This window comes from Paenibacillus sp. YYML68 (genome assembly GCF_027923405.1).
Classification (GTDB): Bacteria; Bacillota; Bacilli; order Paenibacillales; family NBRC-103111; genus Paenibacillus_G.
On the sequence record NZ_BQYI01000001.1, the window covers coordinates 870,515 to 928,185 of the forward strand.

Here is a 57,671-nt window from a genome sequence, read left to right on the forward strand (position 1 = left end):
AAAATGAGGGGCGTACGCAAGCAGCTCGAGGGCACCATTAGCGAGCTTGACGAAGATGTACTGCGCATGTCGCTGATCACGATCATCGTCCATCGATTTCTCCGAGGCTTCGCCCGGAATGCAGAGCGAGAGGTGTAGCAACATGACGATAGAGCCTATGAAGTATCAATACAAGGCATTCGGATTGCAGCTGCAATCCGATCTCCAGCTGGATGGATTAATTCAAGTCGAAGGGGTACAGAACGCTGACGCTGTCATTCAGCTTGGCACAGTGCCTGTGTCATTCCCTGGACCGGAGCTGGAGAATGCGTACTATGCTGACGGTACAGGTGTATTCGCCTTCCGTGTGAAGGGGATTGGCAGCTTTCTCATCCGATCGGGGTCGGAGATTCTCGTGGAGCCGCATGGAGACATAGACCCGGCTGTGCTGGCGCTGTACGTTCTCGGCACATGTGCGGGAGCTCTTCTGCTGCAGAGAGGGCTCATCCCGATTCACGGTAGCGCCCTGTCACTTGAAGGCCGGGAATTCATCATCACGGGTCATTCTGGCGCAGGGAAATCGACGCTGACCGCCTCCTTCAATAAGCGGGGCTGCTCCTTCCTTGCAGATGACATCGCAGCACTGGAGGTTACAGGTACAAGTGCTTGGATTCAACCGGCGTTCCCGAAGCAGAAGCTGTGGCGGGACACAGCTATCCGAATATTCGGCGGTATTGAGACGCTGGAGCGCATCCCCGGCATACGGGATAAGTACCATGTGCCGATGACCGGGCCGTTCATCACGGAGAGCAGGAGACTGCGTGCGCTGTTCGAGCTGTCTGTCCATGATAAGGATGAGGTGGAGCTCGAGGAGGTTGCAGGGGCGCCTAAGCTGGCTCTCATTATGCATCATACGTTCCGCTTCGAGATGGTCGAGGCGCTCGGTATTCAGGCCGAGCACTTCAAGAAGTGTGCGAGCATCTCGACTGGCATACGTGTGTTCAGGCTGAAGCGTCCGCGCACAGGGTTTACGGTGGACCAGCAGATGGCAGCGATCAACCGTGTCATGGAGCAGTTCGAGTCATAGTTAAACGGCAATGAGGCTGACCGACGCAGATGTTCATCTGCTTCAGTCAGCCTCTGCTTATGTGTAGGGATGCCTATCATATCGCTGTCGATGTATTCGATTCATGCTCCCGGCCGATGCGTACATCGTCCTTCGCAAGCTCCATAAGGAGGCCGTCTTGAATACGGAATATACGATCACAGATATCGATTACCGACATGCGGTGAGTAATGGCAATGCACGTCTTATGTGGAGACATACGCTTAATGCTGTGCAGCACGTCCCACTCCGTATCCAGGTCAAGCGCAGAGGTCGCTTCGTCGAGCAATAAGATGGGGGCCTCACGCACTAATGCGCGTGCGATGGCGATTCGCTGCGCTTGTCCCTCGGATAAGCCGGCACCACTCTCACCAACGACGGTCTGAAGACCGTCTGGCAGCTTCTCGATGAAGTCCCAAGCGCAGGCGCTGCGTGCAGCTACAACGATCTGCTCCTCCGTAGCACTAGGATGGCCAATACGAATATTGTCCGCAATGGTGCCGGAGAATAGCGTGTTGCCTTGGGGGACATAGGAGAAGCAGCTTCGTGTGTCCGAGGTGATCGGCGTCTTGTTCCCATTGGCCTCCACAATGGCCATCTGTCCCGACTTCGGAGCCAGCAGTGCGAGCATTAAGCGGAGCAAGGTCGTCTTGCCTTCACCGGAGCTGCCAATGATGGCGATCGTCTCCCCAGGCTTCACGGTCAGGTCGATGTCTGTCAGTATCGGCTTCTGTTCATCATAGGCGTAGCTTACACGCTCGAATGTGAGTGCAGGGAGTTGATCGATGCCGCTGAACGAATTGCCGCTCTTCTCGGCCTCAAGCTCCAGCTGCTCGAACTCGATGAGACGTTCAGCCGATGTGATCGTCGTGATGACATGCGGAAGCGAGCGTGCGAGACCTTCCATCGGACCTTGAATTTGCCCGACGAGCTGCAGGAATGCGGTGAACGTACCGAATGTGGTTGTGCCTGTCGACAGCTTGAAGGCGCCGAAGACGAAGGCGAGGAAGAAGCCGATTCGGTAGCCGATCCCGATGATAAGATTCGTTGTCATGTTGAACAGGTTGCGCTTGGCGACCCAGAATAGCTTAAGCCTCTGCGCTTCCTTCACCTGCTGCATGCTATAACGCTCATACTCGAACGTCTTCACCGTCATCAAGTGACGCACATTCTCCAGCAGTACCGAGCGATAGCCGCTCTCCGCCTTCTGGATCTGGTGCTGCATCTTCTTCAGTCTACGACCGATGAACCAGCTGAGCGCAATGGATACGGGTCCAAGGAAGAAGGCATAGAGAGCGAGCGAAGGATCGTAATACCACAGGGTTAGGAATGCGGTCACCAGCTGTACAGCAAGCGAAATGATCATCGGGAGCGTGCTGACCCATCCGTCCACGACATTCGTTACATCGCTCGTTAGCCGAGTCTGGATGTCCCCGTTGTGATACTTGTTCAGCGTGAACCATTCGATGCGATATAGCCGTTCCATGAACGACTTCTGCAGCTCGTGGGTCATCGTTTCCTTCAGCATACCGCCCTTATACGATAAATACGCCCCCAGACTAAGCTGCATAATGAGAAGGATGGCGAAAATGAGCACATAGAGCATGGCGGCCTTGAAGCTTTGAGCGACAGATAAGTCGATCATCTGCTTCGTGACGGCTGCGGTTGCGACATGGCTCACAGCCAATATGACTTGTATCGTAGTTAGTAGCAGCAGCGCCTTCCAGTTGTGACCGATGCGTCGCAGCAGCCAGCGATAGACGTGCCAATTAGACAATCGTTGCAAGTGCTGCAAGGGTCATACCTCCAACAGCCGCACTACTTCAACGAGATGGACGCTTCCTTCTCCAGGTAGGCAGCCATAGCCTGAAGGAGAGGGGCGCGCAAATCATTCGTCTTCAGTGCAAAGTCAAGTGTAGTCAGAATGTAGCCTAGACGCTCGCCGACATCATAGCGAGTGCCCTCGAAGTTATAAGCGAAGACGGACTCCGCTTCATTCAGCTTCTGGATCGCATCGGTCAGCTGAATCTCACCGCCTGCACCGATCTCTTGCCTCTCTAGATAATCGAAGATTTGCGGCGTAAATACGTAACGACCCATAATTGCAAGATTCGATGGCGCTGTACCGAGAGCAGGCTTCTCCACGAACTGCTTCACCTTGTACAGTCTGCCATTCTGCTCGGATGGATCGATGATGCCGTATCGGTTCGTCTCCTCATCGGCAACCTGCTGAACACCAATGACAGAGCGCTCTGTCGTCTCGTACTCATTAATCAACTGGCGCAAGCAAGGCACCGGACCGGTCACGATATCGTCGCCAAGCAGTACGCCGAACGGCTCATTGCCGATGAAGCGTCTTGCGCACCATACCGCGTGACCGAGACCCTTCGGCTCCTTCTGGCGAATGTAGTGGATATCAACGTTGGCGGAGCGCAGAACCTCCTCCAACAGCTTCAGCTTGCCGGATTCGAGCAGTCGTTCTTCGAGCTCGAAGGAGTTATCGAAGTGATCCTCGATCGCGCGCTTGCCCTTGCCTGTCACGATAATAATATCTTCAATGCCAGCTTCGATGGCCTCTTCCACAATATATTGAATGGTCGGTTTGTTTATGATCGGCAGCATTTCCTTCGGCATCGCCTTCGTAGCAGGCAGGAAGCGTGTTCCGAGGCCGGCGGCTGGAATAATTGCTTTTTTAACTTTTTTCATTTGGCTCCAGTCTCCTTATGATATAGATTCGTGTTCTTATTGGATAGAGACAAGGTTAATTTTGTTCAGCTGCAATAAGAAGGCGATCGTCTGCTCCGCGCAGGTAGCCTGATCGACCTCGTACTGCTCCATAAGCTTCTCGACGAGCTGCTCCAGCGTCAACGGCTGCTCCAGCAGCTGCCAGATGTCAGCGCTAACACGGCCGAGCGTATAATATTTACCGGTTTCAACGTGGAACATACCGATTTCACCGTCGAGGTCGGAGGTGAGGACTTCACCGTTGCGGGCAATTAGGCTGTGTAGCTCAATCGTTTTTTCCATACTCGTTCCCATCCCATCTAGATTTTCATTTTGTCAATAAAAAAAGAAATCTCAAATTTACTATGAAATTTGGGATTCCTTTTTTTATTGAATCTTACGAGAACGAGTAATACGTCGAATCCCCATCTACGTACGAAGCATCGATGTTAGGCGTGATGGATGAACCGTATTCCGTTTTAGCCAGCTCGAGGTCTTTAATTTCCGGAGCTTCCCATACTTTTTTAGTCATTGTATTCACCTCCTTGGTTGTAAAAATAGAGACTCGTTCTCCAACGTGTAGGGTGTCAAGCAGTTTGGAGGAATTAGGAGAAGGAGAAGAAGACATGCCCTTTGCCATCGGAACGAGTTGCGTCAACATGCTTGCTGATTGGGTGACCGTGTGCTGTGTCAAGAACGCTCAGCTCGTTGAGCTCTGGAGTAACCCATGCTTTTTTGCTCATACTGTACACCTCCTGGTACGGCTTAGAGAGCCAATTAACGGTTCTAATGGCTCATACTGTCTCGTAACGAGAGTAATGCTATCGCAAAAAGAATTGAAACGCAAGATGGCATGAGGCTAAAAGACTAAAAATAAAAAAATTTAAGGATAATTGTTTTACGTGGTTTTTACAAAACAAAAGGGAAAATTTTCTAGGTACTTTGAACTATCTTAACAGTATCACGTATTTGTTAGGAAAAGTCTAAAGTTTTAGTAAAGTGGTAGGAACAGTAGAATGCGCTTACAACGCCGGAAAGCTTGATTCTACAAGGCTTTCGTGACCTCATGCATGACTTTATGCACGGTTGACGGGCCCAATTATTAAGCATATTTTATTATTATTATCGCTAAAGTTGTAGTAGCATACTTAGTGTGATTGTTGAAATATGGAAGAGGGGAAACAAGCATGCATAGATCAAATTTACTAGCGTTTGCTAACCTGTGGCAGCTGTTCATCGATGTAGGGGTGCTGGTAGCTTCGTTTGTCGCTGCTTACGGAGTGACGCAGAGCTTCACATTCTTATACGACTTCGACCGTTATGTGTGGATTCTGATTGTGTTCGTGCCGACCTGGGTGTTCACGATGAATGTGCAGCGCATGTATAACAGCACCACCTTCACGTATCCGGATCGTCTTGTACGCAGCACGTTGTTCGCATCGCTAATCTCTTGTCTGATCCTTACATCACTTATCTTCTTCATCAAGGAAACGTATGTGAGCCGGATGCTCATCGGTACATACGTAGGACTTGCCTCCTTCTTGCTCTTGACCGCACGCTTTGTGTATATCTTCCTCGTGATGAAGCTCAATGCGAAGAGTGGCACCAAGGTCGTTATCGTAGGTACTCCACAGCTGGCCAAGCGCTTCCGCGCCTATATTGCGAAGACGAACGTGAAGATTCATATACTCGGTCACATTCAGATCTATCCCGATAAGAAGCTTAAGAAAAACTATCACCTTGGTTACTTGTCCGAGCTCGAAGACTTGCTTAAGAACAACGTAGTTGACGAAGTGATATTCGCGCTTCCGCGAACGTATGTCAATCGGATTGAGCCGTACATCCTGCAATGTGAAGAAATGGGAATTACGGTGCGTATGATCCTCGATCTATATAATCTGCGCTTCTCCAAGATACACCAGTCGAGCATTGGCACATTCCCGATGCTGACCTTTCACTCCGTGACAATCAACAGGTTTAACTTAATGCTCAAGCGCATCATAGACGTAATCGGTGCGATTGTCGGCTTGTTCCTTACCGCACTTCTGTGTATGGTGATCGTTCCAGCGATTATGCTTGAATCGAAGGGGCCGGCCGTATTTACGCAGAATCGGGTTGGCCTGAACGGACGAACGTTCAAGATCTACAAGTTCCGTTCGATGTATATCGACGCCGAGGAACGGAAGCAGAAGCTCATGGCTCAGAACCAGGTGAATGGCGGCTTCATGTTCAAGATGAAGGATGACCCACGTATTACGAGAGTAGGTAAGTTTTTACGGAAGACCAGTCTTGATGAATTCCCACAGTTCTTGAATGTGCTGCGCGGGGAGATGAGTCTTGTCGGTACACGTCCACCTACGCTGGATGAAGTAAGCAGGTACGAGACGTACCACCGCAGACGACTCAGCTTTAAGCCGGGACTAACCGGGATGTGGCAGGTGAACGGCCGAAGCGACATTACCGACTTCGAAGAGGTAGTTCGCTTAGATACGAGCTACATTGATCAGTGGTCGTTATGGCTGGATGTTAAGATTATATTGAAGACTGTCAAAAGCGTGCTCACACCTCGCAGCGGTGCGATGTAATTGCGGAAAGGAAGGAAGCTAGTCATGTTCTTAAAAAGAAACGAAGATGCACGCAAAAGTAGGCGCAAGCCTAGTAGCTCATTGATAGAGCCGATGAGAATATCGTGTCTGGTGATTAGCGTGATCGGGAGCTCCATGCTGCTCAGCTCTTGCTCCGTATTCGATCTCGAAGCGGCGCCTGCTGCAACAGAGAAGCAAGCCGATGCGAAGAAGACAGCTCCGAAGGTCGTGAAGGAGTTCAAGGTCGTGGAGAAGGGCAGCGTATCGGCGACATTGCTTGCTAACGGACAGATCGTGCCATCGAGAACGGTAAGCATGTACTTTACGAACGTGTCAGGGCCGTTGTCCCAGCTTAACTATAATGTGAATGATCAGGTGAAGAAGGGTGACTTCTTCGCTGAGATATTGCCGACGGAGATCGAGAGCCGTATTGCGCTGCAACAGCTCGTCGTGGAGAAGGGGAAGCTGCGACTGGAGCAACTGGACGATCCTTCTCAGCTGGAGGAGCTGAAGAAGAGTATTGAGCTGGCAGAGCTGGAGCTTGTCTTCCTGAAGGAGCAGCAGACGCTGCAGCCTGAGAAGAATGAAGCTGCTATCCAGAAGGCGCAGTTAGCCATCGAGCAATTCCAGATTCAGATGAATGAGACGAAGCGGTCGAAGGAGCAGTCGAAGGAGCAGCAACAGGCGACGATCGATAAGCTGAACATCCGACTCACTCAGATCGACAACGATATCAAGGCAGCGAAGGCGAATATGGAAGCAGAGCAGCTGAATCATGATAAGCTCGTCGGCGTCTGGTGCAATCAGGAATGCGACAAGCGGATTGTCGAGATCGAGAATCATCAGCTGGTGCTGCAGGTGTACGAGGGCTCTAGGTTCTACATTCCGGAAAGCAACGCAAGATTAATTAAGGATTCGAAGCTGAAGCTGCAGCAGCATAAGCTGAGCATCAGCAATCTGGAGAAGAACAGACTGACAGCTGAGCTGGATCTGGAGCTGGCGTTGAACGCTCAGAAGCAGTCGAATGAAAGCTTCGCTCAAGTCGAGAGCATCCAGAAGTCGATCGATTCAGCGCAGTTGTCTCTAGTCGATATTGGGCGTACGAATGTCGAGCGGGTGGGCAGCCTGCAGCAAGATATTCAGCTGAAGCAAGCAAGGCTCGAGCAGTTGAAGCTACAGCTGGAGACGACTAAGCGCACGCTGGCAGGCACCAAGCGACAAGCCGAGCTGGATCAACAGACAGCTGAGCTGACGCTAGGACAGCTGCAGCAGAACTTGTCCAACAGTAAGCTGTACTCGCCTGCTGACGGTATTGTGTCGTATCTCGATAACAAGTCGGTAACCGATATCGTATCGAGCGGTCAGCTGCTTGCGCGTGTGGCCGACCCGAACAGTCTGGTGTTCCAGATGACGGCGAAGGACGCGAAGTATATGAAGGATTTCAGGACAGGTACCGTAACGGTTGGCACGGTGAAGTATGAAGTCGAACTGTACACACCACAGCCGGGAGATTCACTGGATGCAGGCAGCAATGATACAGGCGCGAACGGCCTCGGGACGATCACGGTTAAGTTCAAGAAGGACTCGCCGGAGCTGAAGTTCGGAGAGATTATTCAGGTGCAGCTTAGCGTGACGAAGGACGATGTGCTGCTCGTATCGAAGACGGATGTGCGCGTAGAGAATGGTAAGATTCTGGTCGACGTGCTGAAGAATGAAGAGACGGTAACCGTTGAGGTTGAACGGGGCATTGAGACTGATACACATGTCGAGGTTGTCGCTGGCTTAAGCCAAGGTGACAAGGTGATTCGAAGATAAAGCTCAAGGAGAGAATATAGAATGGACTTGCAGCGTCTATTGAACGCGATTATGAAGAAAAGCTGGCTGATCGTGCTGTGTGCCATCGTCGGAGGAAGCCTCGCTACATATGTCAGTCTGTTCATGACCAAGCCGATGTATCAGACGAGTACGACATTATATATCTTGAACAGAAGCAGCTCCGTGCTGTCTGGCAACTCGATCAATCTGTCCGATATTGCGCTTAGCCGTCAGCTGATCAGCGACTTCGGTAACATTATTCAGACTCGCAAGGTGCTGGAGCCAGCACTGGCCGAGCTGAACGATCCGGAGCTTACAGTTGGTGCGATCGCAAGCGCAACGTCGGTTCATCTCATGAAGGAATCGAACGTCGTCTCCATTATCGTCACGTGGCCGGAGCCAGAGCAGGCTGCGCGCATTGCGAATGCGGTGAGCCGTTCGTTTACGAGTGAAATCTCGAAGCTGATGGGACAGAATTCGATCGGAACGCTTGATCAAGCCCTCGTGCCCGAGCGTCCGTTGCCTTCGAAGCGCTCTGTGTTGCTGGTCGTCGGGGTGATGGCTGGAGCGATCATCGCAGTTGGTCTGATCTACGTACGCGCCTTGTTCGACAATACGATCTACTCGGCTGCTGATATTGAACGAGGCACTGATCTGAAGGTGATGGGAATTATACCGGAACACAATATTAGTTGAGGAGAATCGTGCGTATGCAGAGTAAGACGTTCAACGTATATAACCAGGAAAGCCAGGCCGTACAAGACGCTTATGCGATGCTGACGGCTAACATTCACCTCAGTGGCAATGAGCGACGGTACAAGACGCTAGCTATGACGAGCTGCAAGCCGAAGGCAGGCAAGACGTCCATCGCGATCAGTCTCGCTATTACGATGGCAGGCTCCGGCTGGAAGGTGCTGCTCGTAGACGGAGACATGCGTAAGCCAAGTGCGGGTAAGCGTCTGGGCGACGACTCCCTGCTAGGGTTATCCGATTATTTGACAGGGCAGTCGCAGCTGGAGGAAGTGCTGTGCAAGACGAATATTCCTAACCTTACCTATATATATAGTGGAGTCAGCGGACACAATCCGATCGGTCTTCTATGCACGGCGCACTTCGAAGAGATGATGCATATCACACGAGAGCAGTACGACTTCGTTATATTCGATACACCAGCATTGTCGACAGTCGTCGATGCCTCCCTGGTCGCATCCAAGGTCGACGCTACGTTACTTGTTGTGGAAATTGGCCGAACCTCGATCGATTCGATCAAGCCGGCAAAGGAGCAGCTGGAGAAGGTCAATGCCAACATTCTCGGTGTGGTACTGAATAAGGTGAAGAAGAACGAGTATCGGAAGCATTTCGGGGCATATGATTATTTTAGGGATAGTGGGAAGTTTGTGAGGAAGAGTCGTTCCCTTTCGGGTGCAAGTAAATAGAAATGGAATAATGCGCAGCAGGTTGATTTTGTCAGGAATGAGGACTTGGCTATGCACAACGCTTTTAATAACAGGAGCATCGGGATTCCTATAAGTATTTTGACGCTCATCGTTTTTTTAACCCCTATGTCCACTCAAGTCACAGGGGTTTCCTTATTGAAATTGATTGAGGATGGCGCGTATTTTTTAATGTTTCTTTACTCCGCTTATACGCTGAAAAGAAACAATGATATCATTCATATTCCGAAGACGGTTATGCTCCTGCTGTTTTTCCTGCTTGGCTATGCCGTTCTAGGATATTATTACAGCGGTATTGGTGTCGTGATCTTGCAGTTTAGAGAGTTCAAATATTTATTACTACTCGTAATTTTAATCCCGTTTACGAAGCGTGAAGACTTTAAGTACGTATGGCCCATTCTTAACGTAGTCGCTATCGTGTGTATTCCTGTTTCCATTGTACAGTGGTTTATATTTCAATCCTCTGGTGATTTCATTACGGGTATTATGGGAGAGCGTCAGAGCGGGACCATGTCACTGTTCCTCATGATCGTCTTTTTCTCGGAATTTACGAGAAGATTGGTTGGAGGTCAACGGGTACTCGGACTGTACTTTTTGTATTTGGTTCCGACTGCTCTTAATGAATCTAAGATTACGCTGTTTTTGCTTCCTGTATTGATTGTCCTATCGCTGATCATGAGTAAAAAATTTAAGTTGAAGTATATGCTTGTCGTAGGGATTTTCTTGGCCTTGTTTTTCACCGGTTACTCGATGATGTTTGATGCTACCGGTTATAAGAAGGGCTTCGACGAAATGTTCTCTTACGAGGGGCTTAAGGAATATATGCTCGAGGACGGCGAAGGATGGGGGAAGGATGCAGGGCGATTGACTAAGCTACTGATGGCCTTCGATCTTATTGAAGATAGTCCGTATTTCGGATACGGTCTAGGCGCTTCGTATGGAGGGGCAACCTCTGGCTTAGCCGGCTACATATTCGCTACTAATAATAGCGGTGTGAAGCTAGGTGGGACGAGACAACAGGTCGTACTCAGTCTTATTGACACAGGCATCATAGGTGCAAGCTTTGCTGTGCTGCTGCTTCTTGTTGTTTTCATGAAGGTCGTTGCCGTTCGTAAGATGTCTCTAGAGAAGATCATTGCCGTGCACACTTCTTTTATTATTTTGATTACATTTTTATATCAGCAAATCTTTTATTCCTACCAGCTAATGTTCATGTTGATCATGTTTACGGTTCTATGCTTGAGGACTAAGGAGCATGAACGTTCAGGCTCTAATGCCACCCTAATTCGAACCGGTTCTCATTCCTATCGGGAATCTATGTAATAGGAGCTGACAAGATGGTCCCAGCGGTATCGGTAATTGTACCCGTATATAACGTCGAGAAGTATTTGTCCCGCTGTGCGGAGTCTCTCATGAATCAAACTCTGCGGAATATTGAAATTATTATGGTGAACGATGGTTCCACGGATCAGAGCGGTCAGCTTGCGGATCAGTATGCGGAGATGGATTCGCGTATTAAGGTAGTTCATAAGTTGAACGGTGGTCTGTCTAGTGCCCGTAATGCCGGGTTGGAAGCTGCTACAGGAGAGTATGTTGGCTTTGTGGATTCAGACGACTGGGTAGAACTGAATATGTATGAGCATCTCTATCAAGCTGCCATTGAGCATGATGCAGAGGCTTCCTTATCCGGAGGCTTTCTTAAGATTACAGAAGATGGACAAATCAGTAAGCGATTATCGCCTTTAGGAAGAGCTAGTTATGATGCTGAGCAGTTGATCGATGAAGTGCTCATTCCAATGGTTGGAGCAACCGCTGATGCGAACAATGATATAAGTATGCAGATGGGAGTTACGCTGAACATATACAAGAGGAAGCTGCTGCAGGAGTATGGAGTTAGGTTCGTCTCTGAGAGACAATACATATCCGAGGACATTGTTTTTAACTTGGATGTATTTACGAAAGTTAAACGAGCCAGTGCGGTTCCGGTTCCCATGTACTACTATTGGCTGAATGTGCAGTCCCTAACACAATCGTTCAAGCCAGATCGTTTTGAGAAGGAATGTATGTTGTTCGAGCATCTGACACACAAGCTGAAGGAACTCGGTCTGTATGACCTTGCGATTCAGCGATTGCGGCGCACCTATATCGGAAGAGCTCGTGTATGCATTGTGAAGGAAGCTAGGGATCATGTAGGCGCAAGCGTGTTCCAGAGGTTAAAGAATATTAGACGAATAACGGGAGAGCCGTTATTAGTCGATACTTTGAACCAATACCCCATTGCCAAGCTTAACATCAAGCTGCAGTTAATGACGTACGGAATGAAGTATCGCTTAAGCTTGATCTTGTTCCTCGTTTCGATTTTTCGAAAACGTGTATAAGGTAGTTAGGGACGGGGAGATGTATGAAATATGCCGTATGCATGCTAGCGCACACCAAACCTGAGTTGGTTGAACGAATTGTTAACAAGATTGCACAACCCAATGTTGAAGTCTTTATTCATCTGGATGCTAAGTGTCGTATAGATGAGTATTCCCATATCTCCAATGCCTTGTTCATACCGAATCGGGTGAAGGTGTACTGGGGCGGGCGCTCGATGATAGTAGCCATGCATCGCTTAATGCAATATGTAGTGAACTCGACCACTTGTAATTACCTGCTCTTTATAAGCGGAGAAGATTATCCGTTGGTACGTCCCGATCATTACGACTTATATATTGACCCTTCAAGGAATTACGTAGAATATGCCATGCTACCTCGGATGGATTGGCATATGGGGGGCATGAAGCGTTTGCGATACTATTATTGGTTGAATTCTCCATCGTCTTTTTTATCCAGAGCGAGCGTTAAGCTTCAGAAGATGATAGGTTTATCTCGCAATCTACACCAGTCCTTTGCACCTTACGGCGGTAGTCAATGGATGAACATGAATCGCGAGGCAGCACAGTACTGCTTGAACAACTGGGATACGTACTATCGTTATTTTCAATATAGCTCGATCCCGGATGAACTCATCTTTCAAACGATATTGATGAATTCACCTTTGCGGGAATCAGTATCTAATCATAATTTAAGATATATTTATTTTGAAAATAACAATCGCAATCCGAGCTACCTGAACGAATCGAATTACAGCGCCATAGCGCAGTCAAATGCACTATTTTGCAGAAAAATAAAAGATGTGGGGACGTTCGAACGTATGGATATAGCCTTCGCAGCCTTCGAGAATATTAAAGCGTAAGAGAGGAAGCTTATGATGAGAATTGCTGTTGCTGGAACAGGATATGTCGGTCTCGTTACTGCTGTATGCATGGCGGATAAGGGACATGAAGTGGTATGTGTGGATGTGGATGAGAACAAGGTGAGCTTGCTGAGCTCAGGTATTTCACCTATATATGAAAAAGATTTAGAAGAAATGATGGCCAAAAACAAGGACCGTCTAACGTATACGACAGATTACCGGAATGCCTATGTAAATGCGCAAGCAATCTTCATCGGTGTAGGAACGCCTGAGAAATCAGATGGGTCCGCGAACCTTACTTATGTCTATAAGGTAGCCAGACAAATCGCTGAGTCACTCGTGAATGATTGTGTCGTCGTACTGAAGTCAACTGTACCCGTTGGAACGAATGATAAGGTTGAGAAAATCATGAATGATTGTAAAGTAGCTGACATTGCGATTCATGTCGTATCGAACCCTGAATTTCTTGCGCAAGGTACAGCTGTTCGCGATACACTTCATCCTAGTCGAATTATTATTGGAGTGGAGCATACAGCCGCCGAAAGTATGATGCGGGAAATATACAGCGGCTACGATGCTCCGATTCTGGTTACTGACCGCAGAAGCGCTGAGATGATCAAGTATGCGTCGAACGATTTCCTGGCTCTCAAAATTTCATATATTAACGAAATTGCGAACCTGTGCGAAATTGTAGGGGCGAATGTGGATGATGTAGCTCAAGGAATGGGACTTGATTCACGAATTGGCAACAAATTTCTTAATGCGGGTATCGGTTATGGCGGGAGCTGTTTCCCGAAGGATACGAAAGCACTGCACTGGCTAGCTAGTATGAACGATTACGAGCTGAAAACGATAAAAGCAGCTATTGAAGTGAATGAACAGCAAAAGCTGAAGCTGATCAAAAAGTCGAGAAAATATTACGACAGCTTCGAGGGATTGACAGTTGCGGTTCTAGGATTAACCTTTAAGCCAGGTACCGATGATCTGAGAGAGGCGCCGTCGCTTGTGAATATACCGATTTTGCTCGAAGATGGAGCTAAGGTGAAGGCGTTCGATCCTGTAGGAGTCCCGAACTTCAAGAGGGTGATGGAGCATAGCGCGGCCGAATACGCGAATCGAATTGAATATTGTGAGTCGGTTGAGCAGACGCTGCAGGATGCGGACATTTGCTTCATTTTTACGGAATGGGATGAGATTAAGAGCTTTGAATTTGAACGGTTCGGTTCGTTAATGAGAACGCCGATTGTGCTAGATGGTCGCAACTGTTATGCACGTAAGTCGAATGAAAGCATTACATATGAAAGTATCGGAAAATAGGAAGGGGTACCGACGATGAATAAGCTTGTCAGTGTCATCATCCCTACCTACAAAGGTGCCGGTAAGCTGGCTAGAGCGATTGATAGTGTATTGGATCAAACCTATATGAGCATTGAAATTATCGTGGTAGATGACAATGACCCGTCTTCCCAACCGAGAATGGAAACGATGAAGGTGATGGAGAACTATCGTCTTCCCAATATTCATTACTTAAAGCATGAGCACAATAAAAATGGATCTGCCGCTAGAAATACGGGTATTGCTCAGGCAAAAGGAGAGTATATCAGCTTTCTTGATGACGACGATTTCCTGTTTCCTGATCGGATCGAGAAGAGTGTCGATCGACTTCTAGCTAATTCAGCTTACGATGCAGTTTATTGTGGGGTCATTAAGACGAATAGTGAACGTATACGAAGTATTATACATGCACGCAAGCCGATCACTCAGAAGGACATTCTGTTGAATGAGATGGCCATCGGAACAGGCAGCAATATTTTTCTTACAAAGCGAGTTCTGGATGAAATTGGGGGCTTCGATGAGAGCTTTATTCGGAACCAAGATCTGGAGTTCATGATTCGGGTGCTTGGGAAGTTCCAGATGATCCATCTGGACGAACTGCTGATTGTCAAGGCGACCAATGGAAACGTCAACGTACCGGACTATCTGAAGCTGAAGGCGGTAAAGGATAAGTTCATCGCAACGTTCGAGACGGTTATTCATCAACTCAGCGAGAGCGAGAAGAAGCAATTTTATCGCAATCATTACAGCGTGATGCTAGAGTCGGCCATCGTGTCAAGAGTAAGTGCACATATTGATGAGGTCGTAACAGCGATGGAGCCGTATCGGCGTCTTGTACGCAAGGAAAAGCTGCTGATCTTCATGGTGCGTATCAGATTTTATAGAAGTAAGCCTTATCAGATGTTAAGTAAGTCTATCTCTTGGATCAAGAAGCTGAAGCCAAGTGAAATCCGTAGCGTCATTAGCAATGACAAGTGGACATTCATTATGGGAAAGCTGGGTTAAGGCTAGGCCTGCAGTGAAGGGTGAATGCAATGAGCAGAGAAAGTAAACTTGTTAAGAATACGTTAATATACATAATCGGCAATATTACCTCGAAAATTTTAGCCTTCTTTATGTTGCCGGTCTATACGTTTTATATTAGCCAATCTGACCTTGGGTTGTTTGATATTATTTATAATGTTGCTTTAATAGCGGTTCCGATTTTAACGTTATGCAGTCATGCATCCATTTTTCGTTTTGCGGTTGATGAGTCGGAGCAGAATGCGATCAATAAGGTGATATCGAATGGTGTATTTATCGTTTTTACAGGAATAGGATTATCCATTGTTCCCTATATGATCAGCCTTTTCTTTTACCGTGATGATAGTGGTGTGTACATATTAGGTTTGATCATAATTATGGCGTTAGGTACAATTTGGCAGCAGATAGCAAGAGCACTACACAAAAATATGGTGTTTGCGGTTTCAGGTGTCATTCTAACGATCGCCATATTTTTTAGCTGTATGATATTGATCCTTTTTTTTCAGTTAGGCTTGGAAGCCTTGATTTTCTCTTATATTTTTGCATATCTTACTGTTTTTATTTATATCGAATGGAGAGTAAGAGTCTTCAAGAGGTTGATGCTTCATTATATAGAGAGAAGTGTCTTGAAAAAGCTGCTTACATATTCCTTACCTTTATTACCAGGAGAAATCAGCTGGTGGCTGATGTCAGGGGTCAATCGGATTATCATTGCATTGTTCATTGGCGCAGCAGCAAATGGTGTGTTTTTCGTTGCTTCGAGATTCCCTAATCTCCTTACCATGATTAATGGAGTGTTCAATCTGGCTTGGACCGAAAGCTCGATACAGGAATACAATGCAGAGGACAAAAATGAATATTATACTAAAATGTTTAACCTGTTTATGCGACTTCAGATATCTATCTTTCTGTTGGCTCTTCCAACTCTAAAATATTTAATGATCGTTACGGTTGAACAGTCCTATCATGATGCATGGGTGTACATTCCTCCACTGTTATTAGGTACTGTGTTCGGCTCATTTTCAAATTTCTATAGCACAGGCTACTTAGGCTCCAAAAAAACGATGGGGGCCTTTATTACGGTAATGGCAGCATCTATTGTTAATGTTTCATTAGTATTACTGCTCATACCAAGTATTGGATTACATGCTGCAGGTATCTCAAATTGTGTGGCTCTAATTTTTCTGTGGATCTTCCGTGTATTTCATACCAGAACATATTTTACAATTCGTTTGGATTATAAGTTGATGTTCTTTTTAGGTATAATGATAATCTTTTTTATGTGGGGGCATTATCAGAACCGGATCTGGATAGATGTTCTTTTACTTTCATCAGCACTTCTCATTAGTTTCATCATAAATAAGGAATTACTAGCGGCATTATATCAAAAGGTCCTACAAAAATACAAAAAATTCAAACGAAGTAGAAGTAAAGGTGAATCAAAAGGCTAACCATGTGATAGGCAGGTGACGTATGAAGGTATTGATGGTCGGTAATTCAAAACGTGTAAAGGGCGGAATAAATTCTGTCATGAATTCCCTGCTACAGGGTCTTCCACTTTGTAAGTCCAATGTGAAAGTAACTCGATTTGCTTCATATACAGACCAAGTGCCCCCAGTTATTAGGCCTTTTTATTCGATTATGAAGCTTCTGGTGTTCTTAATTAAGGTAATTCCATATCAAATTGTACATATGCACTCTGCTGCAAACGGAAGCTTTTATCGCAAAACATTGTATACGTATTTCAGTAAGTGGTGGGGAAAGAAAGTTATTTTTCATATTCATGGGTCAAGCTTTGAGGCATTCCAGAGAAAAAATTCCTTTACGAAGTGGATCGTAAGAAAAACGCTTGATCGTGCGGATGCAGTCGTTGTCCTTTCTGAGCAAATGAAAATGCTAGTTCATCGATTTAGTAACAATCCATCTGTACATGTGCTTCCTAATCCAATTGAAATCCCTGATGAGCAAGACTTGCTAAAGCCCAAGGATTATTCCGATAAAGTAAACTTGTTGTTTCTGGGTGAGATCGGGCCACGAAAAGGAATATATGATTTGGTGCAGGCGCTTGCTAGTGTACCACAACCATATCGCAATCAATTGCAACTTCATGTGTGTGGGAACAACGAGATTGAGAAGCTGAAATCAAGAGTGCAGGAGTTAGGGCTAGAAGATTGCTGCACGGTGCGCGGGTGGATTGATGGTGAGAAGAAAAAGTATTTTTTACGTGTAGCTGATATTTATATATTGCCTTCCTATGCTGAAGGGCTTCCCATTTCTATTCTTGAAGCTATGGCCTATTCTTTGCCTATCATTAGCACTAATGTTGGTGGCATCCCCGAAATTGTTCGTCCTGAACAAAATGGTATTCTTGTTGAACCAGGGGCAATTTCCGACATAACATCAGCTATATTGCAACTTATAACGGATTCTGAGCTTCGAGATGAGTTCGGTAAACAAAGTAGAGAAATCGTAGATAAACACGAGTTAAAGGCGGTTGTTAAGCAACTTAATCAGCTGTACATTTCAATGGTTGATGCGAGATAACATTTATGGAAGGGTGTATGGAGTAATGAAAATAGCACTGGCTTGCTCGGTTGGTGGTCATCTCACACAAATCAGACAAATGGAGAAGCTTTATAAAAACTACGAGTATTTCTTTATTACAGAAGATACTTTAATGACTAGAGAATTGTTGAAGAAGGAGCAAGGCTACTTATTACATTTGATAAACCGAAAAAAATGGAACTTTGTTCTTCTTTTTATCATTAATTTTATTAAAACCTTAAACATATTGACGAAAGAAAAGCCGGATGTTGTTATTTGTACAGGAGCATTAAGCTCTGTGCCTACATGCTTTTTAAGCAAGATCATGGGGATTAAATTGATTTATATTGAAAGCTTTGCGAAGATGCATAGTCCGACCTTGACGGGTAGATTCGTATACAAAATTGCGGATTTATTTATTGTGCAATGGGAAGGCATGAAGAAGTTTTATCCTAAAGCTATTTATGGGGGGAGCATCTATTGATACTGGTTAGTTTAGGGACACAAGACTTCCCCTTTAATAGATTATTAGAAGAGATTGATCGATTAATTGATAGGGGATTTATTCAGGAGGATGTCTTTGCTCAAGTTGGCTACTCCCAGTATGAGGCTAAGCATTATCGGACACAGAAATTTACCGACTTTAATCAGTTTGATGAATTACTCGATCAATGCAGCATTCTCATTACTCATGGCGGAACGGGTACAATCGTTAGCGCTCTGAAGAAGGGGAAGAAAATAATTGCAGTGCCTCGTCTCAAAAAGCATAATGAGCATGTGGATGATCACCAAACTGAAATCATTGAGCTGTTTTCGAAGCAAAATCTTATTATTGGATTAAACGAAGTTGCGGAGTTAGAACAAGCTTTGCAAAAGATCCATTCAATGGAGTTTAACACGTTTGTAAGTGGTAATGAGACAATTATTCAGATCATTGATGATTTTATTAAAGAGATATAGAATGAAGAGGTGATAACTTCCAGTGCTAAAAATTTAACTGGTAATTTAAAGGAGGCAAACGAATGCTTCGAAAATGGATATCCGTCTTCGTTTTCCTCTTCGCATGTTCGACATGGCCGGTAGCAGAGCAGGTGACAGCTCAAGGGAACGATTATGCAGCCCATACACCGTGGCACTCTACAACGAAAGGAACGCCATTAGATGTCGGTAAGCTTGTGCTGGATGCACCTGCTGGTAAGCATGGCTTCGTTCAAGTGAAGGATGGACATTTTTACTTTCAGAATGGGACCCGTGTGAAGTTCTGGGGGGCGAATCTGGGGCGAGGTGCGAACTTTCCGTCACATCGCGATGCGGACATATTAGCTGATAAGCTGGCGACTCTTGGGTTTAATGCGATACGTATTCACAACATTGATAATGACAGTAAAGGCGCCACGATTATAGATCGAGCACAAAATCACTCTCAGAGCCTCGATGCCGCGGCACTTGATAAGCTCGATTATTTAATCTATGTATTAAAGGCTAAAGGGATCTACGTCGTAATGGACGTCCAGACTTCTCGAAGATACAAAGCCGGGGACCAGGTCGTAGACTATGATCAACTGCCTAGAGGGATGGCCAAGACCGTTGGATATTTCGATGATCGGATTATGGAGCTGGAGAAAGGCTTTGCGGATGCGTTGTTCGGACATGTGAATCCGTATACTAAGCTAGCCTATAAGGATGATCCAGCGCTTGCGCTGGTGGGTATGCTGAACGAGGATTACTTCTTCAAGCCTTGGAAGGATGGGGCCTTGGATGCGAGCTCGAACGCAGAGTATATGGTGCCCAGCTATTATTTGGAACAGCTTGATGCTAAGTTCAATTCGTTTATCCTCAATAAATACGGTACACAAGCGAAGCTTCAAGCGGCATGGTCGGGTTCCGCCAATACTCAGAACCTAATTAAGAACGGTAGCTTTGCGAATGACATCTCTCAAGGCTGGACGATAACGACTGATGAGACGTTAACGACAACCGCCAAGTTGGATAGTGGATCTTCCCCACACGGTAGTACCCATTTGAAGTTTGCCAAAATTCAGCCACAGCCAACAGCGGGAGGGGCTTATTCGGCGCTCAGCTTAAAACAGCACGGTGTTAAGCTGAAGAAGGGCCACACCTACCAATTGGACTTTTATGTGAAGACATCAGAGCCTGGGAAGGGTACATTGAAGGTTCGTTTTGACGGAAGTCACCATTTGGATAAGCACTACGGCTTGGATAAAAACTTTAAATTTACAGAATCTCAAGCTTGGACGGCGTATTCCACTACGTTCGTAGCGTTGGAGGATTCAACTGCTGATCCCAATGCCTCGTTAAGCTTCTATTGCGGCTGGTGCTGGGGAGACTTCGAGTTTGATCATATCCAGTTGAAGGAGATTCAACTGCCGGGTCTATTAGCTGGTGAGTCGCTAGCTAAAGCCAACTTGAAGCGAATCGCCTGGGAGGGTCGCTTTCATTATTCCCCTCAACGCTTTGCCGATACGACGGAGTTCTATTATTCGATCGTTCATTCGTATTTCACTGAGATGAAGGAATACCTACGTGAAGAGGTCGGATTACAAGTACCTATATCGACAAGCAATAATTATACGATGAACGCAGAGATCATGGCTCGAACCGTAGGTGACTTTATGGATGCGCATGTTTACTGGGACCACCCCAAGTTTAGCGCAGAACATAAATGGTCAACGGAGCAGTTCTCGATTACGAACGATTCGATCATAGCTAAGGCTGGGAATATGAAGGACCGGAGATGGTTTAGTCGCTGGGTCGAATATTTAGCCTTGAACCGGGTGGAAGGAATGCCTTTTGTCGTAGGAGAATGGCAGCTTCCTTTTCCGAATGAGTATGAGTTTGAGGCCGCACCTTTGATCTCCGCTTATGCCCAGCTTCAAGATTGGGATGGTTTGTTTATCTTTAATTATTCCGAGACGAACACTTATGAGAACAATGCAGAACGGATCGGATATTGGTTTGATATTATCGGCAATCCTTCTAAGCTTGCACAAATGCCAACCTATGCTCTGTCCTTTCTCAAGGGATACGTGAGGCCGGCTGAGCATAGCGTTACGGTGCAGTATAACAATAATGAAGTGTTTGCGAGCACTGGCGTAAACAGTGATACTCCAACGTACAACATTAAAGACGAGCTGCCTACTGCGTTGCTTTACAAGCATATGATTTCAAAAGCTTTTGGCGCTGAGCGCACGTCGATGTCATCAGATCTCATAGATGAGGAGACAGACGAGGCCTTGTCGCAGGAGAGTGTTCATCGGAGCGATACGGACGAGTTAATATGGGATGCTTCCGTAGAGGGCAATGAAACGTTCCTCATTAATACGCCTAAGAGTCAGTCTATAACCGGCTTTATGACGGGAAGAACATTGCGTACCTCTAATATGGAGGTTCGATTGTCACCTGCACAATATCCGTTCGGTTCTGTAGCACTTCAGCCTTTGGATGACCGTCGTATTCAAGATTCAAGAAGCATGCTGTTAACCTTGATATCTAGACAGTCGAATTCTGAGCAAGAGCAGGAAGCGTCAACAGGTCTGTTCCATTGGGGACAAGGTCCTACCCGCATGCAGCAATTAACAGGCAAGGTAACGATAAGTCTTAAGCTGGCAGATACGGACCAGGTAGAGGTTCGTCAGCTTAATACGGCAGGGACTCGCGAGCTGACACTGCCCGTTAAGATGGATAGGTTGAATCAAACAATTGTCATTGAAATCGAACGTCTAAGCTCGCCGTACCTTCACATTGTTAAATTAAGCAGTTGACATCAAGTCACCTATACCCTCAAAGCTCAGCTCTAATGGAGGCTGTCTCATGAATCACGACCAGCGCATCGTATTGAACCACCTGCTTCATCTGCTGGGCCCAACAACCGAGCAATCTGAAGCGTCACACGCTTCGCAAGCACAATCCATACTAAACTGTGCCATTGTTCAAGGGATCGGGGCGGTTATATTTCCGATTCTGCATCAGCAGCATCGTGATCAGCTTGCGGACCAGCAAGGATGGAGTACGATGAAGGAGCGCTTCTTGAATGCGGCACTTCGCAACAAGCTGTACATGAAGCAGATTCAGGAGCTGCTTTATCGTTTTCAGGAGGCGGGAATACCGGTCATGGTGCTTAAGGGTATCGCCATTGGTCGGCTATACCCGAAGCCGGAATATCGAATGATGAGTGATGTGGATCTCTATGTACAGCCTGAGCATTGGCACAAGTCCATGGAGCTACTGAAGGCTCACGGTTACACACAGACAGAGCCAGATGATTATAACGTTCTTCATATTGAGTTCCAGAAGACGAATGCGATTACGGTTGAGCTGCATCGGAATCTGATTCATACGGACCATCTTGGAGACCGGGATAAGGAAGGCTGGTATGCAGAGGTTTGGAGACGAAAGCAGAGGTACGGCTTAGAGCAGCTACAGTTTGAGGGGATGTCCATAGAGGATGAGCTCATTCACCAGATTACACACTTCGCGGCGCATTTTGTGTACTATGGGACGAAGCTGCGGCACCTGTTCGAGATGGCCTTGATTGCCAGTCGGTATGAAGATGAATTGGACTGGGCGTACATGGCACTCATGCTGAAGCGTCTAGGCTTCTACCCGTTCGCGTGTTTGTTATGGAGGGTGTGTGGGCACTACTTCCATACGAAGGTACCGCATTCTTTCATCGAGCATGTGAGCGAGGAAGTGGCAGTTGGCTTCATGGAGGACTTGCTAGAGCACTATTCGTGCGAGATTGAAGAAGGTGACACCGACAGCTGGCTCCGTGTCATGAATGCCGTCAAGCCGACGTATGCAACCAACCAGCTACAGATGTGGCTTCTCATTGCCAAGGTTCAGTACAAGACACATGGACTGAAGCTCCCTTGTATGTGGCAGAACGGGCGAAGGAATGTAAGAGCCGCGAATAAGAAAATTGCGGTGATTCGTCAGTATGGGCTGAATGGCAGTCGGTTGGTTAGATGATTCCTATTTTACGCTGAAGGAGATGCGAATGAACAAGAACAAAGCGTGGATAACTCCAAAACGGATCGCAATGGTGCTGATCTTCATACTTCTTGTTATTTCAGTGCTGTTCACACGAATGTTTACCGAGCAAAGTGGAACGGAATCCACGATGGAGAGTCAAGGAATTGCAGCTTACCTGCAGCATGCAGTCGGTGAGCATTTCCCGGTCAACCCCAAGGACCTGTTCTGGAGACAAACAGCGAACATGCTCGTGCGTAAAGCCGCGCATTTCATCGAATACATGTTCGTAGGCATGTTTTTGTGTGCGTTCCTGAACATCGTAACTCGTAGGGTGGCGGTTTCTTTTGTAGGCGCTGCGCTCTTATCCGTTATACTGGCGTATCTGGATGAATTCAGACAGAAATTCATTGATGGTCGCAGCCCGACGTGGCTGGATGTGCGTATCGATTCTTACGGCGCATTCGTAGGGATTACTGCTGTAACGTTGTTCTTCATTGCTTATTTCAAAATCGCCAAGCTTAAGGCAGAGGTCAAGAGACTCGAGGCTGAGCTGGAGCAGAAGGAGGCGTAAGAGGTCTCCATCCTTATAGGTGCTTTTTTCCCCACTTCATCTTAATAAGCTCCTTGCTTAAGTCGAATACGATCGCGAAAACGACAATCCCGAGTATGATATAAACGGTGTTCAATGGCATCAGCCCCTTACATGTTCTAGTTCGATATACTTATATTGATATTGTGAATAATATATCACAAACTGATCAAAAATAGGTAGAAAAGATTATGAAAAGCCCACTGCGCTGTACGAACAGCATCAGGGGCTTTTCCGTCTATTCCCATCTTGATGATCTGGGTGACATCGACACATTCGGGCAAACTAGGTAAAACGCGCAAAGGATGTGTCCGAATGACTCCCACTGTAATGGATCAAAAAAACGAACGGCAGCAAGCCGAGCCCGTCAACGCTGATGCGCACAAGCCGGATCAAGGCTTGTCCGTTGCTCCGTTCATCCTAGAGCAGCTCGCCGCCTGGGGCGTGGAGCGCATCTATGGAGTGATCGGGGATGCGAACCTGCTGCTCCTTGATGCGATTGGCAAGCAGAACAAGATACGGTTCGTTCCTTTCCTCGATGAGAACGCGGCTGCGCTAGCGGCTTCGGCTGAAGCGAAGCTAACAGGTCGAGTCGGGGTTGTGCTCGGTACGAGTGGACCGGGACTGACCAACATGCTGAACGGGTTAGGCGATGCGTATGCCGATGCGGCAGGTGTGATCGCAATTACGGGTCAAGTGGATGCGCCCAAGGTCGGCACGCATACGAAGCAGTACATTCAGCAGCAGGTGATGGTGGCGCCGCTCGCAACCTTCTCAGAGCAGCTGGCACATGCCGATGCATTACCGGATCTGCTGCTTCGCTGTCTGGTCATGAGCGGCGTGCAGGGCGGCGTGAGCCACCTGTCGATTCCGAAGCTGATGTTCCAAGATCGCGTACAAGGCGTGGTGCAGCCGTATTCGCCGCATTTTCACCAGTCATTGCTTGCCCCGCAGCGCGATGTGGAAGAGACGTTCCAGCTCATTGCCGAGGCGAAGAGGCCGATGCTGCTATACGGTCGCGGGGTGTCTGGAGCGGAGCAGGCTGCGCTCTCGTTCGCAGAGGCGATCGGGGCTGCGGTCACGACGTCGATGCCTGCGAAGCATGTGTTCCCGAACGAGCATGAGCTGTTCGTAGGCGGACTCGGCTTAGCTGGCAGCGAGGCAGCGAGTGTCTTGATGGCTGAGAGCGACCTCGTCATCATCTGCGGCTCGACGTGGTGGCCGGACGAATATACGCCGCCCGCTGCACGAGTCGTCCAGATTGATGCGGTCCGGCACAATATCGGGATCAACCATTCGCTGCAGCGCGGGCTTGTCGGTGATCTGAAGGAGATTCTTCCACAGTTCGTTCAGATGAGCGGGAAGCTGTCGCAGCGCGGTGGGAATGAGGAGTGGAAGCGTCGCATCGCGGAGGCTCGCGGTCAGTGGACCGCGAGGCTTCAGCAGGAGGCTTCCGCGGAGGGCAGTCCGATTGCTCCGCAGCGGTTGATGCAGGTGCTGTCTGAGCAATTGCCGAAGGACGCTGTCATCGCGCTCGATACGGGCGACCATTCGCTATGGTTCAACCGCTGCTTCACGAACCGAGGTCAGCGTGTGCTCCTCTCCGGTCGTTGGCGCACGCTCGGGTTCGCGCTTCCTGCGGCGATTGCGGCGAAGCTGGCGGAGCCTGCGCGTCCGGTCGTGGCCATCGCAGGCGACGGCGGCGTCGTGCAGACGATCGTCGAGCTGAAGACAGCGGTGAAGCTTGGGCTAGGATTGACGCTCCTTGTGCTGAACAATGGCTCGTACGCCATTGAGAAGAACCGCATGGAGCTTGAGGGGCTGGAGCTTGTAGGCAGCGAGCTGGATAATCCAGACTTCGTGAAGCTGGCCGAAGCGTGTGGGGCGGTCGGCTGTAGAGCCCAGACCGTGGAGGAGCTGCGCGACTGCTTGAGGAAGGCAGGGAGCGAGTCGCGTCCGGTGCTGATCGATGTCGCAGCAGCGTCGCTGAAGGTGCCTCATACGAAGCTGTAGCCAACGACGTAGCGATAACGCTCGACGCAGCTGCCAATCAGCAACGAAGCGATAACGCTCGACGTAGCCGCAATCAAGCAACGTAGCTGCAACGAACGACAACGGCAACGAAGCGCCTCGCCAGCTCCTAGTCGAGCGGCGGGGCGCTTCATTCGTTTTCGTCATCCGCTACATAACACGCGGTTGTCTCTCGGGCTACTCGTATCGAGCTGATGGAGGCTGCGTCCAGCGTAGCCTTCACACATCTCACGTGCTCGACCTCGCATACGCCTCTGGCGTTCGTCCGACGACTGCCTTGAAGTCGCGTATGAAGTGAGATTGATCATGATACCCGAGCTGTGCCGACAGCTCCAGCATGCTGTTAACACGTCTTGTCTCAATCGACTCGGCCGCGTTCTGCAGACGGTACAGCATGATGACCCACTTGGGAGATACGCCGACATATTGCTCGAACAGCCGCTGCAGCCTGCGGACGCCGAGTCCGAACCGTTCGCTCAGCTGATCGACGCGGGAGAGGTCTGGCGTGCTCTTGATTGCTTCGACTACCTCATGGACGAGCAAGGCCGTTTCGTCCGGTTCAGGTAGCACAGCCTGCAGCCGGGCATCGGCCCAGGCAGCCATCTCCGCTTCGCTCGGTAAGGACAGCAACGTCTGCTCGAGCGCCCGCGCCTCCATTCCGAACAAGACGGATGGCTCGAGCGGCTTCGCGGCTAGCGTGGTGATCGGCTGCTTAATGAACGGGTAGAAGCCGCCGGGCTTGAATTTGACGCCGAATACAGAGCCCTTACCTGTCACCTCATACTCGAACCGCTCCTTGGCAGGAGCGAATATGCCGGAGCGGCCGTGCTCGATCGCTGCGTTCACGCATGGATTCGGCAGCACCTCCTGCATGTAGGGCTCCTGGTCGGTGAGGTCCCACTGAACGAACCAATAGTGCATGACGAAGCATCCGACTTCAGCAGAGGGTGCGAGCCGTGTGAGCCGAAATCGCTGCTCTCCCTCCCCGAGCTTCAGCACGCCCAGACTTGGACGCTCTGCCGCTGTACTCATCGTGAGTCTTCCCCCTCATGGATACAAGTATAGTACAATTTGAACGTGTCGCGTTTTTACAAGGCGAGGCCCTGCCCATATGCTATATTCATAGTATCACATATATCCTTATAAGGAGAGTTACGACATGGAGCTGAACTATGAATTTTACATTGGCGCGCAGCCGGAGAAAGTATGGGATATTTTAATCACTCCTGAGGGGACGAAGGCAATCTTCTTTGGCAGCGTATTGAATTCCACCTTCGAGATCGGAGCTCCCTTCGAATACGTCGGTCCAGGGCAAGATGGTGACGAGACGGTGCATGTATACGGTACGATACTGGCCTATGAGCCGAACCGACGCTTAAGTCTATTGGAGCATCCAGGCCCGTCGTATCAGTCGAAGCATGCGGAGCTACAATCACGAATGACCTTCACGCTCGATCCGGTAGGGGATTGCACGAAGCTGACGCTCGTCAATGACAACTGGACGCCGAACCACCCATCCTTCGAGAGCACACGATCACATTGGTGGATGATACTGAGCAACATCAAGACGCTCGCGGAGACAGGGCGAACCCTTCACTTTGGATAGTTTGAACACCCATTTTATTACATTATTTTCAACTGAAACTAGTCCCTTGTCCACAGCGACATGGGGCTGTTTTTTATGTCTTGCATGTCATGGTGCTTCGCTACCTGTTCCACCATCCGCGATCCTATTAAATTGTTTATGGATAGAGTGTTAATTCATTTGCTACATTGCATCAATAAGCTTCCGTGATTCCTTATTGTGTAAACGGTTACAATTTAGTATGATGAACATATACAAACATGATTCTGAATTTTTCGACAAGTTGTGAGGGTAGGTGAGTCCATGTGGAGAATCATGATTGTCGATGATACGGCCTTTATGCGTAGATTTATTCGCAATATCGTTGAGGAGATGGGCGGATGTGTTGTTGTCGCAGAGGCAAGTAACGGCCTAGAGGCTATACGTCTTTATCAGCAGCATCGACCTGATCTTGTCACTATGGACATCACGATGCCCGAGATGGAAGGTGTTCAGTCCGTTCAAGAAATTATGCGACTAGACCCGAAGGCGAGAATCATCATGTGCTCCGCTATGGGACAGCACCGGATGGTCCTCGATTCGCTGACAGCAGGAGCCAAGGACTTCATCGTCAAGCCGTTGCAGAAGGACCGTGTCATGCAGGCCATTATCAATGCGATGCAAAGCGATAAGCGAGGTGAACGAAGATGAGCGCTTATATGTCAGAGGACGAGCTGTTAGGGCTAATTAAAGCGCTAAGCAGCGAGAGCAAATCTTCCAACGAGCATGCCGTCGTTGATCAGGTAGAGCATCAGGGGCAAGGAACGGTACAGGTCGAGAGCAATAAAGTATTGGTGACGGACCCTTCGGATCAAAAATCTTATGCGCGAATACAAGCGCTTCCACCGATCAAGCTCTATGTGAATGGGCAGCATGTGACGGACAGCGTGACAGTCAGAGCCACGGACCATATCGCCTGGGAAATCGATAGCACACCCATGTTCATCATAGATGTATCCAAGGATAAGATGCAAGCCTCCTTCAAGCTGAATTCACTTAAGCGGTACGACTGGCAGCTGAAGTCGCAGGAGCCGACAGCGAGCCTGAAGCTGGAGGCATTCGAGGATCTAGATTCAGTTCTGGAGGCTGTACAGCTCACACATGTGATGCAGCAGGTTCAGAAGATGGGCATATGCAAAAACTTGAAGCCCTCGGCCATCTTTCAGGAGCTACAAGCTCCGACCTACCAGCCCGTCCTGATCGCGCAGGGCGTTCAACCGGCGCCAAGTCAAGACGCTTCCATTGAGCTGTATTTCAACGAACAGGTGGAGACCGCCTACTTCGAAGCGGGAGGCATGGTCGATTACCGCAACCATCTGCGCATACCTTCCGTCAAGAAGGGAGACATCATCGCTAAGAAAATACCGCTCGTCGAAGGAACGGTCGGCTACGACGTATTCGGCGAAATTGTGAAGCCTGATCCGCCCAAGGACGTTATGATTATGGCGAAGGATCACGTTGAAATCAACTCCAAGGGTGAAGTGTACGCCTTGAAGGAAGGACGTCCGCGCATTTCCGGACAGCAGATCAAGTTTTTTGATATTTCGACCTCCTACGTCATTTCGGGAGATGTTGACATTCGGACCGGACATATCGTATTCTCCGGCGACGTGGTCGTCTATGGCGATGTGCAGGACAGCATGATTATCGAATCACTTGGCAACGTCTACGTATCTGGCAACGTATACCGTTCGACAATTACCGCAACCGGAAGCATTGTCGTCAAGGGCAATTGTCTCGGGGGGCAGCTGTATTCCGGTTACTTCGGCGTCATCTTCAACCGACTGTACAGCGGCTCCAAGAAGCTGGCCGGTATGCTGAAGGATATGCTCGAGGCTGCCAAGCTGCTGATCGGCATCATTGAGGCCAAGGGGAAATCGATCCGGGTCGGACAAGTGATTAACATGGTCATCGAGAACAAGTTCAAGGAGATTCCGACGATTGTCCGCGAAATTATCGGGTGCATCATGAATATTCAGAACATTAACGCCAAGGAGCTGGACAGTTTGAAGGAGCGGCTCGAGCTGCTGCTGCATCCGCTCCGCATTGTGGAGCTGCAGGCGTTCAGCCAGCTGTACAGCATTCAGCATTTGATTCAAGATACGTTCCAGTCGATCGAGCGCATGCAGGAGTCGCTGGTCCAGATCGAGGTCAGCCAGTGTCATCTCACGACGATTAAGTCCAATGGCGACATCTTGATTCGCCGCGACGGTGTTGTGCAGAGTCAGCTGTACTCGAAGGGCAACATTATATTCTACGGCGCTGAAGCGGTATGTCGGGGCTCGCAGCTCGAAGCGGGCGACACGATATGCGCGATGTACGTCGGCGGAGAGAGCGGAGGCCAGACGCTGTTGAAGGCCGGCAAGAAAGTAACGCTGAAAAAAATTACGTTCGGACGCATTGGCGTCGGGCGCTTCTGGAGAGATTTTATCGAGCCTGACGAGCATCTGGTCCTCCATACGAATGGCTTGGAGCTATTCGTCGAGAGGGACACGATGCAGAAGTAGGAGCGAGGTTCGAAGGAGGTCAGGACCGTTGAAGGTAGAGGTTACGTTTGGAGCTCAAGAGAAGCTCGTAACAGGTCAATTGGTCATCTATGAGGAGGAGCTGATGGTGATTGAATTCCCCGATGGCGTAAGTGTCAGGGCGGGGGAATATGCGGAATGCAGTCTGCAAGGTCGAAGCGTGCCCGGTCGAGTTATCTGTGCCCATCCGCATCGGGTGCATCTGTTCGTGCCGCATGCGAATGCTGGTCTGCATGAATACCGCCGCAAGCTGCGGCGAATTGGCACACAGCTCAGAGGCTTCATCATGATCGGCGAAGACATGCATGCGGTCTTGATCAGCGATATATCTGAAGCAGGAGTCGGCTTTATCGCCGAGTCGCCGATTTCGGCGGATAAGGATGCGATACCGTTAGTTTTTCATACTGATTTTTTTTCAATTGTGCTTCGAATACGAATGCTGCATGCTGCGCAGAGTCCGGAAGGGTATCGGTATGGTGCGCGTATCGAGCTCTCCTCGCGGGAGCAGAGTGCCAGACTTCGCAGCTATCTGTTAATGACGCAGCTCTTGTCCGAGGGGTAGCTGGGCCTAGTGAGCGAATGGGGAGCAGGAAGAACCATGACCAGCGAAGCAGTCCGTTTTTTGACGGGCTGCTTTTTGGCGTAGCTGCAAGGAAGCGTTGGAGCACGTTAACTGAAGATTATGTAAATTGAGAAGGAATTTTGTCAGCTTTTATCGAATTGTCTTTTTTAGCGAACATAGTCCTATTTAGGAAACCTGTTATTTGAGATAAAGACGAGGAGCCTGCTGAAGATGAACAAGACGATATTTTTATTGCTGACGCTTTGCCTTATTTTTGTGATGCCCTTATTAGGAAGCCTGACCAGATGGGGGGACTTACCGCCCGGGTACGGTGATTTTCCTGCCCAGAAGACGGTTGAGGACCCTGGCTTCAGCCTAATCTATTTCTGTCTGGGTGTGCTGCTAGTCTCTGCCATAACGCTCGTCTACGTCTGCCCGAAGTTATTCGGCTTCAAGCGCCCTCCGGCAGCTGATCGTCCTGCATCCTCTTCTCGTGACGAGAGCACAAGCTCCGTATCGTATCCAGCCTGGTTCTGGTGGAGCCTCCCTGTCCTTGGCGTTAGCTGGTTCATCATGTGGGGCCGACTGGAGCTGACGGCCCTTCTTGAGCCCTACACGTTCGTGCCTCTATGGTGGTCCTTTATCCTCATCCTTGATGGAATTGTGTATAAGCGTAACGGCGGAGTCTCCCTCATATCCAGCAGGCCATCGGTCATGCAGCTGCTCGGAATTGTGTCGTGCTTCAGCTGGTTTGCCTTTGAATACTTGAATTTTTTCGTTCTCGAGAACTGGTACTATCCAAATTCCAACATTTTAACCGATTTCGGCAATATTTTTTGGTTTTCCCTATCCTACACAACCGTATTACCTGCTATTATAGAATGGTACCATCTGCTCCAGACAATCCCTTTGATGAGAAATAGATACAGCTATGGGCCGAAGGTTTCCGTATCGCGACGTACCGTCATGTGGTTCTACGGACTCGGTATCGCGCTTGCTTTCGGTATGGGCTATTTTCCATTTTTGCTATTCTGGGTGCTATGGGTTGCGCTCGTACCGCTGCTTGCTGCTGCGATGTCCTTGAACGGTTACTGGACGCCGATGACACCGATTCAGAGAGGCAATTGGTCGCCCATCCTGTTAATAGGCTTGGCTACGTTATGTAATGGATTTTTTTGGGAGTTTTGGAACTTTGGCAGTGAATGGTTTCATGATGATGTACCAACGAACCCGAACTACTGGAAGTATTCGGTTCCCTATTTAGATAAATTTCACCTGTTTTCAGAAATGCCAATTTTAGGATATTATGGCTATTTATTTTTTGGTGTGAACTGCTGGATGATTTGGCTGGCGGCTGCGTATACATTCAAGTTTGATGCTAGCTTTGAATTAAGGCCGGTGCGAAGTGTGGAGCCGGATCTTGAACCAGTACAATCGAAATAATTAAAAGGGGACCTGATCATGCTTAAGGGTTCGAATTATGAGGTGCTTGAGGTCATCTCGGATTATGGCCGCAAGGTTGTGTTTCGTTGCAGAGATATGGTGACGCGTGAGAAGGTTATCGTCAAGATGCTCAGAGCCGAGTACTCCACCTATGACGAAGTGCTGAGATTTAAGCGGGAGTATGCCTTACTTACGGAGCTTAGCGGCCATGTGGATGGCGTCATCAAGCCGTTCAAGCTGGAGGAGCTTGGCGGTCTCTATGTCATCGTGCTGGAGGATATACAGGGCAGATCGCTGAAGAAGCTGCTGGCAGAGGAAACATTCGACCAAGGTACGCTGCTGCAGCTTGCTGTCAGCTTGGTCGATATATTGGGCGGCATTCACGAGCAGCAGGTGCTTCACAAAGATTTGAAGCCCTCCAATATTATTTGGAATACCGAGACAGGACGGGTGCAGATCATTGACTTCGATATGTCCGTCAAGCTTCTGAAGGAGAAGCAGGAATATTCCAATACGGGCTATATCGAAGGCACACTGGCCTATATATCGCCTGAGCAGACCGGACGGATCAATCGTAGCATTGATTACCGGTCCGACTATTATTCGCTCGGCGTCATTCTCTATGAGATGCTGACCGGTGTGAAGCCGTACGACTCAAGCAGCATGACGGAGCAGGTGTATTCGATTATTGCCAAAAAACCGGTCTCGCCGTTCGAGCTGACCGGCGGCGTCGTGTCAAGGCCTCTGTCAGACGTGATCATGAAGCTGCTGGAGAAGTCGCCGGATAATCGTTACCGGAGCGCCTACGGGATTAAAGCGGACCTGATGCGCTGCATGGCTAGTGACGAACCGTTCACCATCGGATCTGAGGACAGATTGACGCTGTTCCAGGTCTCGCAGAAGCTGTACGGACGCGAGCGCGAGCTGAAGGAGCTGAAGGCGGCCTTCAAGGCGAGCCTTAAGGACAGCTCGCAGGTCGTGCTCGTCTCAGGCGAGGCAGGCGTCGGCAAGACCGCGCTCGTGGGTGAGCTGCACAGCCAGGTGAGTCAGGAGCGGGGCTACTTCATCCGAGGTAAGTTCGATCAATATAATCGGAACGTAGCTTACAGCGCCTTGTCGCAAGCATTCAGCCTGCTCATCGCGCAGCTGATGAACAGCGAAGAAGTGGTGCGCACCGCCGTGAAGGCTTCGTTGACCCGCAGTCTAGGTGACAATGCTGCGCTGCTCGCCGACCTCGTTCCCGAGCTGAAGGAGCTCCTTGGCGTGAAGTCTCCGCTTGAGCCGTTGAACCCGACGGAGGAGACGAACCGCTTCTACATGACGATCATTCAGTTCATATCCGGTATTACAGGCAGCGAGCGTCCGCTTGTGCTGTTTCTTGACGACCTGCAGTGGGCGGACCTGTCGAGCATTCGGTTGCTGGAGAGCTTGGCGGGCAATAGCAGCTTGATGAAGCTGCTCGTGATCGGCTCGTATCGCTCGAACGAGGTGACGGACGTACATCCGCTGTCCGCAGCAGTTGCCGCTATCCGTAAGTCAAAGTCTGTGACGCATATTGAGCTTGGTCCGGTCGGGGAGAAGGACGTATGCGCCCTGCTGCGCGACACCGTAGGCTCTGAGGCGGATTGGACCGGTGAGCTGGGGGCGATCGTCTACACGAAGACGAAGGGGAATCCATTCTTCGTCAATGAGCTGCTGAAGGACTTGCATAAGGCCGGCGCGATCAGCTTCGATCAACGATCAGGCAGCTGGGGGATGGACCTCGAGAAGCTGCAGAGTCTGTCGTTGCAGGACGATCTTGTAGCTTATCTGATCGACAAGATTCATACGTTCCCGTCCTCGGTGCAGCGAATATTAAGTCTAAGCGCCTCGATCGGTCAGCTGTTCGACTGGAATATGCTGCAGCTCGTCGCGGAGGAGGAGCCTGCTGTCATTGCGCAAGCTCTGTTATTCGCGATCAGGGAAGACATCGTGATCCCACTGCAGCAGCATTATCAGATCTTGTCCTCCTTATCGGAGGATTCGGAGCTGTACGCGGGCTCTCTGGAGCTGTCCTTCACGTTCCAGCACGATAAGATTCAGCAGGCGCTCTATCAGATGATCGAGTTGGACCTGCGCAAGCAGCTTCATCTGAAGATAGGTCGTCTGTTGCGTCAGCAGCTCTCCGGAGAGCAAGCGGAGCACATCATTACCGATATGGCGAGTCACTTCAATAAGGGACTCGAGTTCGTCGATACCGATGCCGAGCTGGACGCGATGATCGACATGAACCTGAGCGCGGCGCGGAAGGTCAAGGCCGCGTTCGGCTACGATACGGCTCTCGCCTACTTAAGATCAGCCATGCAGCTGCTCAAGCCTGATTGCTGGAGTACACATGAGTCGAGAACGTTCGAAATATACCGTCTGTTCGCCGAATGCGCCTACTTGACCCATCAGGTGGAGGCTGGTGATGAAGCGTGTGCCGTACTGGTGAAGCGGTCGCGGTCGCGGATGGACATCGCCTCCATCTATGAGATGCAGGCGAATCATTACACGTACCTCGGTATGATGCAGGAGTCGATGGAGGCTGGGAAGCTGGGGCTGAAGAGTCTCGGTCTGCCCGTTCCCGCCAAGGTCAGCATGGCGTCCGTCCTGCGGGAGCTCATTCGGGTGAAGCTGGCGTTGAAGGGCCGCACCGCAGATCAGCTGCTGAGCGGTCCAGAGGTGAAGGATGCCGAGATTAAGCTCATGATGAGGCTGCTCGTCAGCTTCATTCCGCCTGCATTCATCTCCGGGGAGCAGAACCTGTTCGGCTGGGTCGTCCTTCGTAAGGCCTACTTGTCAGCGAAGCACGGCAACAGTCCGGAATCGGCCGGCGCTTACATTGGCTATTCGATTTTGCTGTCAGGTCTAGGTGACCTGAAGGGTGCGAAGGAGTTCGGCGGTCTGGCCGTTAGACTGAATGAGAAGTTCCAGGACCTGCAGTGGAAGAGCCTTGTGAACGTGCTGTATACCTTGTTCTGTCACAGCTGGAGCTATTCGTGGAACACGCTGGAGGAATGGTATAAGAAGTCGGTGGACTCCAGTCTACGGTCAGGCGACTTGCTCTATCTGGCACATGCCCATTACTACATGAACCTGTGGAATCCTTCCATGGAGATCGAGCGCTACTTGCAGGAGAGCGTTCGATCGATCGCCATGATCGAGAATACGAAGTACAAGGAAGCGCTGGCGACAGCGAAGCTGGCGCGGCAGAAGTTCCGCTGCTTGTACGGGGACCTTAGCAATCCGCTCTCCTTCGACGATGGCAGCTTTAAGGAAGAGGCTTATTTGGAGCAGCTAACCGCTGCTAAATATTTCTCGGGAATCGCGATCTTCTATGTCAGCAAGGTGCAAATCTTGTATATGTTCGAGCATCATATGAAAGCATTGCCTTACATCGAGCTGGCCAATAATCATATCTCGACGCTGGCAGGCTCGGCGTTCATGGAGGAGTACTCGCTGTACACGTTCTTGAACCTGACAGCTGTGTACAGCAAGCTCAGCTTCAAGGAGAAGGCGAAGGCGCGGCTTCGCTTACGCAAGGAATATACGCGCATGAAGAAGCTGGCGTCCCATTGTCCGGACAATTTCCGGCAGCATGAGCTGATGATGAGGGCGGAGCTGCACCGGATTGCAGGGGAATACGGGGACGCGGAGACGTGCTACCAGGAGGCAATCAAGACGAGCGTCGCCGGCAGCTTCATCCGATACAAGGCGCTGGCGTATGAGCTGGCAGCGAAGTTCTACTACAACCGTGCGCTGAAGGAGATCGCCGCGTATTACTTCCGTCAGGCGGCCTATTATTACTCGGTATGGGGCGCAAGAGGGAAGGTCAATCAGCTGGAGCAGGCTTACCCGGATTATGTGTCGGGCCTCAGCCGCAATACGATGTCTGTCGACAAGACGATCAGCACGACGACTGAGAATATCGATCTGCAGGCAATCTTGCAGGCTTCTCAGGCGATGGCCAGAGAGATTCATCTGGATCAGCTGCTGGAGACGCTGTTGGAGATTGTTATCGTGAATGCAGGTGCACAGAGAGGCTGTATCGTGATGAATCCCGGAAGCGGACTGCTTGTGGAAGGAGAGTACTGTCCGGAGAACGATCACATTACGGTGAACAAGCGGTACGTGAAGCATGAGGAGTATTATCCGAAGTCTGTGGTCGATGCCGTATTCGAGGCTCAGCGTACAATCATTTATCACGATGCGACGGCGGAGACGCCATTCGTCTACGATCCTTATATATGGAGTCATCGCCCCAAGTCTGTACTGTGCATGCCGCTGATGAACCAGGGCAAGGTAACGGCTATTATTTATTTAGAAAATAATCTAGTGACAGGCGCTTTCACTCGAGACCGGCTCAAAATGATCGACCTGCTCTCCCGCGAGATGGTGTACTCCCTCGAAAATGCAAGCCTGTATTCCGAGCTCGGGCGCTCGGAGGAGAAGTACCGTCAGCTGGTTGACCATTTGACGGACGGTATCGTCATTTTGCAGGCGGGCAAAATTGTATTTGCCAATGAGGCTATGGGCGAGCTGCTCGGCTGTGAGCTCGATCAGCTGCTAGATGAATCGTTCGATGTATTTTTGCACCCTTCCGAGCTGGATAACGTCCAGGTGTACTATAAGCAGCTGCAGCAGAGCCTTGGTCAGTCACAGGAATACGAGGTACGGCTGAAGCAGCATGATGGGCTGCAGAGCTTAACCGTCATCTTCAAGGCGGCTGTTATCCAGTATCAGAATGAGCCTGCAATACTCGGCACCGTGAAGGATATTACGGAGCGGAAGCTAGCGGAGGAGGAGCTTCGCAAGCATCGCGATACGCTCGGTCAGCTTGTCGAGGAGCGTACAGAGGAGCTCAGGCACAAGAACGAGCAGCTGAACAAGTATATCGACATCGTCGATAAGAACGTGATGATCGTTCAGACCGACCGCAATGGAGTCATCACATCCGTGAGCGAAGAGTTCTGCAACATTACCGGCTTCGACAGTCATGAGCTGGTCGGTCAAGAGTACCGCTTATGGCAGCGAGCGGCGAAGCCAGGCTCGCCTCTTGAGCCGTTCCGCATATCGGCACTTGATATGACGGGCAGCTCCGCTGTGCCATGGAGAGGGGAGCTCGTGCTTCCGATCGGAGATGACGAGCAGCTGTGGCTCGATACGGTCGTGGAGCCGGTGCTCGACCAGGATGCAAGCGTCGGGTTCACGTATATTTTTCACAACATATCGGATAAGAAAAGAATCGAGCAGCTCTCGATTACCGATGAGCTGACAGGGCTGTATAACCGCAGACACTTCAAGTCGGTGTTCAAGCAGGAGCTTGAACGATTGGCCAGCAGTCAGGAGATTCTATGCTTCATGCTGCTCGACATCGATTACTATAAGAAATATAACGACACGTACGGCCACATGGAAGGAGACCATGTGTTGCACAAGATCGGCTCGACGATCAGCCGGCTGCTGACCGGAGCGTCCGATATCGGCTTCAGGCTCGGAGGCGAGGAGTTCGGCGTCCTCTACCGCGCTGTAAGCGATGAAGAGGTGCTTCGCTTCGCCGAAAGTCTGCGCGCGACGATCGAGTCGATGAATATTCCGCATGCTGCCAGCGAGGTCCACCCGTATGTGACGATCTCGGCAGGGGTAGCGGCGGCGCGATGTCCGGTCGATCGATCCTCGATGCCGGAGAAGCTGCTGTACCGCATGGCGGATGAAGCGTTGTACAGCTCGAAGCAGAGCGGGCGCAATCAAGTGACGCTGCGCTGGCTGAACGAGCAGCAGGAGTGAGCCGGTCAGACCGTCGTCTTCGTGGTCCATCGTTACGTTACAGGAAAGCTCAGGTGAAGCATGGCTCGCAATATTCGTGATATCGCCAAATCAGCCGGTGTCTCGGTCGCAACCGTCTCGAAGGTCATTAATAATTACCCGAATGTGAGTCCGGAGACGAAGCGGCGCGTGCTCGACATTATTCGTGAGGAGCAGTTTATTCCGAACTCGACGGCACGCGGACTTGTCAAAGGGCGATCGATGACGCTCGGCATGTTCCTGACAACAGGACTGACGCACCCGTTCTTCGTGAATCTGATGGTCGGGATGGAGAGCGCACTGAAGGATACCGGCTACGACCTGATCTATTTGGCCCAGATCGACTGGAATCCCGAATACAGTCTCGTTCGACATTGCTTGAGCCGTAATGTGGAGGGCGTGATCATATTCGGCTTTCAGCGCGACGATCTGAATTTCGAAGAGATGCTGCAATCCGGCATTCCGACGATCTTTATTGATATGGACATGACCGGCCCTCGCGCCGGCTTCGTCACCTCAGATAATATCGACGGCGTGAAGAAGGCTGTACGCTACTTGACGGGGCTCGAGCATCGGCGTATTGCCTTCATCTCTGGTCTGCTCGATTCGTATGTCGGCAAGCTTCGTCTGGAGGGATACCGACAAGCTCTGCGCGAGGAGGGACTTCCTGACCTACAGGACTACATCGCGACAGGTGACTTTACGAAGGAAAGCGGCTATCAGGCGATGCAAACGTTCCTGCAGCTAGCCGAGCCGCCGACGGCCGTCGTGTGTAGCTCAGATATGAGCGCGCTCGGGGTCATGGAGGCGGCGAAGGAGGCTGGCTTATCCATTCCCGACGATCTATCGGTGATGGGCTTCGACGATATTGAGCTGGCGCAGCATCTGCAGCCGCCGCTGTCGACTATACGTCAAGACTGCAGCACAATCGGAAGTCAGGCCGTCAGAATGCTTCATGAGCTGATCCATCATCCGGACTTCTCGCCGCCTGAGCTGGTCGTTCCGACCGAGCTGATCGTACGTCACTCCTGTGGTCCTTGCAGGAAATAATAGGACTGTTGGTCTGCAGGTGGCTCTTGCGATATACTAATTTAGCAATAGCGATAGACTTACAATCACAGAGGAGGAGCGACATTCACATGAGCGTTTATCACTATTCAGCCAAAACGATGGCAGGCAAGTCGGTTTCTCTGGAAGATTACAAGGGCAAGGTGCTCCTCATTGTCAACGTTGCAAGCCAGTGCGGCTTCACGTATCAATATGAGGACTTGCAGAAGCTGTACGATCGTTACAAGGATCGGGGCTTTGTTATTCTCGGCTTCCCTTGCAATCAGTTCGCGGACCAGGAGCCTGGCACGAACGATGATGTACATACCTTTTGCACACTGCGCTACGGCGTGACGTTCCCGATGTTCCAGAAGGTGAACGTGCGTGACGCTGACGCGCATCCGCTCTTTACGTATCTCGCATCCGTGAAGCCGTTCCAGGGCTTTAATGAAACGCATTCCGTCGCGAAAATATTGTTCCAGCTTATTCGAGAGAAGCATCCCGAGTATATGGTAGGCGATTCGATCAAGTGGAACTTTACGAAGTTCTTGATCGATCGGGAAGGCAACGTAGTGAATCGCTTCGAATCAACGACCGATCTGCTTGATGTGGAGCCGCATATCGAAGCGCTGCTGTAAAGAGTGCTGCTGCATGATACAGTAGTTTGATTCAAGTTTGATTTCACATCATTCTTCCGTAATGCCCCGCTCCTTGCGGGGCATTTTGCGCATCGTGTGCGCATGGCGCGGGGCACCGATATTTACAAGGCAGCAGCAGGAATATTTCAATAATTTGACGAATTATGTTTATAATGAAGTCATGCTGCAAGCCAGTCGACATTACGTAAAGGTGGTGACAACCCGTTGCGCGGCGAAGTCACAGTTCATTTCGTGTAACGGCAATATGAAGCAACGTATGACCTTAGAGCACGTCAGCGAGCTGACGGACAAGCAGAAGGAGAAGCTCCGTGAAGGCTGGACGCCTCAGGAGGGCGAATATATCGCCATTAGCGGACATGAAGAAATGATTTATTACTTGAACGGTGTGAATAAAAGTAAAGCGCTTCCGCTGTACAGCGTCGGCCAGCTGCTGGAGATGGTGCAGGCGGAATCGGGCGACACCAAGCTGACGATGGTCTGGACAGCTGGCCGCTGGCACGTAAGCCGAGCCGTCTCGGCCTCGCATACAGATACAACGGACGGCTCTGACCGTCCCGATGAAGCAGGCGATTCCGACGCATCGGCTGCTTTTGGCACTGCGGATACTCATGACACGACTGCCGCTTCAGCTGCCGAGCTGTGCGACGCTCTGTGGGAGCTCGTGAAGGCGAAGCTGTAAGCAGGAGCGCCAGTCGCGGCGCATGGTGCAGCTGGATGCTCTATCTTTGCTTTCAAGCCTCGTTCGTGTCATAATTACGTGTTTAGTAGAAACATTACGCCATGGAGGCTGAAGTATAAGTGGATCGGTACCCGTTTGCCTACGATCATTCCAAGCCATTCATCCCGCAGGTAGCGGAATGGGTGGCCGATGTTTTTTATGAGCACCTCCCCGAGGCTGGCTTCGATATTCGCGATGAGCAGATCTATATGTCGTTCCAGCTGGAGCGGGCGTTCGCTGAGAAGCGCACACTGTTCGCAGAGGCCGGTGTCGGGACGGGCAAGACGTTCGTCTACCTGCTCTATGCGCTCTGCTACGCCCGCTATCACCGCAAGCCTGCGATTATCGCCTGTGCGGACGAGACGCTGATCGAGCAGCTGGTGAAGCCGCAGGGTGACATCGCGAAGCTGATGCGCCACCTTGCGCTGGCGATCGACGCGAGACTGGCGAAGTCACCGGATCAATACGTCTGTCTTGTGAAGCTCGACGATGCGCGCTTCGGCTACACAGAGCCGGAGCTGTACCGGGAGCTTCACGAGCAGCTGCCGGACTTCGTCCATCAGCGTGACACGCTGCAGTCGTTCCATGCCTACGGCGACCGCAAGCAATACCCGGAGCTCAGCGATGAGCAATGGTATCGGGTGAGCTGGGACGCCTTCCAGGACTGCTTCGCCTGCGAGAAGCGGCATCGCTGCGGACAGACGCTGTCGCGTGAGCATTATCGGCGTTCGCCCGATCTGATCATCTGCTCGCATGACTTCTACATGGAGCATGTCTGGACGAGCGAGGGGCGCAAGCGGGAAGGACAGCTGCCGCTGTTGCCCGACCACTGTGCGGTTGTCTTCGATGAAGGACACCTGCTTGAGGCCGCGGCGCAGAAGGCGCTGACCTACAAGCTGAAGCATGTCGTATTCGAGGAGCTCATTATTCGTCTCTTGAAGGGTGAGGTTCGCGAGTCGCTGGCGGTACAGATCGATGAGGCGATCGAGCGCAGCGAAGTGATGTTCGACGTGCTGGAGCAGCACCTTGTTACCATTCCCGGCTCGGAGCGGAAGCAGATTATGCTGGAGGAGCCGCTGCTGACAGCGGTACAGGAGCTAAGGCAGGTGCTCACCGTCATTGAGGATGAGCTGGTCTTCGAGAGCGAGCTGTATTCGCTGAACGACTATCACCTGCGGATCGTCGAGGAGCATCTGGAGATGATGCAGAAGGCGCTTGCTCTATTCGAGCAGCCGGATAAGCTCATCTGCTGGGCGACTGAGGCGGTCAATGGTCTCACGCTCGTCATGATGCCGAGGACGGTCAAGGAGGTGCTGAGGGAGCATGTGTTCTCCTTGGGCATTCCGATCATCTTCTCGTCCGCGACGCTGTCGGTCGACGGCTCGTTCGAGCTGCTGGCGAATAACCTCGGCGTCGACTCGTACTTGTCGTTCTCTGTAGCTTCTCCTTACGATTACCCGTCGCAATTGGAGGTGCTCGCCCCAACTTGGACCTACGGCGCCACCTTCTCGGAGAAGATGAAGGCAGCTGTTCAGCTGCTGCAGCATTCCGGCGGTCGTGCGCTCATCTTGTTCGCGGACAAGGACGAGCTCGGCCGCTTCAAGCGGGAGGCGGCTTATTATCCGGAGCTGACCTCGCTTCGTCTGCTGTACGAAGGAGATCGGGAGGTGAGCGATCTCATTCAGCTGTTCCAAGAGGATGAGGAGAGTGTGCTGTGCGCGGCTAGTCTGTGGGAAGGACTCGATGTGCCGGGACCGTCCTTGTCGAACGTGATCATCTGGTCATTGCCATTCCCGCCCAAGGACCCGGTGTTCATGGCGAAGCGGCAGTCGTCGCGCTCCTCGTATGAGGAGGTCGATCTGCCGTATATGCTGCTGAGGCTGAGACAGGGCATCGGTCGGCTCATCCGATCGAGTACAGACCGGGGCATCATCGCCATCCTGAGCGGCGAGCTGCACCAATCGGCACAGCTGCGCGGCCAGGTTGAGGCACTGCTGCCGAAGGGCGTCGTGCTGCAGGATGCGCTGCTTCCACTGCAAGCCCGTTAACAGATAGAGCTGCTTCGCAAGCCCGAGAGATCGGTGCAGGCGGAGCAGCTTTTTTTTGGCTGTATGCGTGAAGGGGTGAGGTGGGTGGAGCTGCCTCTTCTGACAGACGGACGCCCGGCTTCCATGCGGAATACAATGAAGGGTACGTCAAATATGATGAGGAAAGTGAGGGAGAGCGATGCCCCCCTATCGAATCATTATCGACCTCTCGGATCGAATGCTGCATGTGCTCGAGCAGAACCGCGTCATCCGGTCATTTCCCGTTGGCATCGGCCGTATGGTGACCGAGACGCCGGTCGGCGAGTTTACAATTGTGAACAAGGCCCCGAACCCCGGCGGCCCCTATGGGGCGTTCTGGATGGGCTTGTCCAAGCCGCACTATGGCATCCACGGCACGAATGATCCTTCTTCGATTGGCCACATGTCGTCGCATGGCTGTGTCCGCATGTACAATCCCGACGTCGTCGCCTTATCCAAGCTGATGAACATCGGCGATCGGGTGACGATTCGGCCTTAGACGTCTCTCTCGCCGGGCCCGAAGCCTCGCCTCTCGCTCATACTTACGGAAGCGGGATACGCGAGGCTGTCGGCCGCAGGCCTTCTGCGTGACGCTCTAGCCTCGCTTCATTCCGAAAAATTCACAATCGTCCCGGCTTCGGTAGCTCAGCTCGCTGACGCCAGACTGCAGCACGATCGTGCTGTCGTCGAAGCGAATGATGACGCATCCCGAATCGACGACGTGATCATGGTGGAACACTCGAATCGTGAACTTACGCTCCATCGCCTCTTGAAACTCCGAATCGGTAACCAGCTTGCGGTTGTGTGACATGTAAAAGCCCTCCTAATTCCTTCTTCATCTATTGTAGCATGCTGAAGCGCTTGACCCTAGCTCATGACGCATTGTCGACAAAATGGAGCGGAAGCGTCCCTTTTTCCGGACGGGCTGTGCTACAATAAGAACTGCAGGCACATAGGGCCGCGAGTGTATGAATTCTTAAGCGCATGAGCGAACAGAGAGGGTTAGTCGGAATGAAGATCGGATTGGTCAGACATTTCAGAGTACATAAGGGATTGCCGAGCACCGGCTGGCTGACGCCAGAGGAGCTGCAGGTGTGGTTCCAGGAATATGACACGTCTACCGTAGAGGATGGCGATACAGACCTGAAGGGCATTCACTGGCATCGCTGCTACGCAAGCGACATGTCGAGAGCGATTACGACAGCTAGTAAAATATATGCAGGCCCCGTCGTGCAGCTGAAGGAGCTGCGCGAGGTGCAGATGCCCGACTTCAAGCAGCTGTCTCCGTTCAGGCTGCCGTTCCTCTTGTGGGCGATGATCGCGAGAATATCGTGGCTATTCAGCCACAAGTGCTATGCGGAGAACCGTTCGGACGTCGAGAAGCGGGTGAACGCGGTGCTTGACCGAGTGATGGCGTCAGGGGACGGGAACGTGCTGATCGTTAGTCACGCCGCGTTCATGATGCACCTTCGTCAGGAGCTGGTGAGGCGCGGCTTCAAGGGACCGAGGCTCGGCACGCCGAAGAACGGCAAGCTGTACGTATTCGAGGCGGTTCGTTAAGCAGTCCTAGCATACGGGGAGCTGTTCTTCTATACAGTGACATGGGTGAAGCCCGGCCAGTCATTCAGAGGGAAGGGGGAGACCGATGCATCCGGACAATTCAAGACGGGTGCTGCGCTTGCGTGGGCATCATCTGCTCTGCTTGCTAGGCTACCGGGGCATGGGGTACTCGGCGGAGTTCTGCACGAACATGACGTCGATCTACGAGACGCTGCGGCAGGAGCCCGGCACATGGGTCGAGCTGGTCGGAGGACCCGACGACCTGTGCGCCTATTACCCGAAGGATCAGCATTCACATTGCGAGGGCACGGTGCACGAGCGGGACGAGGATGTGCTCGCTAGACTCGGTCTACGTATCGGAACCCGCCATAGGTGGAAAAATATTGTCAGATCCGTCGCGCGGCACATCGAGCAAGAGGCAATCAGCTCGATCTGCAGCACGTGCCCATGGGAGCCGTACGGCGTCTGCCGCGAAGGGGTGCGGCTTGTGCGAGCGGGCGAGCCGCTGCCGCCGGTCGCTCGCTCTACCTAGTGGCTGCATCTATCGCCTAGCTCAATAATAAAAAGAACAGCATAGCCGGGCAATGTCATTAAGTTAATCTCAAAGACTAAACCGGAAAAGAAAATGGAAGCCAAAACGGCATAGGGAAAATCCCTGTGCCGTTTGTTTTTTGTTGCAAGACTGAAAAATAGGTATAGCAAACAAACGGATAGATAATCCGCTTAAAAAAGTGTTCATATGAATCGTATTATGCTACTCTGTAGACGAAGCTGACAACTGATTTATAGCGGATTTTGCGCGTGTTCATTTGTCCCGGGCGAATGGGTCGAATCGGCAAAATGTTTTTGCGTATCAGCGCTTCTACATCGAGCGGGGGTTCATCGCCTCGAGAGCGCAAGAATTGTCTACAAACGTGAACGGCAACCGTGAAATTGACTTGATATGAATGCCGTTTATCCATTTGCGAAATGACGACGTGCGAGGTCATCATTTCAGCGAAGTTGTAGAGAATCATTCTTGCATAAATCTCTTGGGCGATGAATGCTTGCTTCTTTGCGTGGAAACTCGTCAGACCCACCGTGTATTTTAATGCCCTAAACGAGGTTTCAATGCCCCATCTCATGTGATAAAGGGATCTAAGTTCATCGGGTGGGAATTCTGCGGCAGAAAGATTCGTAATGACGGTTTCATAAGCCCCGTCAGGCAGGACGAAACGAACAACCCGAAAAGATAGCGGGTAAATCATGTTTTCATGCAAATCCAAAAAATCAAATGTAGAATTGGACGGAAGGAATTTGTACCCAGGATAAGCTCTGAACGCTTTGGCTTGTTTTCTGGTAAGTGTCAGATGGATATATCGATCAAACTCTCCACTGTCGGGCAAACGTAAGCTAGACAGAATACCGCTGGAATCCAAATCCTTTACCCGAATGATGTAGTTCCACCCTTTACGTTCAATATGCGCGAAATTGTTGTAGCTTTCATAGCCTCTGTCTGCGATCACAATGGTTTTGCTCTTGATCGGCGAACGATCAACCATGGTTGCCAATGCCCTTCCCTCGTTACTTAGTCTTCTTGGCTGGACAAGAGCATCCACGTATAGTCTGTTGCATAGGTCGTACGCTGCGTTCAAATGCAGGAGGTTATAGCCTTTCGTGCCCGGTTGACTTTGAAAGAAGCTGTTCTTGTCAGCCGGATCCGTTGCGATATGTAAATCCGAACCGTCAATGGCAAGTAATCGATACCCGCGGTAATCCTTGATATCCTTGTACGTTTGAGTGAATTTGTGAAATAAGCATTCTACAGCAGAAGGCAAAATTTTATTGCGTTGTTGGACAAAAGCGGAAGTCGTTGCCGTGTTTACGTCATAACCTTGTGATTCCAAGAGCTCCTTGTATATGCTGTTTCCTCCCATAGAGATCAGAAGTTGCATCATCGTTTCGAAGGGCAGTTTTTTCTTCCGGGTAAAGTCTTTTTCTGGGTTTTTGACATAAGGCGCTGGTGCCGCTGACATCTCTCGAATGAGGGTTGTCAGCGTTTCTTTTAGTGAACTCTCGTAAGCATGCATGGGCAAAACCTCCTCGTATTTCCAAGGGGTTACGATACACACCTTCGCTTATTTGTCAAGTCTTTTTTCGTTTTGTGCAAAGAAAAAGAGCGGGCTATCTATTCGATAACCTGCTCTTTTTCTTGATATATGGCTCTGCGCCTTAACTTAATGACATTGCATAGCCGGGGGGCTGTGCTGTTCTTGTGCAGCCTCGGGCGAGGCTACTTGAGCAGTTGGATGGAGCCGATGAGAGGCAGCTCCTTGCTCTCTCCATTCCAGGCACGGATGATGCCGAGCACCGCGAAGACGAAGAAGACCAAGTTGGCCAGCGGAGCGATAAGCCAGCCGATGATGGGGATGAGGCCAAGCACAAGGTTGGCGGCGAAGCAAGCGATCAGCAGCAGAAGTCCTTGATTCGCATGGAAACGGGCGAAGCGGGATTCTTTGGCAGCTAATAGCGGAACGAAGAATAAGATATACGCAACGGCCGCTATTCCCTTGTTCTTCTGAATATCGTCAGACGCCGTCCAACCTTCTTGGTTCATTGACATAATGATTCACTCTCCTAACGTGTTCATGACAAGCCGGTGCATCTCAACCGGCTCAAGCTGTTATCATTATACGCACGGGATGTGGAGACATTCAGTGAAGGATGACACATTTTTATGAATAAATTTGTAGAATTCGTCGAAATTTGGTGCTCAATGTACGATCGCCGGCGGTACCTTTATAATAAGGAGTGGAGCCTCGCATGCAGAAACCGCACGTCTATGTGACGTCCGACCATCACTTCGGACATCAGGGTATTATCGATTACGAGTCTAGACCGTTCCCCGACGTGGAGACGATGAATTCGAAGCTGATCGAGCGCTGGAACGAAACGGTAGGCGAGAGGGATAAGGTGTATCATCTGGGAGACTTCTCCTTTCTGAATAAGGAGAGAACGAGGGCGATCCTGGAGATGCTGAACGGCTACAAGGTGCTGATTATGGGCAATCATGACCGGGGGAGGTCGCGCAGCTGGTGGCTGGAGACCGGCTTTCAGGAGGTCAGCGAGCATCCCATCGTATATGAGGGCTTCTTCTTCCTCTCCCACGAGCCGATGTATATGAATAAGCATATGCCGTACGTGAACCTTCATGGTCATATTCATGGTCAGAAGTACGAGAGCCCCCAGTATGTGAACGTATGCGTGGAGCATTGGCAGTACAAGCCGATTCGGTTCGAGACGATTCGCGAGCTTGTCGTGACGAGCGAGGAGCAAGGGGAGTAGGGCTTAGACGGTATGAACATCGGACCACAATGCGTCGCTTAGTCGCATTGTGGTTTTTTACGTTCACAGCCTAAACCTCTCCATATGCTCGTACAGTCCTTCACGCAGCAGGACCTCCTTCTGCTTCGCCCCCATCAGATCGAAGTGAGGATAGGGTGCCCGTCGGTGAATGTACCGCGGTGACAGTCCGTGCCGAGTGCACCAGTCGGTGAGGCGCTCCAGATCGGCGCAGCCGACCTTCGTCACCGAGGTTACGCCCGGGAACCGGTCATCGATCCAATAATGTGTCAGATAGGCGATCTCACCTAGACTGACCTTTTCCTTCCATGCGGCCAATTGCTCGCGGTTAACTCCAAACGCCATTGTCCATGATCATCCCTTTACACGTAAATAATCAAGTATGCTAGCTGTGGCTCGTGTTCCTAATCATGAACGCTTCCAATAATCATTCCATTGGAAACGCAATTAATATTAGCTAAGGATTATTTTAACAATTCATCGGACGTGCTAGTGTACAGACAAGGAGGTGAGCAAACGACCTGCCAGATGGACTTGCAAGGAATGCACCACCCATTATCTTACCCAATTCTAAGGAGGAATTCAGAATGAAGAAGAAAGTCGTTAGCGTGATGATGTCCCTGATGCTCGCAGGTTCTGCAATCGCAGTCGTCCCAGCACAGGCTGCAACAGTCAAGGTTGATTCTACTATTATTGTAAAAGCAGGGCAAACGTACGACGGCGCGAACAACACTTATGTAGCGAATGCGAGCACGCTCGGCGACGGCAGCCAGGATGAAGGCCAGAAGCCAGTATTCCGTCTTGAGAATGGCGCTACATTGAAGAACGTGAAGCTCGGTGCACCAGCGGCTGACGGCGTACATTGCTACGGCAGCTGCAACATCACGAACGTACACTGGCTGGATGTAGGCGAGGATGCACTGACGCTGAAGTCGAGCGGTACGGTTACTATCAACGGCGGTTCTGCATACAAGGCATATGACAAAGTGTTCCAGTTGAACGCTGCTGGTAAAATCATCATCAAAAACTTCCGCGCTGATGACATAGGTAAGCTGGTTCGTCAGCTGGGCGGCTCCACGTTCAAGACCGAAATGTTCGTTGAGAACAGCGACATCTCGAACGTGAAGGATTCGATCCTGCGCACAGACGCTAGCGTAAGCACAGGCAGCATCAAGAACACTCGTTACTCCAAGGTGCCGACGCTGTTCAAGGGCTTCGCTTCCGGCAAGACGACTCAATCCGGCAACACACAGTACTAAGTTGATTAAGCTTCGCCACAATAACTAAGCCTAGGTAAGAACTCGCCGATGCATCGTCGGCGGGTTTTTTACTGCTAGCAGGTGTAACTTTTATCCAAATATGGAGTCTAATCAATAAAGGGAGGTGGCGTACGATGACAAAGTGGACGCTACAAGGATTGGTTGCGGTCATAGCTGTGGTAGCCACAGGCTTCACAGGCATGCTGTGGCCCGAGGTCGCGGGTGCGACGCGAAGCATGATCGGAACGATGGTGCCGCTCGAGCAGGTGCATCTGTATGACAACCCTTACCCGCCTCATCGGTCGGTTGGGAGGGTGGCCCCGTATCAGAATGTCGAGCCTGCGCTGAAGGATGGTCAGACGCAGGATCAAGTGATCGTGGAGACGAAGGAAGGATTATGGGTCAAGGTGCGTACCTGGCTCGGCGACAAGTGGGTGAGGGACACGGATGCGATCGCGTACGGATCGTTCACCGTGGTGCAGCAGGACGTGACGCTAATGGGGGAGGCGAGGCTGTACGATGAGCCGCGAATTACGACCGATACCGGTCAGCGGCTTGCTCCGCAGCAGGTGCGTGTGACGGCAAGGCTGTGGACTCGTCCGAAGTCTTTCTCCTCGGTGACCTCCATGATGCTGAGACAGGCGGAATGGGTGCGCGTGGAGACGTCATGGATGGGGGAGAAGTGGCTGCACAACCCGCCAATCTACGAGGACATTACACCGCAGCCGAGCGACTACTCGATTAAGCTGCAGCAGCAGGAGCTTGCTTACTTGCTTCCGCATGCACAATCCTCCGAAGGACTGGCGCTTGCGCCGGGCGCCTACGAAGCAAGCGCCACCTATGTCACAGGCTTCGGGCCGTGGAGTACGACATGGTACAGGGTGAAGCTGGCACAGGGTGATCGATGGGTAGCCCCGCAGGAGGGGAAGGTGTGGACGCATTACCGCGTCATCCAAGCTCCTTATGAATTGAAGACAGAGGCGCGCTGCTCGACTGGGCCGCTCGGTATAGGAGAGCCATGCGGGCAGTGGCTGCCGAAGGGGACGTATCAGGCGCTGGAAGCGACAGGTCCGTGGATTAGTCTCGAGACGCCGTATGGCGTGAAATGGATACATGAGGAGCTTGCCCGCAAGGAGCGCCCGGAGGGGATCGTGCCGACCGATGAGTCCATTCAGCTGACGGCAGATATGGCAACGTACGCGTATCCGAGCACTGAGCAGATGGCTCATACGCCCGGCTTCTACGCGCCGCAGCAGGTGCAGGCGTTCGAGAAGTGGGACGCAGGCAACGGCGACGTCTGGTATCACTTCCGGTCGTTCAGCGGCTCGGAGTGGGTGAGGGTGCCGAAGCAGCCCTCCTAGCTGAAGAAGGACCCGCGAAGGCCGGTTGAGCGCCTAGCGGGTCCTTGCTTGTCATCGAAGCTTATAATAGCGAGAAGCTGGAGGTAAGTGCGCGCGCCTCGGACTTCTCCATCGGCGGCAGGACGACGACGGTCAGTGAGCCGGAGGGCACCTCGGTGTGACCGGCATCCCGGATCGACAAGTAGCCTTCGCCAGACAGGCGCAGCAGCTCCTGCTCGGTTCCTTTGAGCACAATTTTCTTTTGTCCGCTTTGCAGCCACGCCTGGAAGGCGTCGTGATTCGCTTTCTCATTCAGAAGCACATGCAGGGTCATGGTCGTTGCAGCATGGGCGACCTGTGCGGCGATCTTGCCTGCAGACATCTCTAGCTCGTCGTTCACCACATAATACTGTACATAATCGGTAATCGTAGCTTCCATGATCCTCTCGTACCTCCCTGAGATGAGTAGTGGCATACTCTTCCTATTATAGCGGCTTGTGGATGCTGAACTCAAACGGGACGCAACACCGAGGCTTGACCTGCCCTGTTGCAGGATAGCATACAAGTGGTGTGATCATATATGATAAGGTCAAACAAGCAGAAGGGACCCAGAAACGATGAGCGAAGCGATATTCTTGGTATCGGGGTATAAAAACAGCGGAAAAACAACGCTCGTCTGTAAGCTCATTCGGCTCCTCCGCGAGCAGGGACGGACCGTCGGCACGATCAAGCATGATGCTCACGACTTCGAGCTCGATCTAGAGGGTAAGGATACGTGGCAGCATCGGCAAGCCGGGGCTGAGGCGGTCGCCATTACGTCTGATCAAGGAGGTCGCACCTTCATCATGGAGCAGCGGTCGCTTGAGCTTGCTGAGCTGATTGCGCGGCTATCGCATCTCGATGTCGTCGTCGCCGAAGGGTTCAAGCATGCGGATTATCCGAAAATCGTCATCGTCCGCGAGGAGGCGCATTTACCGCTCCTGTCGCAGGTGCGGCAGGCTGCCGTTATCGCGACATGGCTGCCTAGTGAGACGGTTGAGCCGCATGCAAGTGGAGTACCGGTCGTGTCGATCGACCGGACGGAGGAACTGCTTGAGCTCGTCATGGAGAAGGCGAAGGAGCATGCGGCTGCCGGTCCCAGTTCGGCATCCAATAGCCGTACTTCGCAGCCAAGCACAGGAGGCGACACGCATGCGTGAGGAGCTGACCAGCAGGCACGAGGAGCTGACAGGCGTCATCATCGCTGGTGGTCGCAATGAGCGAATGGGGCAGGTGAAGGGGCTCATGCCGATCGCGGACGAGCCGTTGATCGCCCGTACGCTGCGTGAGCTGAGTCAGGTGTGCAGACGCCGCTTGCTCGTTGATAACGAGCCGGAGCGGTTCCGGCCTTACGCAGCAGCGGCCTGTGCGGAGCTCATTCGCGACGTTGTGCCGCACAGAGGGCCGATGAGCGGGCTGCACGCCGCGCTCGCTCATGGCTCTACGCCCTACTACTGGGCGGTAGGCAGCGATATGCCGTTCGTGTCGGGACAGGCGGCCATCTGGCTGCTCGAACGGCTGAAGGCTGAGCCTATGGAGGTGCTGGCGATTGTGCCGCGCATCGATGGACAGGTGCATCCGCTCCACGGCGTGTACCGTCAAGAATGCCTGTCCTCCATGACGGAGGCGCTGCAGTCGGAGCGAACCGGACTCATTCGCTGGCTGGGGGGCATTCATGCGTTGTATGTAACAGAGCAGGAGCTGACGGAGGCCGGTTTTGCGACGCGTATAGTAGACAGCTTCAATGATGAGGAAGGCTACAGGCGTTGCGTGGAGGCGGCATTATCTTAAACAAATCTTATCAATTTCTAATAGTTTCCTATGCTAGAATAGACAAGGTTGAAGGTAGGTTCCAACTGCTGTAAGCAGCGGAATAAGGAGCCTGACCTGACCGATATTATTCTGGGAGGGAAATTTATGAATTTGAATCGTCGTCATGTCCGTGCTCTGACGTCGCTTTCTGTGGCAGTAGCGGTTGCAATGTCCGCCATCCTGCTGCCTGTACCGTCTTACGCTGAAGGACCGCAGGATCCAGCGCCTGTCATTCAGCCTGTAGGTACACCGAACGGCAAGAAGGTGCTGTTCGACAACACGCACGGCCAAACGGCAGGAGCTGCCGACTGGGTTATTGACGGAGCATTCTCTGATTTTGCGAATGCGCTGGCGAATAACGGCTATTACGTGAAGGAGCTGCGTAAGACGACGCCGATTACGACGGCGGATCTGGCGGGCTACGACGTGTTCGTGCTTCCGGAGGCGAATATTCCTTACAAGACGAGCGAGCAGGCTGCTCTTGTGCAGTATGTGCAAGGCGGAGGAAGCTTGTTCTTCGTCTCCGACCATTACAATGCGGACCGTAACAAGAACCGTTGGGATTCGTCTGAAGCGTTCAACGGCTACCGTCGCGGTGCATGGTCCGATCCAGGCAAGGGAATGAGCACCGAGGAGCGCAACTCGGCTGCGATGCAGGATGTCGTTAGCTCGGATTGGCTCGCGACCAACTTCGGTATTCGCTTCCGTTATAACGCACTTGGTGATGTGAATGCGACTCAGGTCGTAACACCTTCCCAGGCGTTCGGCATTACGTCTGGTGTATCGTCGGTTGCGATGCATGCCGGCTCGACACTGGCGGTCATCGATCCGCAGAAGGCGAAGGGGATCGTGTACTTGCCTTCGACGAGCGCGAAGTGGGGTCCTGCTGTCGATCAGGGCGTCTATGCAGGCGGCGGCGTACCAGAGGGTCCTTACGTAGCAGTATCCAAGCTGGGTGCAGGTAAGGCAGGCTTTATTGGCGATTCTTCCCCAGTTGAAGATATTACACCGAAGTATACACGCGAGGAGACAGGCTCCTCGAAGAAGACGTATGACGGCTTCAAGGAGCAGAATGACGCCATTCTGCTTGTGAATATGGTGAACTGGCTGGCCACGAAGGAAAGCTATACGAACTTCAGCCAAGTACCAGGGCTGACGCTTGACCAACCGACTCCGTTGCTCGCGATGGAGACGCCGCAGACGTCGACAGAGCCGCAGGCAGAGCCGTGGTCCGCGCCAGCAGCAGGCTACAAGTGGTGGGATCGCTCGACGTTCAAGCCAGGCTCCTACGGCTACGGCACAACTGGCGGTGGCGGCGGTACGGGTGATGGCACAGGCGTATTCATCTCCGAATATATCGAAGGCAGCAGCTACAACAAGGCCATCGAAGTATACAATGGCACAGGTGCTTCCATCAGTCTGAGCGGCTACACGCTGGCTCAGTCCAACACGTCGACTGAGATCGCACTGAACGGTACACTCGCAGCAGGCGATGTCTATGTCGTCGCGCATCCGAGCGCGGCGAGCAACATTTTGGCAGTGGCTGATACTACGAGCTCCTCGATCGCGTTTAACGGTGACGATGCGGTTACGCTGAAGCTGAACGGTGCGGCGATCGATGTCGTCGGCACAGCTGGCGTATCGTTCGGTACGGACAAGACGCTCGTGCGTAACAACTCCGTAGCAGTAGGCAGCACGTCTTACAGCTCTGGCGAGTGGGCGGTATATGCATCGAACACAGCGACATACCTCGGCTCCCATACAGCTGCTGCTCCTGCGAACCAGCCTCCTGTCGTAGCAGCGCCAATCGCTGATCGTTCGGCAACAGCTGGCAGCGGTACCTTCACCGTTGATGCAACCAGCACATTCAGCGATCCGAACGGCGATACGCTGACGCTGACAGCTTCGACGAGCAACAGCTCCGTAGCGACAGTATCAGTTAGCGGCAAGCTGCTGAATATCAACCCGCTTGCAGCAGGTACGGCTACGATTACGGTTACAGCCAATGATGGCAAGGGCGGCAGCGTGTCTGATAGCTTCGTCGTCACGGTAACAGCGGCAGCAGCCGTTACATTGAATGAAGCGTTCGAGAGTGGCAGCAAGGGAGCATACACGGCGGGTAATGTGACGCTTGCTTCCGGTTCGTGGTACTTCGACAACGCTCTGATTGGCAACCTCACGACGGATCAGAAGACAGGCACACAATCCGCGCGTCTGCGGGCTGCGGGCTCGATGTCGATGAACTTCAACGTGAACGGTGCGACGACAGTTACGCTCAAGGTCGCGAACTTTGGTTCCGACAGCGGTGCAACGTGGAAGCTGCAGAAGTCTACGAACAACGGCTCGACATGGACCGATGTGACGAGTGCGGTGACGGCGACTTCGACGTTAACGGATAAGACGATTGCAGTGAACGAGTCAGGCTCAGTTCGCTTCAAGATCGTAGTAGCTGGAACGAGCAGTGCACGTCTGAATATCGACGAGTTCAAGGTTACGAACTAAGCGAAACCTCGCGTCTACGATGCGAATGCAGAGCTTCACAAGGAGGGCTGCCCTGAATGGGGCAGCTCTCTTCATGCTTGATGGCGTGCATCCAAGGTGAACGTAAGCTATGATGGAGCTGAGGAATTCGAAATCGAATAGCAACACAACGCTTAGAGAGGAGCGGACTTCATGGCACAGCTTGCAGTAGTCGGCAGCTTGAATATGGATATGGTGAACCAGGTAGACGAGCATCCGAGGCCGGGCGAAACAGTGAGAGGCTGGGGGACCGCCTACTACCCGGGAGGCAAGGGGGCGAATCAGGCTGTCGCAGCTGCGATGGCTGGGGCGCAGGTGCGCATGCTCGGGGCGGTCGGAGACGATGGCTTCGGCAGCAGTCTGCTGGAGGAGCTCACTCGAAGGCAAGTAAGCACGGAGCATCTGCTTCGCAAGCCAGTCACCTCGGGGATGGCCTTCATCACGGTGAGTCGGTCTGGGGAGAACAGCATCATCCTCTCGGAAGGGGCGAACGGCCTGCTCACCGATCAGGATGCTGAACAAGCTGTAGCACGAGGCTTGCTGCAGGGAGTATCGGCTGTGCTGCTGCAGAATGAAATTCCGTGGGCCGTCAACGTGCGTATACTTGAGCTGGCAGCGGAGTCAGGCGTACCTGTATATCTGAATCCGGCTCCGGCTACGGATGTGCCAGAAGAGCAGCTGAGACTCGTCCATACGCTCGTGGTGAATGAGACGGAGGCGGCGGTCATCAGTGGTGCAGAGGCTCGAACGCCTGAGGAAGCGCTGCTTGTGGCAGAGCGGCTTCGCGTTCGGGGAGTGCGCAACGTCATCGTGACGCTCGGTGAACAGGGGGCCGTGTATGCGGGTGAGGAAGGAACGCTGGTCCAGTCGGCGTACAAGGTCGAGCCGGTCGATACGACAGCGGCCGGGGACACGTTCATCGGTGTCTACGCAGCTGCGCGTGCCAGAGGTGAGTCGGCTCGCAGTGCGCTTGATGCAGCGTCAGCAGCAGCAGCACTAGCTGTGACAAGACGTGGTGCGCAAGAATCGATTCCGATGTGGCACGAGATTGCTGCTTTTAGACAAGGGACGTAAGCAAGACAGTGACTCTTTAATAGTAGGAAGTAGCAAGGAGAGGCTGCACCGAAGCTCATAGGAGCGGGGGAGCGGCTTTTTTGTGCTGTCTATTACAACAATTTAACAATTTCTTCAACTATGAATGTGTGAAAATAAACAAAAAAACTGGGTTTCGGTCGAGCGGAAAAAAAGGTATGATGAGACTATATATTTTTTCTACAAGATTCGCTTCATGATAGGGTCGCAAAGACTATGACCTGTGACTTTAGAATGACTTAATAAAGGAGATTACAAATCTGATGATACATATTCTTAATCATGCTTGTCGAAGCAAGGCGATCAAGCTGCTGCTCATCTGGTCGATGATGGTGGTCCAGCTGGCGATGGGGGTGGGGCGAGCCGATGCTGTCGTTGCTCCTACGGTCAACCTCAGCAGCTTATCCGTTAACGGCTTCGTATTGAACCCGGCCTTCGATCCCAGTGTGACCAGCTATAAGGTGAAGGTGCCTTACGGCACACCAAGCGTCGATGTGAGGGCTACGATTATGGAGAGTGGCGTCAAGCTATCGATAGCGGGAGTTACGATCGAGACGTTCTCTAATACGTACACCTATACAGAATCGATCGTACTGGACAGCGACAAGAAGGTGATCCCTATCGATGTGAGATCGGGAGATCATTCGATCTTAAAGAAGTATTCGGTCGAGGTCGAGGTCGTATCCGGCAAGCTGTCGGCCGGGCAGGACCATTCGGCTGTTGTACATAACGGCTCGGTGTGGACGTGGGGCAGCAACGAGTACGGTCAGCTTGGGGACTCATCAGCGCTGAGCACGGATGCCGATCGGACGATACCGGGCAGACTGCCCGATCTTCATGGCATTATCGATATCGCTTCGGCCGAGTATCACACGATCGCGCTGAAGGCAGACGGAACGGTGTGGGGCTGGGGTGATAATGACTTAGGACAGCTAGGTGTGGACCGCAATGTGACCACCTATAACGCGCCTGTTCAGGTGCCGAATATGACGAATGTGATCGCAGTCAGTGCGGGAGACAATTACGGACTTGCGCTGAAGAATGACGGGACGGTCTGGATGTGGGGCTATGTTCCCGGGCAAGGCTATCCAGATGAAGTGCCGATTCTAGTCGGCAGCGGGATGAACGCGATCGACGGTGGACGAACACATGCGCTCATGCGGAAGAAAGACGGCACGCTGTGGTCGACCGGCAGCAACTATCAAGGGGAGCTTGGCCGAGATTCATCGGGTAATTCCGTGACGGCGGTGCAGGTCGAGCTTCCACCAGGTACGAGCATCGCTAGCTTCTCGGCAGGCTCGTATTACTCCCTGGCACTCGATACGAACGGTCAAGTGTGGGGCTGGGGTCGGTCGGGTCAACATATTGGAATGAATACGAGTGGACCGGCCACTAGAACACCGATCCTAGTGACGACCTTCAGCAGCATAGGGGCTGTCTCGGTGGAGGCTGGCGGCGAGCGCTCGTTCATTACGAAGAGCGATGGCACGGTCTGGGCGATCGGCGCGAGTGACCTCGGTCATGACGGCTACAGCTCGAGCAGTGCGGTTCAAGTGCTTCATCTGTCAGACACGAAGCAACTCGCGTCCTCCTACTGGCACACGCTGGCTCGGACTGGCGATGGCAGCCTATGGGCATGGGGGCTGGACTTCAATGGCGAGCTCGGCAACGGAAGCAGCGGGGCTACAAGTACGCCGGTCAAGCTCCATTTATACGGGTACAGCGACCTTGCGGACCTTCAGCTTAGCACAGGAAGCTTGACACCGTCCTTCTCGCCCGAGATAAGGAGCTACACCGTTACCGTACCTTATCGGCAGACGAGCATCGAGCTTAAGCCGACAGCAGCGCATAGCGGCGTACTGTCGCTCACCGTGAACGGAGCGGGGGCATCGAGTGGAGAGTCACAGCGTGTGGACCTTGCGGTCGGTGTGAATCCGGCTCAGATCGAGATACAGGATCGGTTCGGCCTATCGACCGTCTACGATATAGCCATTACGCGTCAGGCACCGAACGAGACGTCTCTTCTATCACTGGAGCTGCAGGGGCTTGTGCTGAACCCGGCCTTTGACCCGAGCGTGACGGAATACGAGGTTAGAGTACCTTATGAGCAGGAGGAAGCGCTGGTAACGCTCGTACCGGAGCATACGGGAACGGTGCTGTCTGCTATCGGGCTCTCTCTTGAACCTGATACGCCAATTGCGGTTGAGCTTGGAGACAGCGATACGGTGTACCCGATTACATTGAGCAATGGCAGCTTATCTGGTACGTACACGATTCGTTTCAAAAAGATTACCGGTGCTCTCGCAGCCGGAGCCGCTCATTCCGCAGCGGTGCGCAACGGCGATGTATGGGCGTGGGGGGCCAACGACTACGGACAGCTTGGCAACGGGACGAGCGGCAGTGTGCCTGTGGCTACGCCTGCGCCATTGTCATTAACAGGCATCGTCGATCTAGTAGCCGGTACGAATCATACGGCGGCGCTGAAGGCCGACGGGACAGTCTGGTCGTGGGGACTGAACGATAACGGACAGCTAGGTACAGGGGGAGCCGGCTATGGCTACATGCAGACAGCTCCTGTACAGACGGGAGCTGACGTAGCTGGCTTCCACAGCATCGTGCAGGTCGTCGCAAGGGGCGCGGGAGCTGCAGCGCTGGCGAGTGATGGCACCGTATGGGTGTGGGGCTCGAGCGTATACGCGAACGCGAATGAGCCGAAGCGACTTGAAGGTATAGACCAGGTCAAGGCGATTGCCGCTGGTAGCGACTATCTCTTAATGCTGAAGCGGGATGGTACGCTGTGGGGAATAGGTGCGAACTATTACG

51 protein-coding genes (2 of these 51 running past the window's edge) are annotated in these 57,671 nt (G+C 51.5%); 40 read left to right on the forward strand and 11 right to left on the reverse strand.

All coding sequences use genetic code 11. From position 1 onward, the window contains the following. Positions 1-138, forward strand: partial view of an asparagine synthase-related protein gene (locus PAE68_RS04010; protein ID WP_281884306.1) — the end only. The gene continues 1,776 nt to the left of window position 1, outside the view; 138 of the gene's 1,914 nt are visible here — the last part of the coding sequence; the start codon falls outside the window, past its left edge; its stop codon occupies positions 136-138. Between the two features lie 4 nt (positions 139-142). Continuing rightward, the gene (locus PAE68_RS04015; protein WP_281884308.1) at positions 143-1,066 is read left to right on the forward strand and encodes a phosphoenolpyruvate carboxykinase (ATP); all 924 of its coding nucleotides are present in this window, start codon (positions 143-145) and stop codon (positions 1,064-1,066) included. Between the two features lie 76 nt (positions 1,067-1,142). Here PAE68_RS04015 and PAE68_RS04020 read toward each other — a convergent pair whose 3' ends face one another. The 5 genes from PAE68_RS04020 to PAE68_RS04040 form a co-directional block, all read right to left on the reverse strand. Beyond that, the gene (locus PAE68_RS04020) at positions 1,143-2,879 is read right to left on the reverse strand and encodes an ABC transporter ATP-binding protein (protein WP_281884310.1); all 1,737 of its coding nucleotides are present in this window, start codon (positions 2,877-2,879) and stop codon (positions 1,143-1,145) included. Positions 2,880-2,902: 23 nt separating this feature from the next. After that, a complete protein-coding gene (gene galU / locus PAE68_RS04025) occupies positions 2,903-3,790 on the reverse strand; it encodes a UTP--glucose-1-phosphate uridylyltransferase GalU (protein ID WP_281884312.1) in 888 nt (295 codons plus the stop codon). Between the two features lie 36 nt (positions 3,791-3,826). After that, positions 3,827-4,111, reverse strand: a complete 285-nt coding sequence (locus PAE68_RS04030) for a lasso peptide biosynthesis PqqD family chaperone (protein WP_281884314.1) — start codon at positions 4,109-4,111, stop codon at positions 3,827-3,829. A gap of 94 nt (positions 4,112-4,205) precedes the next feature. Further along, positions 4,206-4,340 (reverse strand): hypothetical protein, encoded by a 135-nt coding sequence (locus PAE68_RS04035; RefSeq protein WP_281884316.1) that lies wholly within the window; start codon positions 4,338-4,340, stop codon positions 4,206-4,208. A 73-nt stretch (positions 4,341-4,413) separates the two neighbouring features. Further along, positions 4,414-4,551 carry a hypothetical protein gene (locus tag PAE68_RS04040; protein ID WP_281884318.1) on the reverse strand — a complete coding sequence of 46 codons (138 nt, stop codon included), beginning with the start codon at positions 4,549-4,551 and terminating at the stop codon, positions 4,414-4,416. A 444-nt stretch (positions 4,552-4,995) separates the two neighbouring features. Between PAE68_RS04040 and PAE68_RS04045 the strand changes: the two genes are divergently transcribed. From PAE68_RS04045 to PAE68_RS04125, 17 genes are all read left to right on the forward strand, one after another. Then, positions 4,996-6,393, forward strand: coding sequence for a sugar transferase (locus tag PAE68_RS04045; RefSeq protein WP_281884320.1), 1,398 nt, complete (start codon positions 4,996-4,998; stop codon positions 6,391-6,393). Positions 6,394-6,504: 111 nt separating this feature from the next. Beyond that, the gene (locus PAE68_RS04050) at positions 6,505-8,208 is read left to right on the forward strand and encodes an efflux RND transporter periplasmic adaptor subunit (RefSeq protein ID WP_281884323.1); all 1,704 of its coding nucleotides are present in this window, start codon (positions 6,505-6,507) and stop codon (positions 8,206-8,208) included. A gap of 21 nt (positions 8,209-8,229) precedes the next feature. Continuing rightward, positions 8,230-8,904, forward strand: coding sequence for a YveK family protein (locus tag PAE68_RS04055; protein ID WP_281884325.1), 675 nt, complete (start codon positions 8,230-8,232; stop codon positions 8,902-8,904). Between the two features lie 14 nt (positions 8,905-8,918). Next, positions 8,919-9,644 carry a CpsD/CapB family tyrosine-protein kinase gene (locus tag PAE68_RS04060; RefSeq protein ID WP_281884327.1) on the forward strand — a complete coding sequence of 242 codons (726 nt, stop codon included), beginning with the start codon at positions 8,919-8,921 and terminating at the stop codon, positions 9,642-9,644. A gap of 51 nt (positions 9,645-9,695) precedes the next feature. After that, the gene (locus PAE68_RS04065) at positions 9,696-10,985 is read left to right on the forward strand and encodes an O-antigen ligase family protein (RefSeq protein WP_281884329.1); all 1,290 of its coding nucleotides are present in this window, start codon (positions 9,696-9,698) and stop codon (positions 10,983-10,985) included. Positions 10,986-10,999: 14 nt separating this feature from the next. After that, positions 11,000-12,040 carry a glycosyltransferase gene (locus PAE68_RS04070; RefSeq protein ID WP_281884331.1) on the forward strand — a complete coding sequence of 347 codons (1,041 nt, stop codon included), beginning with the start codon at positions 11,000-11,002 and terminating at the stop codon, positions 12,038-12,040. A gap of 23 nt (positions 12,041-12,063) precedes the next feature. Beyond that, positions 12,064-12,900 carry a beta-1,6-N-acetylglucosaminyltransferase gene (locus tag PAE68_RS04075; RefSeq protein ID WP_281884333.1) on the forward strand — a complete coding sequence of 279 codons (837 nt, stop codon included), beginning with the start codon at positions 12,064-12,066 and terminating at the stop codon, positions 12,898-12,900. Positions 12,901-12,912: 12 nt separating this feature from the next. Then, positions 12,913-14,217, forward strand: coding sequence for a UDP-glucose dehydrogenase family protein (locus tag PAE68_RS04080; RefSeq protein ID WP_281884335.1), 1,305 nt, complete (start codon positions 12,913-12,915; stop codon positions 14,215-14,217). A gap of 15 nt (positions 14,218-14,232) precedes the next feature. After that, complete coding sequence (locus PAE68_RS04085; protein ID WP_281884337.1) at positions 14,233-15,240, forward strand: glycosyltransferase family 2 protein; 1,008 nt, start codon at positions 14,233-14,235, stop codon at positions 15,238-15,240. 29 nt (positions 15,241-15,269) lie between these two features. Further along, the gene (locus PAE68_RS04090) at positions 15,270-16,709 is read left to right on the forward strand and encodes a lipopolysaccharide biosynthesis protein (protein ID WP_281884339.1); all 1,440 of its coding nucleotides are present in this window, start codon (positions 15,270-15,272) and stop codon (positions 16,707-16,709) included. Positions 16,710-16,731: 22 nt separating this feature from the next. Continuing rightward, positions 16,732-17,802, forward strand: a complete 1,071-nt coding sequence (locus tag PAE68_RS04095) for a glycosyltransferase family 4 protein (protein WP_281884342.1) — start codon at positions 16,732-16,734, stop codon at positions 17,800-17,802. Between the two features lie 25 nt (positions 17,803-17,827). Continuing rightward, positions 17,828-18,286: a PssD/Cps14F family polysaccharide biosynthesis glycosyltransferase gene (pssD, locus tag PAE68_RS04100; RefSeq protein WP_281884345.1), complete on the forward strand. Its 459-nt coding sequence runs from the start codon at positions 17,828-17,830 to the stop codon at positions 18,284-18,286. Then, positions 18,283-18,762: a PssE/Cps14G family polysaccharide biosynthesis glycosyltransferase gene (pssE, locus tag PAE68_RS04105; RefSeq protein WP_281884347.1), complete on the forward strand. Its 480-nt coding sequence runs from the start codon at positions 18,283-18,285 to the stop codon at positions 18,760-18,762. Before pssD ends, pssE begins: the two co-directional genes overlap by 4 nt. A 62-nt stretch (positions 18,763-18,824) precedes the next feature. After that, a complete protein-coding gene (locus PAE68_RS04110; RefSeq protein ID WP_281884349.1) occupies positions 18,825-21,584 on the forward strand; it encodes a carbohydrate binding domain-containing protein in 2,760 nt (919 codons plus the stop codon). Positions 21,585-21,633: 49 nt separating this feature from the next. Further along, complete coding sequence (locus PAE68_RS04115) at positions 21,634-22,791, forward strand: nucleotidyltransferase domain-containing protein (protein ID WP_281884351.1); 1,158 nt, start codon at positions 21,634-21,636, stop codon at positions 22,789-22,791. Between the two features lie 28 nt (positions 22,792-22,819). Beyond that, entirely contained in the window at positions 22,820-23,365 is a 546-nt protein-coding gene (locus PAE68_RS04120) for a VanZ family protein (protein WP_281884353.1), read from the forward strand. 333 nt (positions 23,366-23,698) lie between these two features. Further along, positions 23,699-25,396: a thiamine pyrophosphate-binding protein gene (locus PAE68_RS04125; protein ID WP_281884355.1), complete on the forward strand. Its 1,698-nt coding sequence runs from the start codon at positions 23,699-23,701 to the stop codon at positions 25,394-25,396. A 246-nt stretch (positions 25,397-25,642) separates the two neighbouring features. On the opposite strand, the gene PAE68_RS04130 is transcribed toward PAE68_RS04125, so the two are convergent. Beyond that, positions 25,643-26,446 carry an AraC family transcriptional regulator gene (locus PAE68_RS04130; protein ID WP_281884357.1) on the reverse strand — a complete coding sequence of 268 codons (804 nt, stop codon included), beginning with the start codon at positions 26,444-26,446 and terminating at the stop codon, positions 25,643-25,645. Positions 26,447-26,573: 127 nt separating this feature from the next. On the opposite strand from PAE68_RS04130, the gene PAE68_RS04135 reads away from it, so the two are divergent. From PAE68_RS04135 to PAE68_RS04185, 11 genes are all read left to right on the forward strand, one after another. Further along, positions 26,574-27,020, forward strand: coding sequence for an SRPBCC family protein (locus PAE68_RS04135; RefSeq protein ID WP_281884359.1), 447 nt, complete (start codon positions 26,574-26,576; stop codon positions 27,018-27,020). 282 nt (positions 27,021-27,302) lie between these two features. Next, a complete protein-coding gene (locus tag PAE68_RS04140; RefSeq protein WP_281884361.1) occupies positions 27,303-27,689 on the forward strand; it encodes a response regulator in 387 nt (128 codons plus the stop codon). Next, complete coding sequence (locus PAE68_RS04145; RefSeq protein WP_281884363.1) at positions 27,686-29,545, forward strand: FapA family protein; 1,860 nt, start codon at positions 27,686-27,688, stop codon at positions 29,543-29,545. The genes PAE68_RS04140 and PAE68_RS04145 overlap by 4 nt, the downstream gene beginning before the upstream one ends. Positions 29,546-29,573: 28 nt before the next feature. After that, entirely contained in the window at positions 29,574-30,125 is a 552-nt protein-coding gene (locus tag PAE68_RS04150; protein WP_281884365.1) for a PilZ domain-containing protein, read from the forward strand. A gap of 231 nt (positions 30,126-30,356) precedes the next feature. Then, positions 30,357-31,568: a small-conductance mechanosensitive channel gene (locus PAE68_RS04155; RefSeq protein WP_281884367.1), complete on the forward strand. Its 1,212-nt coding sequence runs from the start codon at positions 30,357-30,359 to the stop codon at positions 31,566-31,568. 18 nt (positions 31,569-31,586) lie between these two features. After that, positions 31,587-37,376, forward strand: a complete 5,790-nt coding sequence (locus PAE68_RS04160; RefSeq protein ID WP_281884369.1) for a diguanylate cyclase — start codon at positions 31,587-31,589, stop codon at positions 37,374-37,376. Between the two features lie 60 nt (positions 37,377-37,436). Continuing rightward, positions 37,437-38,444: a LacI family DNA-binding transcriptional regulator gene (locus tag PAE68_RS04165; protein WP_281884371.1), complete on the forward strand. Its 1,008-nt coding sequence runs from the start codon at positions 37,437-37,439 to the stop codon at positions 38,442-38,444. Positions 38,445-38,533: 89 nt separating this feature from the next. Continuing rightward, positions 38,534-39,079: a glutathione peroxidase gene (locus PAE68_RS04170; RefSeq protein ID WP_281884374.1), complete on the forward strand. Its 546-nt coding sequence runs from the start codon at positions 38,534-38,536 to the stop codon at positions 39,077-39,079. Between the two features lie 277 nt (positions 39,080-39,356). After that, positions 39,357-39,779 (forward strand): hypothetical protein, encoded by a 423-nt coding sequence (locus PAE68_RS04175; RefSeq protein WP_281884376.1) that lies wholly within the window; start codon positions 39,357-39,359, stop codon positions 39,777-39,779. Between the two features lie 119 nt (positions 39,780-39,898). Continuing rightward, on the forward strand, positions 39,899-41,866 hold the full coding sequence (locus PAE68_RS04180; RefSeq protein ID WP_281884378.1) for an ATP-dependent DNA helicase: 1,968 nt from the start codon (positions 39,899-39,901) through the stop codon (positions 41,864-41,866). A gap of 178 nt (positions 41,867-42,044) precedes the next feature. Beyond that, entirely contained in the window at positions 42,045-42,383 is a 339-nt protein-coding gene (locus PAE68_RS04185; protein WP_281884380.1) for a L,D-transpeptidase, read from the forward strand. Between the two features lie 96 nt (positions 42,384-42,479). Here PAE68_RS04185 and PAE68_RS04190 read toward each other — a convergent pair whose 3' ends face one another. Further along, positions 42,480-42,695 (reverse strand): hypothetical protein, encoded by a 216-nt coding sequence (locus PAE68_RS04190; protein WP_281884382.1) that lies wholly within the window; start codon positions 42,693-42,695, stop codon positions 42,480-42,482. A 200-nt stretch (positions 42,696-42,895) separates the two neighbouring features. Between PAE68_RS04190 and PAE68_RS04195 the strand changes: the two genes are divergently transcribed. Both PAE68_RS04195 and PAE68_RS04200 read left to right on the forward strand, forming a co-directional pair. Next, positions 42,896-43,444, forward strand: a complete 549-nt coding sequence (locus PAE68_RS04195) for a histidine phosphatase family protein (RefSeq protein WP_281884384.1) — start codon at positions 42,896-42,898, stop codon at positions 43,442-43,444. Between the two features lie 85 nt (positions 43,445-43,529). Continuing rightward, positions 43,530-43,976 (forward strand): DUF1284 domain-containing protein, encoded by a 447-nt coding sequence (locus PAE68_RS04200; RefSeq protein ID WP_281884386.1) that lies wholly within the window; start codon positions 43,530-43,532, stop codon positions 43,974-43,976. Between the two features lie 217 nt (positions 43,977-44,193). Here PAE68_RS04200 and PAE68_RS04205 read toward each other — a convergent pair whose 3' ends face one another. Continuing rightward, positions 44,194-45,513, reverse strand: coding sequence for an IS4 family transposase (locus tag PAE68_RS04205; RefSeq protein WP_281884388.1), 1,320 nt, complete (start codon positions 45,511-45,513; stop codon positions 44,194-44,196). A 203-nt stretch (positions 45,514-45,716) separates the two neighbouring features. Further along, entirely contained in the window at positions 45,717-46,046 is a 330-nt protein-coding gene (locus PAE68_RS04210) for a DUF4870 domain-containing protein (RefSeq protein ID WP_281884390.1), read from the reverse strand. 200 nt (positions 46,047-46,246) lie between these two features. Between PAE68_RS04210 and PAE68_RS04215 the strand changes: the two genes are divergently transcribed. Then, positions 46,247-46,768: a metallophosphoesterase gene (locus tag PAE68_RS04215; protein ID WP_281884392.1), complete on the forward strand. Its 522-nt coding sequence runs from the start codon at positions 46,247-46,249 to the stop codon at positions 46,766-46,768. Between the two features lie 63 nt (positions 46,769-46,831). Here the strand turns inward: PAE68_RS04215 and PAE68_RS04220 are convergent, their stop codons facing one another. Then, positions 46,832-47,131, reverse strand: coding sequence for a hypothetical protein (locus tag PAE68_RS04220; RefSeq protein ID WP_281884394.1), 300 nt, complete (start codon positions 47,129-47,131; stop codon positions 46,832-46,834). 242 nt (positions 47,132-47,373) lie between these two features. Here PAE68_RS04220 and PAE68_RS04225 point away from each other — a divergent pair, with 242 nt between their 5' ends. Both PAE68_RS04225 and PAE68_RS04230 read left to right on the forward strand, forming a co-directional pair. Further along, positions 47,374-48,045: a pectate lyase gene (locus PAE68_RS04225; protein ID WP_281884396.1), complete on the forward strand. Its 672-nt coding sequence runs from the start codon at positions 47,374-47,376 to the stop codon at positions 48,043-48,045. Positions 48,046-48,179: 134 nt separating this feature from the next. Further along, complete coding sequence (locus PAE68_RS04230; protein ID WP_281884398.1) at positions 48,180-49,406, forward strand: hypothetical protein; 1,227 nt, start codon at positions 48,180-48,182, stop codon at positions 49,404-49,406. Positions 49,407-49,467: 61 nt separating this feature from the next. Here the strand turns inward: PAE68_RS04230 and PAE68_RS04235 are convergent, their stop codons facing one another. Beyond that, positions 49,468-49,824, reverse strand: a complete 357-nt coding sequence (locus PAE68_RS04235) for an aminoacyl-tRNA hydrolase (RefSeq protein ID WP_281884400.1) — start codon at positions 49,822-49,824, stop codon at positions 49,468-49,470. Positions 49,825-50,002: 178 nt separating this feature from the next. Here PAE68_RS04235 and mobB point away from each other — a divergent pair, with 178 nt between their 5' ends. From mobB to PAE68_RS04260, 5 genes are all read left to right on the forward strand, one after another. Next, on the forward strand, positions 50,003-50,584 hold the full coding sequence (mobB, locus tag PAE68_RS04240; RefSeq protein WP_281884402.1) for a molybdopterin-guanine dinucleotide biosynthesis protein B: 582 nt from the start codon (positions 50,003-50,005) through the stop codon (positions 50,582-50,584). After that, positions 50,577-51,215 (forward strand): molybdenum cofactor guanylyltransferase, encoded by a 639-nt coding sequence (gene mobA / locus PAE68_RS04245; protein WP_281884404.1) that lies wholly within the window; start codon positions 50,577-50,579, stop codon positions 51,213-51,215. The genes mobB and mobA overlap by 8 nt, the downstream gene beginning before the upstream one ends. Before the next feature lie 189 nt (positions 51,216-51,404). Next, positions 51,405-53,738: a lamin tail domain-containing protein gene (locus PAE68_RS04250; RefSeq protein ID WP_397379386.1), complete on the forward strand. Its 2,334-nt coding sequence runs from the start codon at positions 51,405-51,407 to the stop codon at positions 53,736-53,738. 171 nt (positions 53,739-53,909) lie between these two features. After that, entirely contained in the window at positions 53,910-54,830 is a 921-nt protein-coding gene (rbsK, locus tag PAE68_RS04255; RefSeq protein ID WP_281884407.1) for a ribokinase, read from the forward strand. A gap of 281 nt (positions 54,831-55,111) precedes the next feature. After that, positions 55,112-57,671, forward strand: the start of a protein-coding gene (locus PAE68_RS04260) for an immunoglobulin-like domain-containing protein (protein WP_281884410.1). 10,439 nt of this gene lie beyond the right edge of the window; 2,560 of the gene's 12,999 nt are visible here — the first part of the coding sequence; the start codon lies at positions 55,112-55,114; its stop codon lies beyond the right edge, outside the window.

Bases quoted from the DNA above. Each gene is read 5' to 3' on its own strand.
- PAE68_RS04035 (WP_281884316.1), bottom strand. From the start codon at position 4,340: ATGACTAAAAAAGTATGGGAAGCTCCGGAAATTAAAGACCTCGAGCTG.
- PAE68_RS04095 (WP_281884342.1), top strand. From the start codon at position 16,732: ATGAAGGTATTGATGGTCGGTAATTCAAAACGTGTAAAGGGCGGAATA.
- PAE68_RS04230 (WP_281884398.1), top strand. From the start codon at position 48,180: ATGACAAAGTGGACGCTACAAGGATTGGTTGCGGTCATAGCTGTGGTA.
- PAE68_RS04170 (WP_281884374.1), top strand. From the start codon at position 38,534: ATGAGCGTTTATCACTATTCAGCCAAAACGATGGCAGGCAAGTCGGTT.
- PAE68_RS04210 (WP_281884390.1), bottom strand. From the start codon at position 46,046: ATGTCAATGAACCAAGAAGGTTGGACGGCGTCTGACGATATTCAGAAG.
- PAE68_RS04215 (WP_281884392.1), top strand. From the start codon at position 46,247: ATGCAGAAACCGCACGTCTATGTGACGTCCGACCATCACTTCGGACAT.
- PAE68_RS04205 (WP_281884388.1), bottom strand. From the start codon at position 45,513: ATGCATGCTTACGAGAGTTCACTAAAAGAAACGCTGACAACCCTCATT.
- PAE68_RS04090 (WP_281884339.1), top strand. From the start codon at position 15,270: ATGAGCAGAGAAAGTAAACTTGTTAAGAATACGTTAATATACATAATC.
- PAE68_RS04120 (WP_281884353.1), top strand. From the start codon at position 22,820: ATGAACAAGAACAAAGCGTGGATAACTCCAAAACGGATCGCAATGGTG.
- pssD (WP_281884345.1), top strand. From the start codon at position 17,828: ATGAAAATAGCACTGGCTTGCTCGGTTGGTGGTCATCTCACACAAATC.
- PAE68_RS04045 (WP_281884320.1), top strand. From the start codon at position 4,996: ATGCATAGATCAAATTTACTAGCGTTTGCTAACCTGTGGCAGCTGTTC.
- PAE68_RS04140 (WP_281884361.1), top strand. From the start codon at position 27,303: ATGTGGAGAATCATGATTGTCGATGATACGGCCTTTATGCGTAGATTT.
- PAE68_RS04135 (WP_281884359.1), top strand. From the start codon at position 26,574: ATGGAGCTGAACTATGAATTTTACATTGGCGCGCAGCCGGAGAAAGTA.
- PAE68_RS04055 (WP_281884325.1), top strand. From the start codon at position 8,230: ATGGACTTGCAGCGTCTATTGAACGCGATTATGAAGAAAAGCTGGCTG.
- PAE68_RS04220 (WP_281884394.1), bottom strand. From the start codon at position 47,131: ATGGCGTTTGGAGTTAACCGCGAGCAATTGGCCGCATGGAAGGAAAAG.
- PAE68_RS04155 (WP_281884367.1), top strand. From the start codon at position 30,357: ATGAACAAGACGATATTTTTATTGCTGACGCTTTGCCTTATTTTTGTG.
- PAE68_RS04190 (WP_281884382.1), bottom strand. From the start codon at position 42,695: ATGTCACACAACCGCAAGCTGGTTACCGATTCGGAGTTTCAAGAGGCG.
- PAE68_RS04030 (WP_281884314.1), bottom strand. From the start codon at position 4,111: ATGGAAAAAACGATTGAGCTACACAGCCTAATTGCCCGCAACGGTGAA.
- mobB (WP_281884402.1), top strand. From the start codon at position 50,003: ATGAGCGAAGCGATATTCTTGGTATCGGGGTATAAAAACAGCGGAAAA.
- mobA (WP_281884404.1), top strand. From the start codon at position 50,577: ATGCGTGAGGAGCTGACCAGCAGGCACGAGGAGCTGACAGGCGTCATC.
- PAE68_RS04110 (WP_281884349.1), top strand. From the start codon at position 18,825: ATGCTTCGAAAATGGATATCCGTCTTCGTTTTCCTCTTCGCATGTTCG.
- PAE68_RS04080 (WP_281884335.1), top strand. From the start codon at position 12,913: ATGATGAGAATTGCTGTTGCTGGAACAGGATATGTCGGTCTCGTTACT.
- PAE68_RS04160 (WP_281884369.1), top strand. From the start codon at position 31,587: ATGCTTAAGGGTTCGAATTATGAGGTGCTTGAGGTCATCTCGGATTAT.
- PAE68_RS04115 (WP_281884351.1), top strand. From the start codon at position 21,634: ATGAATCACGACCAGCGCATCGTATTGAACCACCTGCTTCATCTGCTG.
- PAE68_RS04165 (WP_281884371.1), top strand. From the start codon at position 37,437: ATGGCTCGCAATATTCGTGATATCGCCAAATCAGCCGGTGTCTCGGTC.
- PAE68_RS04130 (WP_281884357.1), bottom strand. From the start codon at position 26,446: ATGAGTACAGCGGCAGAGCGTCCAAGTCTGGGCGTGCTGAAGCTCGGG.
- PAE68_RS04145 (WP_281884363.1), top strand. From the start codon at position 27,686: ATGAGCGCTTATATGTCAGAGGACGAGCTGTTAGGGCTAATTAAAGCG.
- PAE68_RS04075 (WP_281884333.1), top strand. From the start codon at position 12,064: ATGAAATATGCCGTATGCATGCTAGCGCACACCAAACCTGAGTTGGTT.
- PAE68_RS04195 (WP_281884384.1), top strand. From the start codon at position 42,896: ATGAAGATCGGATTGGTCAGACATTTCAGAGTACATAAGGGATTGCCG.
- PAE68_RS04065 (WP_281884329.1), top strand. From the start codon at position 9,696: ATGCACAACGCTTTTAATAACAGGAGCATCGGGATTCCTATAAGTATT.
- PAE68_RS04175 (WP_281884376.1), top strand. From the start codon at position 39,357: ATGACCTTAGAGCACGTCAGCGAGCTGACGGACAAGCAGAAGGAGAAG.
- PAE68_RS04070 (WP_281884331.1), top strand. From the start codon at position 11,000: ATGGTCCCAGCGGTATCGGTAATTGTACCCGTATATAACGTCGAGAAG.
- PAE68_RS04125 (WP_281884355.1), top strand. From the start codon at position 23,699: ATGACTCCCACTGTAATGGATCAAAAAAACGAACGGCAGCAAGCCGAG.
- galU (WP_281884312.1), bottom strand. From the start codon at position 3,790: ATGAAAAAAGTTAAAAAAGCAATTATTCCAGCCGCCGGCCTCGGAACA.
- PAE68_RS04200 (WP_281884386.1), top strand. From the start codon at position 43,530: ATGCATCCGGACAATTCAAGACGGGTGCTGCGCTTGCGTGGGCATCAT.
- PAE68_RS04040 (WP_281884318.1), bottom strand. From the start codon at position 4,551: ATGAGCAAAAAAGCATGGGTTACTCCAGAGCTCAACGAGCTGAGCGTT.
- rbsK (WP_281884407.1), top strand. From the start codon at position 53,910: ATGGCACAGCTTGCAGTAGTCGGCAGCTTGAATATGGATATGGTGAAC.
- PAE68_RS04185 (WP_281884380.1), top strand. From the start codon at position 42,045: ATGCCCCCCTATCGAATCATTATCGACCTCTCGGATCGAATGCTGCAT.
- PAE68_RS04235 (WP_281884400.1), bottom strand. From the start codon at position 49,824: ATGGAAGCTACGATTACCGATTATGTACAGTATTATGTGGTGAACGAC.
- PAE68_RS04225 (WP_281884396.1), top strand. From the start codon at position 47,374: ATGAAGAAGAAAGTCGTTAGCGTGATGATGTCCCTGATGCTCGCAGGT.
- PAE68_RS04250 (WP_397379386.1), top strand. From the start codon at position 51,405: ATGTCCGCCATCCTGCTGCCTGTACCGTCTTACGCTGAAGGACCGCAG.
- PAE68_RS04060 (WP_281884327.1), top strand. From the start codon at position 8,919: ATGCAGAGTAAGACGTTCAACGTATATAACCAGGAAAGCCAGGCCGTA.
- PAE68_RS04015 (WP_281884308.1), top strand. From the start codon at position 143: ATGACGATAGAGCCTATGAAGTATCAATACAAGGCATTCGGATTGCAG.
- PAE68_RS04085 (WP_281884337.1), top strand. From the start codon at position 14,233: ATGAATAAGCTTGTCAGTGTCATCATCCCTACCTACAAAGGTGCCGGT.